The following is a 57,671-nucleotide window of genomic DNA, read 5'->3' as shown; positions in this document are numbered from 1 at the left end:
GTCTAACGGGAGACCCGTCCACACGAAAGGCCGGGCCCCTCGGCGTTTCGCGGGAACTCCTATGCTCGACCCCATGGAGCACCCGGTGACGCCCCGATCGGCCGCCTTCTTCGACCTCGACAAGACGATCATCGCGCGCTCCAGCACGCTCGCCTTCTCCCGGCCGTTCTACGCCGGCGGCCTGATCAACCGGCGGACCGTCCTGCGGAGTGCCTACGCGCAGTTCGTCTACCTGCTCGGCGGCGCCGATCACGACATGATGGAGAAGATGCGGGAGTACCTGTCCGCTATGTGCACAGGCTGGGACGTCCAGACGGTCCGCGAAATCGTCGCCGACACCCTGCACCACGTCGTCGAGCCGATGATCTACGACGAGGCCGTGGCACTGATCGAGGAGCATCACGCGGCCGGCCGGGACGTGGTGATCGTCTCCTCGTCCGGCGCCGAGGTGGTCGAGCCGATCGGCGCCATGCTCGGCGCCGACAAGGTGATCGCCACCCGGATGGTAGTTGCCGACGGCAAGTACACGGGAGAGATCTCGGTCTATGCCTACGGCCCGCACAAGGCGACCGCGATCACCGAGCTGGCCGCCGCGGAAGGCTATGACCTGAAGGCTTCCTACGGTTATTCGGACTCGATCACCGACGAGCCGATGCTGGCCGCGGTCGGCCATCCGTTCGCGGTGAATCCCGACAAGGCGCTGCGCAAGCTCGCCGTCTCCCGCGACTGGCCGGTGCTCGACTTCAGCAAACCGGTGGCGCTCGAGGAGCGCAAACGACTCCCCGAGGTCCGCCGGCCGGCCGTCGCGGCGAGCCTGGTCGGCGTCGCCCTGGCCGCTGCCGGAGTGCTGCTCTACGTCGCCCGGCGGCGCTCCAGGCCGGCCGGAAGTTGAGGCGGGCTCCGTTCTTCTCAGCTTCATGAAGGTGGCGTTAGCCCTTCCCCTGAAGGGATCTGAAGAGTACAAAGGAAGCACAAAGGATCTTCGGATCCGGTAGAGAATCGCACGGCAACCAGGCACCCACGCGGCGACCAGCCCATCCCAACCGGGCAGCACGACCCCAGACTTCGGCCAACGCCGAAACCATGGGGCGGCAGACAAGGTGCACGCTTGGTAACCAGGATGTTGTGCTCGCGACGGCGCTCTCCCCGGAGAGCGCCGTTCGCAATTTCCCTACTGGGTGGAAAGATTCAGCGGCGACCGCTCCGCCGACAAGGCAATCACTTCACAACTCCTCAGTAACCAGGCCTGTACGCCGACCAGCCCGCCCGCGGCGTAATCGCGCAAACCCTGTGCGTACGACCCGCCGAGCTCGAAGTGCCCGACCTCAGGCACCGTCACCGACAACGGGTCGATGCCCCGGGCAACCAACACGACATGCTCGGCCGCCCGCGCGACCAGCCCGTTGGCGACCGGAAATGGCCGGAGTACCGCCAGTTCCGCGTGCACGATCGCGGCCACCACCAGCCCCGGAGCCTTGGTCGGGACGGTCAGCGCCCGCGCCAGACCGTGCAGCCGCTCCCACATCTCGTCGGCAGGCGGTGCCGGTGGCAGCCCCGGGATGTCGTCCGGGATCGGCTCCCGACTGGTCCGCAGGTGACCCAACTGGTCTTCGCTGCCGAGTGCGACCGCCGCCAACTGGTGCAGTCTGGTCCAGACCTGTACCGGCGCGGTGTCCATCCGTGGCGCCAGGCTCATCAGCTCGCCCGTGATCCGGACAGCACCCGCAGTCAGAGCGTCGCCGGCTCCCCGGCGTACCTCCTCCAAGGAAGCCGAACTGCCGGCCAGGGCGGCCGACGCGTGGGCGCCCCGGAGCAGCGCCTCGGCGGTCATGTCCGCGCCGACCTTCCGCAGCCCGCGGTCGCGCAGCAGCACGTCGACCGCATCCCTGGCCGCCCGGGCGGCCGAACCGACCCCTTCGAGACCGGCCAGTGGTTCGAAGACATCAGCGCTCATGGTGTGCACCCTAGGATGCAGACCTATGGCCGCCAGCACCGACTCCGTCGGGGTCCCCAGGTTCAGCATCGTGGTCCCGTGTCATGCGTCACGGGCCTGGCTGCGGCCGTGCCTGGATTCGGTGCTCAGCCAGTCGTGCGCGGACTTCGAGATCATCGGCGTGGACGACGCCAGCCCGGACGGCAGCGGCCGGATCCTGGACGAGTACGCCGCCGCCGACCCGCGGGTCCGGGTGCTGCACCTGAGCGAGAACGTCGGGCTCGGGCTGGCCCGCAACGCCGGCCTCAAGGAGTGCCGCGGGGACTACGTGCTGTTCCTCGACGCCGACGACACCTACCGGCCCGGCTCGCTGGCCGCGATCGCAACCCGGATCGACGACACCAACCGGCCGGACATCGTCATGTTCGACTACGAGCGGATCCACTGGGACGGTCAGGTGGTGCGCAACCAGCGCCACGACGCGTTCGCCCGCGAGGGCGCCGGAGTCTTCACGGCAGCCGAGCGGCCGGTCTTCCTGACCTTCCTCGAGGTGGTCTGGAACAAGGCGATCCGGCGCGACTTCCTCACCCTGCACGGCTTCGTCTTCACCGCCGGGTTCTACGAGGACGCGCCCTGGACCTACTCGACGATGCTCACCGCGCAGCGGATCGCGACGCTGGACCAGGTCGTCGTGGACTACCGCCAGCACCGCACCGGCGGCAACATCCACGCCACCGCGACCCGGCAGCAGTTCGACATCTTCGACCAGTACGACCGGGTGCACGCCTTCATCACCTCCGACCCGGAGCTGGCCGGCTGGCGGCGGTTCGCCTTCGACCGGTCGCTGGACCACATCCTGGCGGTGATCGACAAGCCCGAGCGACTCGCTCCGGAGGACCGGGCCGAGTTCTTCCACGCCGCAGCGGCCTTCGCCAAGCGCTGGAAGCCCGAGGGGTACGTGGTCGACAAGACCCGGCGTGGCTTCCGCCGGTGGCAGATCGTGCACGACGACTACGCGACGTACACGACCCTCAAGCTGAGCGCCAAGATGCTCGCGGTACCGAGTCCGCGCAAGGCGGTCGACAAGCTGCTGCACCGTGGTGACCTCGACCCGAACCTGGCCCTCTACGGCGCGTACTGGTTCAAACAGTACGCGTGCAACCCGCGAGCCATCTACGAGAAGGCCGCCGAGCTGGCTCCCCAGCTGCGCGGCGTCTGGGTGGTCGACGCGGAGCATGTCGCCGCGATCCCGGAGGGCGTCGAATACGTGGTGGCGGGCTCACCGGCGTACCAGAAGCTGGTGGCGAAGGCGACGTACTTCGTCAGCAACATGAATCTGCCGAAGGAGCTGGACAAGCGCGACGGGCAGATCCATCTGCAGACCCAGCACGGTACTCCGCTGAAGACGATGGGGACCGATCTGCGCCACTACCCGGCTGCGGCGAAGGACCTCGACCTCGAGGAACTCATGCGCCAGGTCGACCGGTGGGACTTCAACCTGTCGTCGAACCGGTACTCGTCGGAGATCTGGGAACGCACCTACCCGGCCCACTTCGAGGAACTCGAGTACGGGTTCCCCCGCAACGATCGGCTCCTCAACGCGACCGTGGAGGACGTCCGCGCGATCCGGGCCTCGTTCGGGTTCGACGACTCACACCTCGTGGTGCTCTACGCGCCGACCTTCCGCGACGGCGTCGACTCGGTCCGTACGCCGTCCGGCCTGGTCGATCTGGGTGGCGACGGGATCCACCTCGACCTGGACCAATTGGCGGCAGCGGCCGGCGACCACGGGCGGGTGCTGGTCCGGACTCACTACTCGCTGTCGAAGCATCCGACCGCGCACTCCGATCGAGTGGTGGATGCGTCGAGCCATCCGCGGGTCGAGGACCTGATGCTGGCGGCCGACGTGCTGATCTCGGACTACTCGTCGATCAGCTTCGACTACGCCAACCTCAACCGGCCGATCGTGCTGCTGGTCGACGACCTCGGGGCCTACGACAGCACCCGCGGGACGTACTTCGACATCACCGCGTTTCCGCCGGGGCTGGTGGCGAGGTCGCCGGAGGAGTTGCTCTCTGCCTTTCAGACCGGCGCGTTCGCCAAAGCTGAAGCGGCCAAGCATCGGCAGCTGTTCCGGGAGAAGTTCTGCGAGTTCGACGACGGCCGCGCGGCGGAGCGGGTGGTCCGACGGATCTTCCTCGGCGAGACCGACCTGCCACCGATCATCCCGCTCGCCGACCGGCACCCGGCGCCGTCACCACACCAGCTCTGACGAACCGCGCCCACCGGTTGTGCATAATGGGGGCATGTCGACGAGCCCGGTGATCGCGCGCGATCGCTTCGGCCTGCGACGACGAAGCACTGTCTGAACACCTCAACCCTGTTCCAGTTGCTTCTCTTCTCAAGGACTCTGCCATGTCCGCAGCGCTGTCTGCCCTTGCCACCCAGCTGTCCACCGCCGTCTCGGCCGCCTTCGGCGCGGAGTACGGCGGACTCGATCCCGAACTCCGGGCCGCCACCAGACCCGAGTTCGGCCACTACCAAACCAACCTCGCTCTGCGACTCGCAAAGACGCTAGCCACGTCTCCACGGGCAGTCGCCGAGCAATTGGTGGAGGCCCTCGACCTGACCGGGCTCTGTGAGCCTGCGCAGATCGCCGGGCCAGGGTTCATCAACCTCACGCTGCTGCCGGCGACGCTCGCGGCCGGCGTCAACGAGCCGGTTGCCTTCGCACCACGCGGCGAGACAGTGGTGGTCGACTACTCGCAGCCCAACGTGGCCAAGCAGATGCACGTCGGCCACCTGCGGTCGACGGTGATCGGCGACGCCCTGTGCAACGTACTCCGGTCCGTCGGTTACAAGGTGATCCGGCAGAACCACGTCGGCGACTGGGGAACCCAGTTCGGCATGTTGGTCGAGCAGGTGCTGTTCGAGGACCTGGCGGTGGAAACCCTTGATATCGAAGGGTTGCAGCAGCTGTACCAGCGGGCGCGGAAGCATTTCGATGCCGATGGCAAGTTCGTCGAGCTGTCCCGGGCGCGGGTGGTGCTGCTGCAATCAGGCGACTCCGGGACGCTGGCGATCTGGCGGCAGATGGTCGGGGTGTCGCTGACCGAGTTCGACCGGATCTACCAGCAGCTCGGGTCGCCGTTGACGCGGGCCGATGTGGTCGGCGAGAGCGCCTACAACGACCGGCTGCAAGGCGTTGTCGACGATCTGACGACTGCCGGGTTGCTGACCGAGTCGGGTGGCGCGTTGTGCGCGTTCCTGCCGGGGTTCGCGGGACGGGACGGCTCGCCGTTGCCGGTGATCGTGCGGAAGTCCGATGGCGGGTTCGGGTACAGCGCGACGGATCTGGCGGCGGCACGGCACCGGATCGACGAGCTGCAGGCCGATCGGATCGTCTATGTGGTCGATCATCGGCAGGGCTTGCACTTCCAGCAGATCTTCGCGCTCTGCCGGGCGGCCGGCTGGTTGCCCGACGGCGTACCGGCCGAGCATGTTGCCTTCGGCACCGTTCTGGGGAAGGACGGGAAGCCCTTCAAGACCAGGGACGGCGGTACAGTCCGGCTGGCGTCCCTGCTGGACGGAGCGACGGCACGGGCCCGGGCGCTCCTGGACGAGCGGGATGCGCTGGACGACGACGCGAAGGCGACTGTCGCGGCCGCGGTCGGCATCGGGGCGATCAAGTACGCGGACCTGTCGAGCGACCGGATCAACGACTACGTGTTCGACCTCGACCGGATGGTCGCGATGACCGGGAACACCGGACCGTACCTTCAGTACGCCCACGCGCGGCTGTCTCGGCTCCTCAGCAAAGCGGGTGAGACTCCTGGCCGGGTGACAGTGCTGACGGAGCCCGCGGAGCAACGGTTGGCCTTGTTGCTGAGCGGTTTCGGCGACAGCGTCCTACAGGTCGCCGAGACGCTGCAGCCGCATCGGTTGTGCACTTATCTGTACGAGGTGGCGGCCGCGTTGTCGGCGTTCTACGAGACCTGTCCGGTGCTGACCAGCGAAGGCGAGGTCCGGACCAGCCGGATAAGCCTTTGCGCGGCGACCCGCACGGTGTTGCAGGATGGCCTGGGGCTGCTGGGGATCAGCGCGCCCGACGCGATGTGATCTGAGAGGGGTTCGCCGATGTTGCCGTGGTCCGCGGAGCTTGCCGGACGGTTCGACCAGACGATCTTCGACAGCGCGTTCCTGCGCGGCAACCCGCTGGGCGATCCGCACGAGCGGCCGGTGCTCGTCTACCTGCCACCCGGGTACGACGAGTCGGATCAGCGCTACCCGTCGATCTACGTGGCGATGGGCTACACCGGCCACCTCGGCATGTGGTTCAACCGGCAGCCGTTCCGCCAGCCGTATCCGGAGTTGCTGGACGCCGTGTTCGCGACCGGCGACGTGCCGCCGGCGATCGTGGTGTTCGTCGACGCGTGGACGAAGCTCGGCGGCAGCCAGTACCTCGATTCGCCGGGCACCGGGCAGTACCACTCGTATCTGTGCGACGAGATCGTGCCGTGGGTCGACGAGCGGTACCGGACGATCGCCGATCGCGACCATCGCGCGATCACCGGCAAGTCGAGCGGTGGCTATGCGGCGATGGTGACTCCGCTGCTCCGGCCGGACGTGTTCGGGGCGCTGGCGACGCATGCGGGCGATGCGGCGTTCGAGGTCTGCTACCAGTCCGGGTTCCCGCTGACGGCTCGGCGGTTGCGCGATCAGTACGACGGGTCGTACCAGAAGTTCTTCGCGGACTTCGAGAATCGAGCCGGCCGGACGACCGGGGACGATCTCGAGCTGCTCGAGATGTACGGGTACGCGGCGGCGTACTCGGCCGAGCCGGACGGGACGGTGCTGCTCCCCCACGACGAGCTCGGCCAGATCATCCCGGAGATCTGGCAGCGCTGGCTGAGTCGCGATCCGGTGCACATGGTCGCGACCGAGACCCGGTACGCCGAGGCGCTCGGATCGATGCGAGCCGTGTGGATCGATGCGGGCAAGCAGGACGAGTACTACCTCGACTTCGGGGCGACTGCGTTCCATCGGGCGGCGTTGCGGGCCGGCGTACCGGAAGAACGCTTGTACTTCGAGCTCTTCGAGGGCAAGCACGGTGGGATCGAGTACCGCTACCCGCTCGCCGTCGAGTGGCTCTGCCGGCAACTGGCTGCCTGATCGGGTAAATGAGGTGCCGGGTCAGCGACCCGGCACCTACCGTTCTCGGCATGGGGACGTTTCCGGAGTGGGTCGAGGCCCGGCCGATCGAGAAGACCGACGCCGACGCGTGGGCGGCGTTGATGAACGACGTCCAGGTGACCGACCAGAACGGTGAGAACTACAGCGCCGAGGATCTGGTCGAGGAGCTCGGCGATCCGAAGATGAACACCGCCCGGGACACGATCGGCCTCTGGGTCGACGAGGTGATGGTGGCGTACGGCGTCGTCTACTGGCGCAAGAACCTGGTCGACGTCGACCGGCTCAACACCGACTCCGCGGTCCGGGGCGAGTGGCGTCGCCGCGGGCTCGGGCAGGCGTTGCTGACCTGGGAGATCGCCCGCGCTCGTGAACTGCACGAGGAGCACCACCCGGACGTCGCCGAGGCGGAGCTCAACTCGACCGTGATCAGCACGAACGTCGGGGCGGCCGCGCTCTTCACCGGGCAGGGCTTCGAGGAGTGCCGCTACTCGTTCACCTTGCAGCGGCCGTTCGACGAGCCGATCCCGGCGGTCGGCGTACCGGACGGGCTGCGGGTGGTGCCGTTCGAACCGGCGTACGACGAGGCGCTGCGGCTGACCCACAACGAGGTCTTCATGGACCACTGGGGTTCGACCCCGAAGGACGAGGAGACCTGGAAGGTCTGGTTCACCGGGTCGCGCGCGTTCCGGGCCGGGCTGTCGTTCCTGGTCCTCGACGGCGAGCAGATCGTCGCCTATGCGAACGGCTTCGAGTACGACGCCGACACCGCGGCGACCGGCATCCGCGAGGTCTACGTCGGCCAGGTCGGTACGGTCCGATCGCACCGCGGCCGCGGCCTGGCCGCCGTGGCACTGACCGCGTTGATGACACAGGCCGCCGAGACCGGCTTCAAGCGCGCGTCCCTGGGTGTCGACACCCAGAACCCGACCGGCGCACTCAGCCTCTACGAGCGCCTCGGCTTCCAGCAGCACACCCAGTGGACGACGTACCGACTGCCGTTGACCTGAGTCAGCAGTAGGGGACGGCCCAGTCGTCGGTCTCGTAGTAGGCCGCGCTGACGTAGCCCGAGACGCTGATGGTGTGGTCGGTGATGTAGTACCAGATGCTGGTCGCGACGCCGCCGACCACGACGAGCGGGCCGTTGACCTTGCAGTTCGCGGTGGTCGAGTGGGTCGGCTGGCAGATGCCCTTGCCCATCCCGCCCGTGCTTGCCGCTGTGCGGATGAGGACCGGGGAGGTGCACCGGCCGGGCGCTGACTCGACGGAAGCCGAAGCCGGCGCGGCGGTCAGTGCCGCCACGCCGGCTCCCGCGATGAACATGACTGCGAGTGTCTTGGTCATGCACTCACTGTCATAGCTCGACGGGGACTTCTTCAATCCTTTCGACCGCCGGTGAAGGGTTGCCGCGCCGGTTCCACGGGCGGACGCCGAGCACGATGACCGCCAGTGTGAGGGCCGCGTAGATCGCGGAGCCGATGAAGGCCGCGTGCACGCCGTCGGTCAGGACCTCGCGCACCCGCTCGGCGGGGATCCTCGAGGCCGCGTCCGAGTTGCGGCTCGCGGTACCGAAGATGGTGACCAGGACGCCGAGGCCCAGGGCCCCGCCGACCTGCTGCAACACATTCAGCATGCCGGAGGCAGCACCCGCGTCCTGAGGCTGTACGCCGGCCAGCGCCCGGCCGGTCGTCGGGATGAACAGCATCCCGGCGCCGAACCCGAACAGGACGAGCGGGCCGACGACGCCGCCGAGGTAGGTGCTGTCCTCGGTGAGCCGGGTCAGCCAGATCATGCCGACCAGAATCAGCACCGAACCGGCGATCATCAGCCTGCCGCCGTCGATCCGGCCGAGCAGCCGCGGCACAATCCGGGACGAGGTGAACAGCAGACCGGTCAGCGGCAGGAAGGCCAGGCCGGCCTTCAGCGGGCTGAACTCCAGCACCCCCTGCAGGTACTGGGTGAGGAAGAAGAACATCCCGAACATCGTGCCGACCACCAGCAGCATGGTCACGTACGCCGCGACGCGGTCGGCGTTGCCGAACAGCCGCAGCGGCACGATCGGGTGGCTCACCCGGCGCTCGATCAGCACGAACGAGGTGAGCAGCACCAGGCCGATCGCGAAGGCGCCGAGCACCTCGGCGGACGTCCAGCCGACCTCGGCCACGCGGATGAAACCGAAGACCACCGAGGTGATGCCGAGCGTCGAGGTGAGCGCCCCGGCGACGTCGAACTTGCCCTTCTCGGGCGGCGTCTCGGACAGTACCTGCCGGGCCGCGAAGACCAGGCCGATGCCGATCGGGACGTTGATGAACAGGCCCCAGCGCCAGGAGACCCAGTCGGTCAGCATGCCGCCGAGGACCAGGCCGACGCTTGCACCGCCGGACGAGACCAGGCTGTAGAGACCGAGCGCCTTGAGCCGCTCGGGACCTTCGCGGAAGGTGAGCATGAGCAGGGTCAGAGCCGCCGGCGCCGCGATGGCACCACCGATGCCCTGCAGGACGCGGGCCGCCAGCAGCAGTTCGGCGGACGGGGCGAGCCCACCGAGCAGTGAGGCGGCGCTGAAGACGCTGACACCGGTGATGAACACGCGCCGGCGACCGAGCAGGTCACCGGCCCGGGCGCCGAGCAGCAGCAAACCGCCGAAGGCGAGGGCGTACGCGTTCTGCACCCAGGACAGGCTGGCGGGACTGAAATCGAGCGCGTGCTGGATCTTGGGCATCGCGATGTTCACCACGGTGCCGTCGAGGATCACCATCAGTTGAGTGACCAGGATGACTGCGAGGACTACCCCCGGCCGCCGCGCGGGCGTACCGGTTCGGGCGCCGGCCGGCGCCGCGGATGTTGCCGCCATAGTGTGACTTGCTCCTTACCCACGAGGGGCTAGAGTTGGTTTCAGATGAAGTGGAGAGCTCCTCCGGATCCACCATACGGAGGCCCCCTCCGCTTTATCAAGGGATTTATGGCGCGACTTTGCGTTGCGCCGTCCACTACGCCTCGGCAAGGAGGGCCGGATGACCTCGACACCACTTCCGACGACCCGGCCTGCCCGCGCCGACGCCGCCCGGAACTACGACTTGCTGGTCACCGCGGCGCGCGAAGCGTTCGCCGAGCACGGCACGGACACCTCGCTGGAGGAGATCGCGCGCCGGGCGGGCGTCGGGATCGGCACTCTGTACCGGCGCTTCCCGAACCGGACCGCGCTGCTCGAGGCGGTCTACGTCGACGAGATCCAGCAGGTCTGCAACCGCGCCTACGGCTTCGCCGAGAAGCTCGGGCCGTACGACGCGCTGGCCGCCTGGCTGCGCAGCTTCGTCGGCTACAGCGTCTCGAAGAAGAGTCTGGCCGGCGAGCTGACGGCGGCGCTGGGCAAGAACTCGGAGTTCTTCACGGCCTGCAAGGTGAACGTCCGCGAGGCCGGCGACAAGCTGCTCAACGCGGCGAAGGCGGACGGCTCGGTCCGCCAGGACCTACAGCTGATGGACGTGCTCCGGCTCGTCGGCGGCATCACGATGGGCCGCGACATGTCGCCGGAGCAGGCCGACCGCCTGCTCGAAATCGTCCTGGCCGGCCTCAAAGCCTGATCGGCGTCACCGCGTCCAGGTAGGGAGCGGTCGCGTCCGCCTCTACATAGTGCAGTTGATCCTTGGGCAGCGGCCACGGCACCGCGAGCTGCGGGTCGAACAGGTTGACCATCGTCCGCGGCGCATCCGGCGTCCAGTGCGCGGCGAGCAGATAGGTGTAGACCGTGTTCGGCTCCAGCGTGCAGAACGAGTGCCCGCAGCCCTCGGGAAGAAAGATCGCCTGCCCCGGCGTCAGCTCGAACGTCTCCAGCCGGCCGAACGTCGCGCCTTCCCGCAGGTCCACGATCGCGGTGAACAGCCGCCCGAGCGCCGGCGAGATGTACCGATCCCAGGCCTCCGCGTGGATCCCGCGGGTGATGCCGACCTCGGTCGTGTAGGCCATGTTGTTCTGCACGAACTCGACCTGCGGGAACCCCTGATCGACCAGCTTCGCCTGCTGGAAGCTCTCCTTGAACCACCCCTGCGGAGTCTCGATCAGGTCCAGCTCGATCTGCAGGAGTCCCGGGATGCTGGTCTGCTTGACGCTCGGCATGGCCGCAGCCTATCTACGGACCTGGGGACGGGCCTGCAGTTGGGCCTGGTCGGCCGCATCCAGCCCAGCGGCCCAGCCGGCGCCGTTGGTGATCCTGGTCCGCCGCGTGACCGTGTCCGGGAAGAGCTTCGTGAACAACGCCTCGACCTGGGCCTCCCGCTTGGTCAGCACCGGCAACAACCGATCGGCATCAGCAGCCGGTACGGCGGCCTGCGTCGCGTCCGTCGTCTTCTGCAGCCGCTCCCCGATGCGTTGCGCGTACGCCATCAGGAACGACTGCCGGAACGACCGGGTCCGCGACTCGCCCCGGTGGCCGATGTGCTTGCCAGCAGCAAGCATCGCGCGATTCGCCTGCACCAGCAGCGAGGTACTGAGCAGCTCGGTCAGCTGCAGATCGAGCTCGGCGCCGACGATCGTGACGACGGCGAGCTGCTCCATCGAGACCGTGCGGCAGCGGTTGACGGAGGCGACGGCTCCGACGAGTTGCGCTTTCGCTGATACATAAGGGGTTTCGACCCAGATCCGCCGGGCACCGGAGTCGTCGGGCAGGTCGAGCCCAGGGTCGGCGTCCACCAGCGCTTGATCGAGCGAGAACTTGGCCATCAGCTCCTGCGCCTTGCCCGACAATGCCTCCGCCTCGTCCGGGAAGTCCGTCGCCTCCGCCTTGGCCAGCAGGGCTCTGATCCGCCCGAGCATCTTGTCGTTCGGTACGCCGGTCCCCGCCGCGCGCGCCTGCACCGGCGTACCGGGCAGGGGGAACAGTCGTGCGAGTCCGGGCAACGACTGGAGGAAGCCTGCGACCGTGAGCGCCGTGTGGAGAGCAAGATAACGGCCGAGCCGTTGCCCCGAAGCCCAGGCGGTCAGCTGCAACTCGGAGTACGGCGCGTCGATGCCGAGGTCGAGCAATTGATCCAGCCAGCGTGGATCGACCTCGCGATAGGCCCGATGCTCCGACGCGATCACGGCCAGCAGCAACGGCTCCACCCCCGGCTCCAACCGCCGCCGGGCATGCTGCACCACGTCGCCAGGCGTCCACCCACGCTCCCAGGCAGAGCGGACCAGCTTCCGCAGGAACTCTTGCAGGACCCGATCGACCTGCGCTTGGTCGCGCTCGTCATAGCCACCGAGACGGGCCAGGAACGCGTCAGCCTCCTCGTGGTTGAGCACGACGGCAGCCGCCGCTGACGGCAGCAGGTGCAGGATCTCGGAATCACTCACGCGGACGAGTTTGTCACCCGAGCCCAACCTCCCGCCGGCCGCGCCATCACTCCTGTGGACAACGGTCGATCGGCAACCCGAACGCCGCGAACAGCGACGGGTTGTGGAACGCCATCACCGCGGACACCCCGGCCTTGGTCAGGGTCAGCACCTTGAGCGAGTGCGCATGGAAGATCCCGTCGTCGCCACGCACGTACATGGCAAAGGCAGGTTGCCCATTGGCCGACGTCTCGACCAGGATCCGTCGCCCTTCCCCAGGCAGGATCTTCGTCGCCAGCAGGCCCAGTACGTCGTCCCGCCCACTGAACCAGGTTGGGATCGGCGGCATCTCCCACCGGGTGTCCTGAGTCAGCAAACCCTTCAGCGCAACCAGGTCGGCCTTCTCGAACGCCTTCGCGTATTGGTCGAGCAGGGCACGGCGTACTGGCTCATCCGGCTCGCTGAAGTCGTCCTCGGCCGGTGCGAGCTTGGCCATCTCCGCGCGAGCCCGCTGGAGCGAACTGTTGACCGCAGCAGTCGTCGTCACCAGCAGGTCGGCCACCTCGGACGCCTGCCAGGCAAGGACATCCCGCAGGATCAGTACTGCGCGCTGCCGCGCCGGCAAGTGCTGTAGCGCCGCCACCATGGCCAACCGGAGGCTCTGCCGAGTCCCCACCACCTGTGCCGGGTCCGTGCTCAGCAGCAGATCCGGGAACGGCTCCAGCCAACTGGTCTCCAGCGACTGCGTCTCCAGGTCGTGCGGGTCGATGCCTGGCGCCCCTAGCGCCGACGGGACCATCCGCCGACTGCTGTGCTGCAAGGCGTTCAGGCAGACCCGGGTAGCGATCCGGTAGAGCCACGTCTTGACCGAGGAGCGCTCCTCGAAGTCCGCGAACCCTCGCCAAGCGCGCAGGTATGTCTCCTGGACCGCATCCTCCGCATCATGCAGCGACCCGAGCATCCGGTAGCAGTGGGCGACCAACTGACCCCGGTACTGCGCGAACTCGTCCTCCAGGTTCATCCCAACTCCTCCGCCGGCTCCAGCACCACAACGCCCGTACTACGTCGCACGGCGATCCCCAGCCCGGCAAGTGCACCCAGCAACGACAGTACGCCGCAGACTGCCAGCGCCCGGGCGAAGCCGGTCTCGAACGACTCATATCCCCCGGCGGCCGCGAACACAGCCGCCAGCACCGCGACACCGACCACCCCACCCAGTTGCCGCATCATGGCGTAGATACCCGACGCCATCCCGACCGCTTCCGGGGGTAGCGACCCGATGCTGGCGCTCTGCGTCGCAGGCATCGCCAGGGAGACCCCGCAGCCGGCGACGATCAGGGCCGGCACCAGGTCGGCGTACTGGACTGTGCCCTTGCTGGCCTGGCTGATCCAGAACATGCCCACTGCCTGCAGCAGCAAGCCGGTGAAGACCAGGGGCCGTTCACCGATCTTGTCGACCAGCCGTCCGGCGATCGGGGCAACCAGGAAGAGCGTGGCTGTCCACGGCAGGAGTTGCAGACCCGCTTTCAAAGGCCCGGAACCGAAGGTCGCTTGCATGAACTGGGCGAGGAAGAAGACCGCGCCGAACAGCGCAGCCGTGAGGAAGAAGCCGGCTGCGTTTCCTGCCGAGAAGGCGCGCGAGCGGAAGTACCGCAATGGCAGCATCGGCTGCCCGGCGCGGTTCTCCCAGGCCAGGAACCCCAGCAAAAGAAGGGCTCCCGCGACGAAGGATCCGAGGACCTCCGGACTCGACCAGCCCGCCACCGCGCCGCGGACCACACCCCAGACGATGCCGAGGACGGCCAGCGTGATCAGAGCCGCCCCGCGCAGATCAAGTTGCCGGACGGCGCCGCGGCTCTCCGGGATCTTGGCCAGGACGAGCGGGATCGCGATGGCGCCGATCGGCACGTTGATCCAGAAGATCCACTGCCAGGCGAGGCCCTCGGTGACCGCGCCACCGATCATCGGGCCGCCGAGAACGGCCAGGCCGGTCAGCCCGCTGAAGATGCCGATCGCCCAGCCACGGCGCTCGGGTGGGAACGCGGCGCCGAGCAGGCTCATCGACAGTGGCATCACCACTGCCGCACCGACGCCTTGGACCGTACGGGCCGTGATCAGCAGCGGCACCGAGGGAGCCAGCGCGCAGGCGATCGAGGCGAGGGTGAAGAGGCCGAGGCCGGCCGCGAACGTACGGCGTCGTCCCCACCGGTCCCCGATCGCCGCCGCGGTCATCAGCAGCATCGCGAAGCTCAGGCTGTAGGCGTTGACCGTCCACTCGAGCTGCTCGACGGTCGCGCCGAGATCCTGCCTGATGGTGGTCAGCGCGGCCGCCACCACGAGTACGTCGAGCGCCACCACCACCGACCCGATCGAGGTCAGCCCCAGTACCCACCGCTGCTCGCCGGTCGTACCGATCTTGCTGTTCACGTGTCCTCCAGGAATTCGCTGTCACAGGTACTGACAGCGCGGAGGACCCGAACTCATCGCTGCGATGAGTTCGACCCTGCGCCGCTGTCTGTACCAGTGACGAACCCCTCTGAAGGAGAGCAACCATGGCTACAGCAGTGTTCCGCTACCGCACGAAGCCGGAGGCAGCCGACGAGAACCTTCTCTTGATCGAGAAGGTCTTCGCCGAACTGTCGGCCGTCGCGCCACCCGATCTGACCTACGCCAGCTTCCGTCTCGACGACGGCGTCACCTTCGTCCACGTGGTCGACGGCGAAGGCCTCACCGACCTCACCGCCTTCCAGGAGTTCCAGCGCAACCTCGCCGACCGCTTCGACGGCGACCTCATCCGCGAGGAGGCGACCCGCATCGGCTCCTACTCGGCCTAGCCGGGATCACCCGAGGGCGGGCCTGCGATCAGCCGATCACGGACCTGCCGCATCCGCTCCGGGGAGTGGTGCGGCATCTCCCAGCGGGTCTCCAGCCACCAGGTGGCGCCTGCCTCGGCCCAGGGCGCCACCTGCGCGGCCGCCGCCGCGGGGTCGTCCGCCGCCGTCTCGCCCTCGGCGATCACCTCGAACTCAGGCGCGGCTCCACGCTCGTTCAACCAGGTACGCACCGCACCGAGCTCCTCCGGCGTGCCCTCGCCTGAGGAGTACTGAGGAAGCAGCCCATCGCAACGCAGCGCCCGGGCCATCGACTTCGGCCGCGGCCAGACACCGACCACCCAGATCGGAATCCGCTCCTGGACCGCACCACCGGCCTGGGTGACGTCCTCGCGATCGGACTCGTAGTCGTAGTGCACGCCGTGGTAGCTCGACCGGCCGGCCCACAGCTCCCGGATCAGGTCGATGCCCTCGTCCAGCATCGCCGCCCGGGTCCGGAGATCCAGCTCCTCACCGGTCTCGGCCAACCCGGTCGCGCCGACCCCGACGGCGAGCGTGGCGCGGCCGCCGGACAGCTGGTCCAGCGTCACGACCTGGCTCGCAACCTTCCACGGGCGGCGCCAGGGCAACGGGGTCAGCATCGTGCCGAGCCGGATCCGCGACGTGCGGACGGCGATCGCCGACAGCAGCCCCCAGGCGTCGACGCCGTACGCGGCTTCCCAGACGAAGACGCCGTCCCAGCCGGATTCCTCGGCGAGGACGGCCTGCTCCAGCTGCTGCTGGGCCGTACCGCCGGGCAGGATCACTCCGTATCTCATACCCGCTTTCTACCTGCGGCCGCCGACAATCTGCGCGCGATGGGCTGGCCGAAAGGACCGTGTCAGCTGCTGGCTGAACCTTTATGGTTACCGGGAGTGATGACTTCGGGGAGAGGTATGCCATGACGCAGACGGCGAGTAGTGGGATCGATGAGTTGCGGGCGGCGATCGATGGGGTGGTGATTGCGCCTGGCGATTCGGCGTACGACGAGGCGCGGCGGGTGTGGAACGCGGATATCGATCGGCGGCCGGCTGTGGTGGCGCAGTGCTTGAGTGCTGAGGACGTGCGGGCGGCGGTGCTGTTCGGAGTACGGAACGGGCTGGAGATCGCGGTGCGGGGTGGGGCGCACAGCATGTCCGGGGCGTCGACCGTCGACGACGGGCTGATGATCGATGTCAGTCGGCTCAACCAGGTGACGGTCGATCCGGAAACCAAGCGGGCGGTGGCCGGCGGTGGCTCCAAGCTGGCTGAGCTGGATGCGGCTGGGCAGGAGCACGGGCTCGCGACGCCGGCCGGGGCGATCAGTCATACCGGTATCGCCGGGCTGACCCTCGGTGGCGGGATGGGGTGGTTGAGCCGCAAGCACGGGCTCACGCTCGACAACCTGCTGTCGGTGGAGATCGTGACGGCCGATGGCCAGATCCTGCGGGCGTCGGCGGACGAGAACCCTGAGCTCTTCTGGGCCGTTCGCGGGGGCGGCGGCAACTTCGGTGTGGTGACGCAGTTCGAGTTCCAGCTGCACGACGTCGGGCCGATCGTCCAGTACGGCATCCAGTTCTGGAGTTTGGAGCAGGGCGCCGAGGTACTTCGGTACGCGCGCGACCTGATCCCGACGCTGTCCCTGGATTTCAACGTCGTGATCGGTGCAATCACCGCACCACCCGCGCCCTTCCTCCCCAAGCACTACCATCACGAGCCCGGCTATGCGCTGATCGTCGTCGGGTTCGGAACGCCCGAGGAGCACGAGGCCCTACTCGACCAGATCCACGAGGCCATCCCGCCGCGGTGGGAATTTGCCACCCCGATGCCCTACACGGCTCTGCAGCAGTCGATCGACGAGCCGAACTCCTGGGGCAACCACTGCTACGACAAGGGCAGCTACCTCGAAACCCTGTCGGACGAGGCGATCGAGGTGATCACCCAGCACGTCCCGCTCAAGTCGTCGCCACTCTCGAACGTCCTGTTCTACCGGCTGGACGGCGCCTACTCGGAGGTCGGCGAGGACGAGACCGCCTTCGCCGGTGGCCGCTCGCCGCGGTACGCGGTCTTCCTCGTCGCGATCGCGCCGGTGCCTGAGTTGCTGCCCGGCGATCGCGCCTGGGTCCGGGCGTTCTGGGATGCGCTGCAGCCGCACACGCTCGGGATCGGCAGCTACGTCAACGCGATGGCCGAGAACGACTACGACCGGGTCAAGGCGTCGTACGGCGAAGCGAAGTACGCGCGGCTGGCGAAGATCAAGGCGCAGTACGACCCCGGCAACGTCTTCCACCGCAACATGAACATCCTGCCGGGCTAGATGGAGGCTGCTCCGTCGATGACCAGCACCTGGCCGTTGATGTTGGTCTGGTCGAGCAGGAGCATCCGGACGACCGGTACGACCTCCTCCGGCTCGGTCAGATGGCCGGTGGGGGTCCGCCGGACGATCTGGTCGAGCTGGGTCTGGCCGAGCACCGCGGACATCTCCGAGGCGAAGAAGCCAGGGGCGACGGAGTTGACCAGCACCCGGCCACCCAGCTCGCGAGCCATCGACCGGGTGGCCGCGTCCATGCCGCCCTTCGTCGCGGAGTACGCGACCAGTCCCGGGTAGCCGCGTTGTGCGCAGATCGAGGTCACGTTGACGATCCGGCCCTTCAGGCCCTTGGCGAGCAGCCGGCGCAGGACGAACCGGGTGAGGACGAGCGGCGAGGTCAGGTTGGTCTGGATGATGCCGGCGAGCTGCTCGGCCGAGGTGTGCACATGCAGCGAGTCCTGGCCGACGGCGGCGTTGTTCACCAGCCCGTCGATCGGGCCGAGCTTCTCCTCGACCTCTTTGACGAACGCCTGCGTCGCCTTGGCGTCGTTCACGTCGACCGAGCCGACGTGCAGATCGTCGGGGTACTTCGTCGCCAGCGCCGTCAGCTCGGCGGTCACGGTCCGGGCGAACGCGGCGACCTTCACGCCGGACGCCAGCAGGTCGGTGACGATCGCCAGGCCCAGCCCGCGCGAACCACCGGAGACCAGCACCACCGAGGACGGCGGCACTGCAGTCGGCTCAGACATCGCTTTTCAACGTCTCCTTCTGCGGGATCTCATCGAGCAACTTGATCCGCCGCGGTACGCCGTAGTCCGGCAACCGGTGCGAGCACCACTGGACCAGATCGTCGGCGGTGATCGGCCCGAGATTCGGATTGGCCACTACCTCGGCCGCGACCATCCGGCCGACCAGCGGCGCCTTGCGCGCGAAGACCCGTGCCCAGGCGACGCCCGGGTGAGCCAGCAACACGCTGCGGACCACGCCGGCCGAGACCTTCGAGCCGCCGACGTTGATCTCATCGCTGTCGAGCCGGCCGGTGATCAGTACCCGGTCGTCGACGAACTCGACCCGGTCCCCGGTATGGACCGCGCCGTCCATTCCCGCGCCGTGGTGCGGAGAGGCGATGACGAGCTCGTCGCCGGCGACGGACAAGGCCGGCCGTTCGCCGGTGGGCTTGCGATCCAGCCAGGCCTTGGGGAAACCGGCTTTGCCGTCGTGCACGACGATCGAGGCGCCGACCTCGGACGATGCGTAGATCCAGGAGATCCGGGCCTTCGGGAAGAGTTCGCGCAGGCGGTCGAGGATCGTCTGGTCGACCGGCTCGCCGCCGAGGGTGATCTGCTCCAGCGGCACCTTGGTGAGAGCGTCGGTGTCGCGGTAGATCGTCTGGCGCCAGAAGGTCGGCGTACCGGAGGCTGCGGTGACGCCGTGCGCGGCAGCGATCGACGGCCAGATCTCGAGCTCGGACGGCTCGATCACGACCAGGCCCTGATCGGCCTGGGTCAGAGAGATCGTTACCACCTGCCACCAGGCGTAGGTGCCGGGCGAGTACGGAAGAAGCCACGTGCGCGGCTGCTGCTGGTTGGTGACGGTGGTGAGCGATTCGAGGGTGTGGCCGATGCGCGTCGGGCGGCCGGTGGAGCCCGAGGTGAGCAGCCAGGCGCGGCCGGATTCCTCCACCCGCTTGAGTTTCGCGGGCTCGACGGAGTGCTCGTCGCCTTTCGCGATCACGATCGCGAAGCCGGAGTCGGCGAGCTCCTCGCGCATGCTCAGGTCGACCCGCGAGGTGGTCGCGACGAGCAGCTCGGTCCCGTGCACGGCGTGATGCCGTACTGCGGCCAGCGCGTCGGCGCCGTTGTCGACCAGGACCGCGGCCGGCGAGGGCAGCTGCGGGAGTTTGTGCAGGGTCCGCCAGGTCACCGTCTTGCCACCGGCGACGACCTTGTTGTCGTCCCCGATCAGGGCAGTGGACCGGCGCCGCGTGGTCACGCCGACTGGAGCTGCTCGATGAAGTCCAGCACGTCGCCGACCTTGGCGATCTGGCGCAGCCCCGGCGCGTCGAAGTTCAGCTCGTCGCCGATCTCGTCCTCGACCCGCAGCGCGAGCTCGGAGAAGTCCAGCGAGCGGAAGCCGATCTCCCGCAGGTCGGCGCCGTCGTCGGCCGGCAACGTCTTGCCCTGCGCCGTCAGCACCGCTCCCATCAGGTCCCGGATCTGCTCCCGCGTCAGCTCAGCCATGACCACAGAGCCTAGCTGCTGCGGACCGGGGCCGGACACGGTCTACCTGACCTCCGGAGCCGGATCGGCGGTTGCTTCGGCAGTGGTTCGGTTCGCATCGGCGTGGGAGAGGTCCGCGGGGGTGCGGGAGAGTTTTCCGCGCAACCGCCGGAGGCGGTCCCGGATCTCCCAGCCGATCAGCGCGATCATCGGAGTGGCGGCCGCGAGCGCGGCGAGCAGGATCTCCTCGACCGGCATCCCCGCGATGTGCTGGGCAGGCATGAACGTGACCTCCCGTGCGCTGTGTGACGGACCAGGGGGCGTTCGCCTACTCAGTGTAGGCGCGTGCCGCCGCCTGGTAAACGGCTCATACACTGAGACCCGTTTGCCGGTGCTGTTGTGACAGTTGTTGTGAAATGGCAGGAAACTTTTCGTCGTCCGGGGCTCTCTTCCGTGTGCGAGGACGCGACCGAGAGGACATGTATGACGAGACCAGGACGGGCGATGGGGCTTGCCTCGCTGGCGAGCCTGCCGGTACTACCGCTCGCTTGGTTCATCGCGCTGCAGGACCACAAGCCGTGGATGTCGATCGCCTACCTCGGCTACCTGCTGCTGGTGATCGCCGTCCCCGGCACGCTGTTCTGGCGCCGGCTGACCGGTGGTACCGGCTGGTTCGCCGTCGACGCCGTGCTCGGCACTTCGTTCGGCCTGGCCGTCGAGGCACTGATCTACCCGGTCGGCCGGTACTTCGACATTCCGCTGGCGGCCCTGCTGATGCCGGCACTCGCGTTCGGGGTCTACCGCGGCGTACCGCGAAGCAAGCTGCCGGTGAAGGCGACGCCCTGGTGGGCGATGGCCGGTGTGATGGTCGCCGTCGGTGTCGTCGCGGCCTGGTTCGTCCGGGTCGGCTCGCAGCTCATCCCGATCGACGGACCGGCAGCACTGCGGTCCGACTCGGATGCAGCGCGCAACTTGTCGCTGGCCGGTGAGCTGGCTCATCACTTCCCGCCGCAGATCCCCTACGCGTCCGGGCGGCCGCTGACGAGCCACTTCGGCGTCTACGACCACCTGGCGTCGGCACACTGGATCACCAGCATCGAGCTCGACGTACTGACTCAGCGGATGGCGCCCTTCGCCTTCCTCCTCCTGACGGTGCTCGGCGCGGCCGCGGTCGGCGTAGTACTGACTGGCCGCTCGGTGGCGGCTCCGATCGGCGCTGGGCTGACTGTGGCTGCCGGGGATCTCGCTGCCTGGCCGTGGGCGGTCGACGCGCGGCTGTTCAACGACAGCCCGTTCTCGATGGGCTGGCTGACCAATCCGTCGCAGTCGTTCTCCACTGTGCTGATGCTGCCGCTGATAGCGGTCACTGCGATGCTGCTGCGGCGCAAGCCCACGCAGACGCGGGCACAGGTCATCGGCATGCTGGTGGCGGCCGGGGTGCTCATCGCGGCGATCTCTGCGACCAAAGCGTCCGCACTACCCGTGTACGCCGCTGGGCTGGCTGCCGCGTGGGTCTACCTCACCGTGCGAGCCCGCCGCCTCAACCTGCGTGCTCTGGCTCTCGGGGTTGGCGTTGCGGCCTGCTATGGCTTCACCTTCCTCGTCGTACTGCGGGGGAAGCCGTCCGGTATCGAGTTCCACCCGGCGCGGACCTTCCGGCACATGATGGACGTGATGACGGCGCGGCACACCACTGCTGCGTTGGTGGTGATCGCAGTGGTTGTGGTGCTCGGGTGGCTGCTGCCTGCTGTGGGTGCGGTGTTGATCCGGCGGCGGGTGCCTCGCGATCCGATGGTGCTGTTGCTGCTGGTCGGGCTGGTCAGCTCGGTGGTCGCGACGGGGTTGCTGTACGACAGTGGGCAGACGCAGGTGTTCTTCGTGCGTACCGGCTTCATCTACGGCGTGCTGCTTGCGACGTGGGGGCTGGGATCGCTCGAGCGGAAGCAGTATTACGTTGCCGCGCCGGGGTTGCTGATCGGAGCAGCGGCGATCTACTGGGGTCGCTATCGGTCGGAGGACTCGTGCACCGGCGCGAACTGCTTCGGGCAGCCGCTGGTGGTCGCGATGGTCATCGCGGTGATCGGGGTCGGCGTTCTTTGCTTGCTGTTCCGGTTGAAGCGGCAGCTGTGGGCAGTGGTCGCGGTGGCGGTCGTGCTCGGGTTGACGGTGTCGCCGACGCTGGGGTCGCTGAAGGAGTTCGCGTCGCCTGCGCTGACGGCGTACGAGTCGATCGCGCCGGGCGGGATCGAGGCGGCGCGCTTCATCCGGCGCAACTCCGGGCCGGGCGATCTGATCGCCACCAACGTCCACTGTCGCGAGGCGGGGGTCGATCGCTGCCTGACCGGGTCGTACTGGATCGCCGGGTACGCCGAGCGGCGGGTGCTGGTCGAGGGCTGGGCGTACACCCAGCGGGTCGACGACAGCTACGCGGCGGACGAGAAGGTCCAGGGCAGGTTCTGGAACCCGGAGCGGCTCCGGCTCAACGACGAGGCGTTCACCACGCCGACGCGCGAGGTCCTGGAGACGCTGCGCACGCAGTACGGCGTCCAATGGCTGCTGTTCGACGAGCGCCTCGCCACCCCGCCCGTAGCCCTGGAACGCCTAGCAGAACTCCGCTTCCACTACGGCACAGTCCGCGTCTACCAGCTCTACCCCCGCCCCACCAGCTCCACTCCCTGCCCCACCCAAACCCCCTTCCCCACCGGCACCCAAACCCCCGCCGGCCAACCATCCACGCCCGGCAGCTTCCCAACCACCCCAGGCGGCTTCCCATCCTCGCCAGGTGGTTTCCCCACCTCCCAACCCCCGAGCGGCCTGCCCTCCTCCCAACCCCCGGGCACCTTCCCGACGTCACAGCCGACTGGCGGCCTCCCGTCGTCCCCGCCAACCACCATTCCCTCCCGACCAGCCGGCGGCGCCGCCCCGGCAGCACCCACGAGCACCGCTCCGACCCAACCAGTCAACGACGCCGCCCCGGCAGCACCCACGAGCACCGCTCCCTCCCGACCGGCCGGCGGCGCCGCTCCGGGGGCACTCAGGAGCACCGTTCCCACTCAACCGCTTGCCAGCTCGCAGACTCCCGGTCTCCCGCTGTCTCCGTCGACCGGCGGACTCCCGCCGTCGCAGAGCGGCTTCCCGTCCACGCAGCCAACCGGCCAGCCGACGTCCCAGCCACCCGGCACCTTCCCCACGTCGCCGACCCCTGGCGGTTTCCCCTCGTCGCAGACGCCTGGCCTTCCCACCGGCACGCAGACGCCGGGTGGGACACCGTCGCCGAACCCGTGCGCGTCTCAGCCCGGAGGCTTCCCGAGCCAGCCGCCAAGCCAGACTCCCGGCGGCTTCCCGACCTCGCAGACACCGGGCGGGCTCCCGTCCTCGCAGCCGACCGGCACCTTCCCCACCTCACAGCCGACCGGCCTCCCCACCGGGAGTCAAACCCCCGGCGGCTTTCCGTCATCCCCGCCGCCCAGCGGTGCGCCGTCATCCACCTTCACGCCGCCAACTCCCCCAACCAGCCCCCACCCCTAACCCGCAACCTCCCCACCCCGAAGTTGGCCAGCCGATCCTCGCCGAAGCCGGCCGGCCGGCCCCCCATCTCAGGGGTTAACCCCGCACTTGGTGGGTTGCCCCGCCGGAATCTCGCGGGGCAACCCACCAGCTCGGGGGTCAACCCCTCAAACGCCTTCCGGGGGCGTCGGCCCGGGGCGGGGCTGGGAAGGTTGGGTGGCTGCGGCGCCGTCTCGGGGGTTGACCCCCGAGATGGTGGGTTGCCTGGCGAGATTCTGATGGGGCAACCCACCATCTGAGGGGTTAACCCCTCAGATGCGGTCTGAAGGGTTAACCCCGCAGGTGCGGTCTGAGGGGGTGGGCGCTAGCCGAGGGTTGGGATCGGGAGGCTTTGGTTTGAGGCTCGGTCCAGGGCGGTTACGGAGTAGAGGTAGTGGTGGCCCGTTGCGGCGGTGGTGTCGACGTAGGAGTTGCCGCGGAGGGTGGTGAGGAGGTTGCGGGCGTCTGTGTCGGCGCACCAGTCGCCAGCGGTCAAGTCGCGGCGGTAGATCGCGTATGACGTGCTGTCGCCCGAGGTCGCCTTCCACTGCAGGGATACGCCGGCCGACGTACGGGTCGACCGCAGTGCGTGCACCGGCAGTGGGGGTCGTGAATCCAGGGAGGGCATCGCGGGGATCAGTGCCGGGCGCGTGTACCAGTTGTTGTTGAGGAGGGTTGTCGCCCCGAGCCGATCCGCCCGGACATCCTTGGCAGAGAAGTAGATGTCGCCCTTCACCTCCGGCACTGTGCTGTTGAACGCCAGGTGATCGCTCAACTCGGCCGGGTCCGACCAGTCCGGCGACTGCGTCGAAGTACCGACCTTGTACGTGGCCTGCCCGATGTACAGATGCACGTCAGTACCGCGCACCTGCTCGGCCCACCACGGCACGATCTTGTTGTAGTCGGCCGGCGCGAACCCACCCGCCCAGTAGACCTGCGGCACGATGTAGTCGATCCACTCCTCCCGCACCCACCGCCGCGTGTCAGCAGCCAGATCGTCATAGGTCTGTACGCCGGCAGTGGTGTCCGACCCCAGCGGATCCGTCCCCTTGTTCCGCCACACCGCGAACGGCGAGATGCCGAACTTCACCCACGGCTTGGCCGCCTTGATCCGCTGCTGGATCTCCTGGATCAACAGGTTGATGTTGTTCCGCCGCCACTCGGCCACAGTCAGGAAACCCGCCCCGTACTGCGCATAGGTCGCCGCATCGTCGAACACCTGACCAGCAACCGGATACGGGTAGAAGTAGTCGTCGAAGTGCACCCCATCAAGGTCGTAATTGACGACCGCGTCCATGATCGCGTCCTCAACCAGCTTGCGCGCAGCCGGGATGCCCGGGTTGTAGTAGAGCTTCCCGCCATAAGTCACCACCCAGTCCGGATGCAGCCGCGCCGGATGCGTCGGGATCAGCGCGTTGAGGTTGGTCCCCATCGAGAGCCGGTACGGGTTGAACCACCCATGCAGCTCCAGGTTCCGCTTGTGCGCCTCGGCGACCGCGAACGCCAGCGGGTCATAGCCAGGGTCCCCACCCTGCGTACCGGTCAGGTACTGCGACCACGGCTCGACCTTCGACGGCCAGAAGGCGTCTGCGGTCGGGCGGATCTGCAGGATGACCGCATTGTGGTGCTGCCGGACCGCGTCGTCGAACCAGCCGAGCAGTTCGGCCTTCTGCTGCTCCGGGGTCAGCCCGGTCCGCGACGGCCAGTCGATGTTCACCACGGACGACACCCAACTCGCGCGGAACTGGCGCAGGGGCGTCGCCGGGTTCGGAGTACAGGTGCTGTCCGGAGCCGGTGGCGCCGCTGTCGCAGTACTGGTGAGGGCACCGGCCACCAGACAGGCTGATGCGCCGAGAAGGCCGAGGATCCGCCAGGCTCTCATGTCATTCTCCGACCGATTGTCCAAAAGAAGTCGAAAAATAGTTACACAGTTGGGCCGGGTGCAGAAGAGGTCGGTACGGTTGGGCCATGCTGCGCCAGGCCACGGACGAGGACGTCGACACCATCCGGGCACTGCGCAACCAGCAGGCCAACCGCGACGTCAGCATCACCACGCACGAGATCTCGGCCGAGGAGCACGCCGGCTGGTGGGCCAAGACGAGCGTCGACCCGAGCCGCCGGGTGCTGATCTACGAGCGCGACGGCCGGACCGCCGGCGTGGTCAACTTCTTCGATCTCGATGCCGGTACCGGCGCTTGGGGATTCTTCCTCGACGCCGACGGGCTGGCCGAGACCGGCGAGACGCTGCCCGCCTGGATCGAGGTGATGAAGGAAGCCACCGGCTACGCCTTCGACACCCTCGGCCTCGACGAGCTGACCGGCGAGGTGCTCGAGCACAACACCGTCGTCCGGCAGATGAACCGCCGCTTCCGCTTCACCGAGGGCGAGCCGGAGCTCCGGTACGCCGACGGCCGCGAGCTCACCGTGATCCCGATCAAGCTGTCCGAAGCCGACCGGCGCAAGCCGAAGGAGACCCGATGAGCGCCACCCGCACGATCGACTTCGGCGGCGTCCCGATCGGCCCGGAGCACCGGCCGTTCGTGATCGCGGAGATGTCCGGCAACCACAACGGTGACTTCGAGCGGGCCAAGGAGATCGTCCGCGCGATGGGCGACACCGGCGTCCAGGCGCTGAAGCTGCAGGCCTACACCGCGGACACGATGACGCTCGACGTCGACCTGCCCGCGTTCCGGCTGCCGGGCGACCACAAACTGTGGGCCGACCGCCACCTGCACGAGCTGTACGAAGAGGCGCACACGCCCTGGTCCTGGTTCGAGCCGCTGTTCGAGCTGGCGAACTCGCTCGGCATGGTCGCGTTCGCGTCGCCGTTCGACCAGACCGCGATCGACCTGCTGGAGAAGCTGGACGTCCCCGGCTACAAGGTCGCGTCGAACGAGATCGGCGACCTGCCGCTGGTCCGGGCGATGGCGGCGACCGGGAAGCCGATCATCATCTCCACCGGCTCGGCGACGCTGACCGACATCGACGCGGCCGTCCGCGCCGCCCGCTCGACCGGGAACGAGCAGATCGTCGTCCTGTCCTGTACCGCCAGCTATCCGGCGCCCGCCGACCAGTCGAACCTGCGCGGGATTCCGGTACTCCGCGACGCGCTCGGCGTCCAGGTCGGCCTGTCGGACCACACGATGGGCATCGGCGCCTCGATCGCCGCGGTGGCCCTCGGCGCGACCGTCATCGAGAAGCACGTCACCCTGTCCCGCGACGACGGCGGCGTCGACTCGGCGTTCTCGCTGGAGCCGCACGAGGTCAGGGCCCTGGTCGAGGGCACGACCATCGCCCACGAGGCCCTCGGCGAACCGGTCATCGGCCCCAAGCAGGCCGAGCAGAACGTACTCCGCTTCCGCCGCTCCCTCTACGTCACCCGCGACGTGAAAGCCGGCGAGCACGTCTCCCCCGACAACGTCCGCTCGGTGCGCCCCGCCGGCGGCCTCCAGCCCGACGCGTTCTCCACCGTCGAGGGCCGGCCGTTCCGCACCGACGCCACCGCCGGCACACCACTGACCTGGGATCTTCTGTAAGAAGGGCTTTTCGTGCTCGTTTCAGTTGTCGTGCCGTGTTATCGGTCGGGGGCGACTCTGCCGCGGCTGGTCGAGGATCTGGTGCAGGTGCTGCCGGGCGCGACGACCGGGTTCGAGATCGTGCTGGTGGTGGACGGGAGTCCGGACGACACCTGGCAGGTGGCCAGTGAGCTGGCCAACAAGTACGGCGAGGTGCGGGCGATGCGGCTGGCCCGGAACTACGGGCAGCACAATGCGTTGATCGCCGGCGTGCGGAACGCCCGGTACGAAGTCGTCGTCACGATGGACGACGATCTGCAGCATCCGGCCGATCAGGTGCCGGTGTTGTTGCGGGCGCTGACGGATGACGTCGACCTCGTGTACGGCGTACCGGCCGAGGAGGAGCACGGGTTCGCGCGGAGCTTCTCGTCGCGGCTGGTGAAGGGGGCGCTGGCGTCCGCGATGGCGGTGCGGGACGCGCGGTCGATCAGCGCGTTCCGGGCGTTCCGTACCTTCCTGCGCGACGGGTTCGACGGGCTGGACGGGCCGCACGCCTCGGTCGACGTCGCGTTGTCGTGGTCGACGACCCGGATCGCGCAGACGACCGTACGGATGGAGCCGCGCGCGGCCGGCCAGTCGAACTACACGACCTGGATGCTGATGAAGCACTCGCTGACGCTGATCACCGGGTACTCCGTTGAGCCGCTGCGGCTGGTCGGCTACCTCGGATTCATCTGCGCGGTGTTCGGCGTCGGGCTGTTCGGCGTGATCATCGTCAAGTACGTCACCGGCGCGACGACCGTCGCCGGGTTCACCACGATCGCGTCGATGGTCGCGCTGTTCTCCGGCGCGCAGATGCTCGCGCTCGGCGTACTGGGTGAGTACGTCGGCCGCCTGCACTCGGGGTCGATGGGCCGGCCGACGTACGTGATCCGCGAGCGCACCGACGTGGACGCCCATCCGGACATCAAGCGTGAGGCTGACTGACCATGGAGTACCTGCTGTTCCCCGGCCGCCATCACGTCCTGACGCGGTACCAGGCCGAGTTCCTGCGCCGGTACGACGCGACGATCGTCTGGGCCGTGACGTCGGCCAACCACCACACCACCAAGCGCAACCCGGTGCCGTTCGACCGGCGCGAGGCCGCGATCGAGCGGCTCAGCGTGGCGGTCGGGATCCGGTCGCTGGTGATCGGCGTGGTCGACACCCCGCCGACGGACGACTTCGCCGACGTCACCATCAAGGCGGTCGAGGCCGGTACGGACGACGAGGTGCAGCTGGATCCGTCGAACACGGTCGTCGCGTGCTCGACGGTGGAGGTCGCGAAGCTTTACGAGCAGCTCGGGTACCAGGTGATCGGGGTGGAGCCCGAGGACGAGCCGCGCCCCTGGGACGTGCTGTTGATGGTTGCCGCTGGCAATGACGACTGGCGCAAGCTGGCGCATCCGGCGACTGTCGATGTCTTCGATCGCTATCGGCTGGACGCGCAGATCCAGCGCTGCGTCAACGACCCGGTGGTCGGGGATGACGGTGGGCTGACCACCACGCGCGACTACAAGACCTACGCGGACGCGTTCGAGACGGCGGCCGACCGGAAATGGGAGCAGATCAAGGACTTCGTCCGGCCGGGGCGCATCCTCGACATCGGGTGCGCGACCGGTGCGACGCTGCAGCTCGTCGACGCGGATCCGCGGTTTCATGAGTCGGACCTGATCGGGGTCGAGGTCGCGCGGCACTTGTACGCGGAATGCGTGCACAAGAAAGAGCAGGGGCTGTTCCACAACCCGAACGTGTACTTCTACCAGCGCAACATGCTCGGCTCGGCGGTCTTCCCGGCGCGCTCGATCGACACGACGCTGACGTTGGCGCTGACGCATGAGATCTGGTCGTACGCCGCTGGGTCGCGGCCGGCGACCGTGCAGCGGTTCGCGGACGCGCTCTATGCGCATACTGCGCCGGGTGGGGTTTGGGTCAACTCTGATGTGTGCGGACCTGGGGAGCCGGAGCGGAGCGTAGTACTGGCTCTGGATGACAGTGATGGGGCCAATCCGGGTGAGCCTGTCGAGTTGGAGGCGCTGCATGACCCGGCGGGCTACATCTCCGGGTTGTCGACGCGGGCACGGTTCTTCCAGTTCGCGCAGGACTTCCGGCGGAATGCTTCGGTGCCGTTCGAGTATGTCGAGCGGGACGGGAAGCTGGTGCTGCGGTTGGCGGATGCGATGGATTTCCTGACGCGCAAGGACTATGTGGACAACTGGTTGAGCGAGACGCATGAGCAGTTCTGCGGACTCGACTTCGCCGGCTGGTCGGCGGTCGCGAAGCAGGCCGGTTTCACCATCGACCCGGCGTCGAAGGCGTGGCGCAACGACTGGGTGATCGACAACCGAATCGCGCCGGTCGCCTCAATCAGCACGGTGACCGGCGAGGCCGTCGACTGGCCGGACACCCACCAGCTATTGATCGCCAAGCGCTAGAACCTGTTGCCGAGCTTCTTCTTCAGGCGGCGCTTGACCTTGTAGGCGAACTTACGCGGGTTGCGGATGAGCGCCGCCTTGCGGATCAGCGTGGCGGCGGCGAAGGCGCGGGAGTTGCGGAAGCGGGTGCGCTCGGCGTTGATCTTCTGCACCTGGAGCCGCATCTCACGCAGCCGCGTCTCACGAGTCTTCAGCGCCTTGTCCCGGAAGCCCAGCGTCCGCTCCAGCCCGAAGACATGCCCCTGCAACTCGAACAGCTCATGCTTGGCCCGCTCAGCATCAGCCAACGCGGTCCGTACGTCGGGAGCCTGGCTCTCCACCTTGCCCAGCGCAGCCGACAGCCCCGCAGCCAACTCCTTGCCCCGAGCAACATCCTCGGCAGCACCGCCCGACATGGCCAGCCAGGTGGTGAGCAAGTCATCCCCCACCATCCACGGCGGCCACGGGTGACGCCGATGCGCGCCGATCAACCGCTCATGGAACCGCGCCCAAGCAGCAGCAAGCAACTCACCCCGCCCACCCTCAGCAACCCACCCGGACACCCCGAACTCAAAGGAGTCTCCGTCGATGGTCACGTCGTCCCACCGAAGCAACACCTGACCAGGCTGCGCCAAGGCCCACTCGCCAAGGCGCCCAGCCAGCTCGCGGAAAGCCGGTACGTCCTCAGCCGCCGCCAACCGGAAGAGGACGGTCTCAACGCTGGTCCCGCCGGAAACAACGGGGGGGATGGTGGCGTGGTCGAAGAGGACACCACGCGCTGAGCGACCAGGAGGTTCAGGCTGGTCAGCCTCGTCTGGGGTCTCGGACTGCACGACGGAGGTCGCCCAGTCCGTGGGCGCCGAGGCGCTGGCCGGAGCGGTGGTCGCATCTGCCGAGGTCGTCGGCGTGCCGGGCGTGGCTGCCCCCGGGGTGGCCAGGGTCGCCGATGGCGCGAGGGCCGGGGTGGATGTCAGGACGGCTTGGCCGGCGGGGCCGGTGTGGGCGTAGATCGCGCTGTGGTTGGTGGTGCTGGTGATTGCCAGCCAGCTGGTCGCTGTTGAGGCGAGGAGGCCCGCTCGGGCTGCTGTTTCTGCTGCCTCGGCGATGGGGGCGAGGAGCGGAACGTCGCTGGACTCCAGTGCTTCTACTGCGAGGCGGGTGGGGAGGGTGCCGGGGCGGGCGGAGGCGGCTACGTCTGCTGCTAGCAGGGTGCCGTTGTAGGAGGCGTAGACGGATTGGAGGGGTAGGCCGGCTCGGGCTAGTTCGGAGGCTAGTTGGACTGCGGAGACTGGGCGGGTGGGGTCTTCGTGGAGGGGGTGCCAGTCGTCGTCGCCGTGGCGGTTGGTGGGGAGGCGGCTGTCTAGGAGGTTGGTGAGGGAGAACTCGTTCTCCAGGCCCAGGACCACGACGGTAGTGGGGGTGCAGAGGGTGGCCAGGGCGTCGAGGCGCTGGGGCCAGGTGAGGTCGGGGCTGTCGTAGCCGAGGACCCGGTCCAAGCCGTCCACGGCGACGACCGCCTCGTACGTCGCGCCGGCGACCGCTTCGTGCGTCGTACCGGGGAGGCCGTCGAGGGCGCCTGCGATGACCTGCAGGTCGGGGAATTGTTCCGAGAGCGAGGAAGCGTCCGAGACGGAGCGGACGAGCATGGTCGTCGTGGAGGATTTCGAGACGACGAGGGAGACGAGGTCGGCCGTGTGGGGGCCGAGGATCAGGGTGCGTGCCCCAGCAGGCAGTACGTCGTTCAGCAGGGTCCGGAGTACCGGTCCCCCGACAGCCCCACGCTTGCCGTTGTAGTCGCTCCACGGCTGCATCTCACCGCGAACCACCTCGACGGCCAGCTGGTTGTCAGACACGCTCTCTCCAATCGAACAACATCCGCAGTTCGGCGGGCGGCATCATCCACGGCACGCCGAGTTCCAGGTCGGTGGTCGCCCGCGCGGCCGCCAGGTCGATCTCCTTGCCCAGCATCTCCGGCCACAGGCGCGCGATCCGCGCCTCGCCGCCGAACAGCGGGTTCTCGCCCGCCATCTGCATCGGATCGCCGTAGACGGCCGGCTCGCAACCTGCCGCGATCCCGTAGAACACCGCGGTAGACAGCCGGTTCGCCGCCACCCGCTTGTGCTTGCGCAACTCCGCGAGCTGCTTGTAGAGGAACCGCGGATCGGTCCCCTCGTAGGAGAATCCGCGCCGCCCGAAGGACACCACCCGGAATCCCGCGTCTTCGTACGAGCGGCGAATCTCCGGCCGGTCGTACTCCGTGTAGTACAGGCTGAACGTCACCGGCCCCGGCTCGGTCTCCCGGATCTCGTCGATCAAGCGCTTGTGATCGCCCTCGATCTTGCCGCCTTCCCAACCATGGAAGAGGAACCACAAAGTCCCCTCCCGCTCCTCCTCCGGCACGACGCCGAGCGAAGGCTCGAGGTCCAGCAAGTACAGGAACGGCGCCCCGATGCTGTGGTAGTTCCGACGCCCCAGCGCATGCCCGCGCCGCCGCACAGCGTCACTCCAGGTGAACCGCCAGGCGCCGTCGTAGAACTCATGCACCGGGTTCCAGCCGTCGCCGATGTTCCAGCCGTGCTGGAGGTAGCCGCGCAGGCGAGGCGGGTACGCATCGTCCAGCCCGGCGTACCGCGCCAGGATGTGCGCTTGCCCGTAGTAGTGATTGTGGTGATGCATCAGCGAACCTCGACGTGAAGAGTGCCTGCGTGCGGCCGCACACCCAGCATGTGGCCATTCTGCTCGATCACCAACGGCAACCGGCTGGCCAGGAACGGCTCACACTGCACAGCCTGCGCCGAGCCATCGGCGGCGACTGCGAAGAGCACCCAGTCCGCCAAGCTGGCCAGCGGATCGACGGCATGCGCGACCGGGTTCTCCGGGACCAGCGCCGGCAGCTTCACCGACGCCGTCCACTGCCCGTCCGACAACGCGCTCCGGCAGGCCACATCCAGGTGATCGTCGGAGTCATCGATGTACCGCCGCCAGCTGAAGCTGTGCGTGACATCGGTCAACGGCCCACTGATCCGCAATTCATTGCTCTCAGCAACGATCAGCGCCCGCTCGGCGACCAGCCGGGCCGGCCCCTCGTGCAGATTGACGTAGCCGCCGGTCGACCGGGTCAACGAGACCAGCCGGCCTTGCTCCAGGTGATTGACGGCCTGGTCCTCGGCTGTCCACAACAGCAGCTTCTCGGTGCCATCACTGCCCACCATCCGGAACGCCCAGGTGGTCCGCTGCGTGAACGGGTCGTCCGGGTTCGTCTCCGCGATGATCGGCGCATAAGGAATCCGGACGCTGAACCGCCGGTCGCTCGACAGCTCGACCGACAGCACCTGGTCCTGCCCGGACAGCGGCCTGGTCAACTGCAGTTGCGGGTTGTCGAGGGCGGCGGGCACGCGGCCCCGCAGTACCAGGGCGTCTTCGAACTGGTCGACGGACGTCAACCGGCAAGGGTCGACCATCCGGCGCAGGACGAAGGCCCCATCTGCGCCAGGCCCGGGCTGCACCCAACTGTTCGCACAGATCCAGTTGCCAGGCGGCCACCCCGGGCTGCCCGCCTTCTGCCCCCGTAGCTTGCCTTCCCTCCGTGCCTTCCCGGCCCGCATCCGTACGGCGAAATGCCCCGGCGCCCCCGTCTCGGACAGCCTGGCCAGCAACGGCTTGTCGAGGTGCACCTCGAACCCGACCATCGCCGTGTCCCCATGCGAGTCAGTCGCCTCGAACCGCCGTACCACCAAAGGCGTCTCGGCCCCATCGACCACCAGCGCGATCCGCACCGCCGACGACGCGGCGTCCGTCGCCAGATGCCGGATCTCCGCGGTGCCCTTGATCGCCAGCCCGCCATCTCGCCAGGCGACGTCCTGGACCGTGGTCGCGAGCGTCAGCTCCCGGGCCGGCAACTGGTAGAGCGACCGCGGGATCGCCGTGTTCGCCTCGTGTACACCCGGATAGTTGTGCTCGAACTGCCGCCGCCGACCCGGCTTGGGCAGCGCCCGGGCGCCGCCACGCAGACCGCCTTCGTTGCGGAAGTGCGCCAGCCGCCGAAGCAGCTCGACATCCCCGGCCCGCAGCGCAGCATGCTGCAGCCGGTCGTACCCATGAGCACGCGTGAGCACCGAGCGATCCAGCCGCTCCAGGAACCTGGAGGCGAGCAGCACCAACTCCTGCTCCTCCGACTCCGGCACCGCGCCGAAGGCCATCATCAGCGTCAGCATGTCGATCTGGGTGAAGTGCGAGTGCACCCGCCGCCGGATCTCGCCCAGCCCGGGGCCGCCGGAGTCGATCAGGTCCAGCACCAGCTCGGCAGACGTCACCCGGTCGGCCAGGTTGCCGAACTGGAACTTCTGTTGCGTGATCGATTCCCCAGACTCCCGCTCGCGCCAGTAATAGACCGGTGCGGCGATCGCGTCGACGGTGACCGCGTCCAGGTGGGCCTGCAGGGTGACCGGGTAGTCCTCGTACCGGATCGCGGGGAACTCGTACCCGTGCTCGTCCCAGAAGGATCGCCGGTAGACCTTGTTCCAGATCATCCGGTCGAGAATCAGGTCGGGTGTCTCGATCACGTGGGTCGCGATCCGGTCCTTGGCGAACGGCAGCCGGTGGATCCATGACGGCCGGACGCCGGCGCTGTTGTTGAACCGCCGCGCGTTGCCGCCGGCCAGGCAGGAGCCGGTCTCGTCGAGGGTCCGGATCAGCCACTCGAACCCGTGCCGGCTGACCAGGTCGTCGCTGTCGACGAAGGTCAGGTAGTCGCCCTGGGCCTCCCGTACGCCGGTGTTGCGGGCCGGCCCGAGCCCCTGGTTGTGCTGCTCGACGATCCGGAACCGGGCGTCCCGCTCGCAGAAGTCCTTCGCGATCGCGGCGCTGTCGTCCGGCGACCCGTCGTCGACCAGGATCGCCTCGAAGTCGGCGAAGGTCTGCCGGGCGATCGACTCGAGGCAGTCCCCGATGTACTCCCCGACGTTGTAGAACGGCACAACCACGCTCAGCCGCGGCGTCACAACTGCTTCTGTCTCCTCGGCTCAGTTCAGGTTCGGTTCGTCATGCTAGCAGTAACCGATCGGCTACTAAGTGCACTGTCAGCAGGGTGTGGACAGGCTCGAAACCGTAGCGCGCCCAAGCGCGCTGGACACCGGTGTTATGCCCCTGAGTGGAGATCACCAACCGTCGGGTCGTGCTCGCATCCTCTACCGCGGCCAGCAGATGCCCGTACCTCCCGCGCCCCTGCTCAGCCGGTACTACGCCAGCAAGCTGGACCTCCGTCCACGACCTCTCCTGGTCGATGGTCGCCAGCGCCAGCACTCGCCGATCGGGCCCACGCAGCACGACCGCACCCGCGTCGGCCACGCTGCGGCGGGCCCACTCCTGGTATCCGGCAAGCGCCTCGGAGCGCTTGAACAGCGGATTGGCGCAGTAGTGGTTCCCGTAGTCGCCGAAGATGTCGCCCACCAGGTCGTCCACGAGGGTGTCGTCGACTTCCTTCTCCAGGCTCGCGCTGAACCCGGCCAATGGCGCCGGGCGACGACCCTTGCCGACCGGGAGCGACCAGTAGACGAGGCTGTCGGCCAGCAGCGCCGTACGCGTCCCAGCGGCGAGCGCCGCGAACCAGGTCACCTCGCGCGCTGGATAGCGCAGGATGACGACGTCCGCCGAGGACTTGTCGACAGCGGTGAGCACCTCGTCCAGCGGCGTACCGGCGGAGGCTGACACGGAGATGCGGTCGACGGAGACGCCGAAACGGTTCGCCTCGTACTCACCCGGCCTGCTGGTCAGCTCGCCGGACTCCAGGGCGTCGTACCAGCTCATGCGGCAACCAGGTTGTAGGAGATGACGCCGTCGATCACACGGGCCTGCTCGTCTGACGTGAGCTGGCTGTAGAGCGGCAGCCGGACGAGCCGGTCGCTCACCCGCTCGGTGACCTCACAGCCATCGGGCCCGACCCGGCCGTAGCGTTCGCCGGCCGGTGACGAGTGCAGCGGGAGGTAGTGGAAGGGCGCACTGATGTTGAGCTCTCGCAGGTGCGCGATGAGTCCCTGCTGGTCCTCATGCGACGGCATGAGCAGGTAGTACAGGTGCGCCGGGTGCACGCACTCGGCCGGCACGGTCGGTACGCCGACGCCGCGCGACGCGGCCCAGACGGCGAGCTCCTCGTCGTACCGCTGCCAGATCGCATGCCGCGGTGCCTGAATCCGGTCGAACTGCTCCAGCTGCGCCGTCAGGAACGCGGCGAGCGGGTCGGCCGGGAGATAGCTGGAGCCGAGGTCGACCCAGCGGTACTTGTCCACCTGCCCACGGAAGAACTGGCTCCGGTTGGTGCCCTTCTCCCGGATCACCTCGGCACGCGCGACCAGGTCTGCGTCGTTGAGCACCAGCGCGCCCCCCTCGCCGCAGTGCACGTTCTTGGTCCCGTGGAACGACTGCGTCGCCATCACCCCGAATGAGCCGAGCGGCCGACCCCGGTACGTCCCACCGAGCCCGTGCGCGTTGTCCTCGATCACTGCCAGCCCGTACTTCGCCGCGACGGCCAGCACCCCGTCCATGGCGGCCGCGACCCCGGCGTAGTGCACAACCACGATCGCCTTGGTGCGGTCGGTGACGGCGGCTTCGAGCTGGGTCTCGTCGAGGTTGAGCGTGTCCGGCCGGATGTCCACGAACACGGGCACCGCACCGCGCAGTACATAGGCGTTGGCCGTCGAGACGAAGGTGAACGACGGCATGATCACCTCGTCGCCCGGAGCGAGGTCGAGCAGCAGCGCGGTCATCTCCAGCGCATGCGTGCACGACGTGGTCAGCAACGATGCCAGCCCGCCGGTGAGCTTGGTGATCAGCTCGGTCGCCCGGGCGGTGAAAGGACCGTCTCCGGTGACCGCGGCGGAGGTGAACGACCGGCTCACGTACGCGAGCTCGTCACCCGCCAGGTACGCCTTGACGAAGGGGATCGGCGACAGCTCCGGCATAGAGCAGAAGCCTAGTCCTTCTCTTGCGCTTCGAGCGCTTCGGCATAGCTGTGGTGGCCCGGATCCTCGAGGCTGTCGTAGCCGACCAGGAACTGCGGCCGGCGCTGGCTCGATTGAAACAAGCGAGCGACGTACTCGCCGAGCAAGCCGAGGCAGAGCAGCTGGATCGCGCCGATCACGCCGACCGCGAGCACTGTCGACGTCCAGCCGGGGATGCTGTTGCCGGACAGCTTGATGATCAGCGCGCCGATCACCATCGCGAAGGACAGCAGCCCACCGAGCAACCCGAGCCAGGTGGCCAGCCGCAGCGGTGCCGCCGAGAACGCGGTCACGCTGTCGAACGCCAGCCGGAACATCTTCGTCCAGTTGTACTTCGTGACGCCTGCCGCCCGTACTGCGCGGACATACGGCACCTCGGCGCTCGGGAAGCCCAGCCACGGGATCACCAGCCGGAACACCCGGCCGTCCTCGGGCAAGCCGTTCACTGCGTCCACCACTCGCCTGGAGACGAGCCGGAAGTCGCCCGCGTCGAACGGGATCTCCTTGCCGACCAGACGGCACATCAGCCGGTAGTACATCCGGGCGGTCGTCCGCTTCGGCCAGGAGTCGCTCGAGCGGTCGGAGCGCACGCCGTACACGACGTCGACGTCCTTGTCGCGGGCAGTGGCGAGCAACTCGGCGATGACCTCGGGCGGGTCCTGCAGGTCGGCATCGATCGTGACGAGGTACTCCCCACGCGCCCTGCGGAAGCCAGCGGAGAGGGCGGCCTGGTGACCGGAGTTGCGGAGCAGCCGGACCAGGCGGAGCTGCGGCCAATTGGCCGTGGCTTCGGTCAGCAGGGCGGCCGTCTTGTCCCGGCTGCCGTCGTCGACGACCAGCACCTCGTACGAGATCCCCAGACCGTCCAGCAGTGGGTGCATCCGCTCGAAGAAGATCGGCAGCACCTCTTCCTCGTCGTACATCGGCACGACGACGGACAGAACAGGCTGGCTGGATGCCATGGAGACCTCCTTGCCGGGGAGGTTACTAGCCGTCTGCGGCACTAGGCTGCCCTGGTGGCAATCGTGACGGGCGAACCGCCCGGCAGTCTCGCCGAACGTCGGCGTGAGGCGGCCGTGCGGCGGGAGACCGCTCGTCAGCTGGAACGAGCCCGCGAGATCGAGGAGACGCGGCTCCGCGAGGCCGCCCGGATGCGGGCCCGGTCGCGGACGATGCGGTCGGTCATCCGGCCACCTCAACCAGCAGCACGCCAGGCTCCGGAGACCCTGACCGCGCGCCTGGTCAAGGCCGGCGCCGGGGTCGCTCTGGCCGTGCTGGCGATCTGGTTGATGGCCGGGCACGCGTCCGGGGACAGCATCGTGGCGCTGCTGCGGTTCTGGGTCTTCGGGCTGACACTGCCGGGCTTCATCTTGTGGCGGCTGGCCAGCCCGTTCCGGCACAACCTGGTCGAGGACGTTGCGGCCGGGTCACTGGTCGGCGTGGCCATCCTGCTGCTCGTCTACATGGGGGTTGCGCCGCTAGGGCTGCAGCAGTGGGCCTGGCTGTGGGCTGCACCCGTACTGATGGCCGGGGTGTCGGTGCCGCGGTGGCGCCGACGAGTGCTGAGCAAGGTCGAGCGCCCGATCAATCCGGTGACCGCCTGGCTCATCGTCGCCGCTTGTGCGCTGCCGCTGTACGGCACTGGGCGCTACCGGAACCTGCTGCCGGCTCCCTACACGGATGCCCGCTCCAACTCGCCTGACATGGCGTTCCACCAAGCACTGTCGGCCAGTGCGAAGTACGACTTCCCGCTGCAGGCGCCGTACGTCAACGGCGAGCAGATGGACTACCACTACTTCTGGCACCAGTTCACTGCCGCCACCTCCTGGGCTACCGGGATCGACCTCACCGACCTCGTCTACACGATCGGCTGGGTACCACTGCTGATCGCCGGGACCGCACTGATCTTCGCCCTCACCGACCGGCTCGCCCCGAGCTCGCGCTGGGCCGGTCCGCTGGCGATCGCGGTCGCCTCCATCGGCGGCACGGTCAGCGCTTATCCACAGGGCTCGCTGCTGTCCGAAGGCCTGATGAACTACGTCTGGGGTAGCCCGACGCAGAACCTCGGCGGCGCGCTGATCACCCTGCTCGCGCTCATCGGCGTCGATCTGCTGCGCGGCCGGAGTTCGCCTGGTACCTGGGTGATGTTCGTCGTCATCGCGGCGGCCGGGTCGGGGTCCAAGGCGACCGTGCTGCCGTTGATCATCTGCGGGCTCGCCCTGGTCGTCTTCGTCCGGCTCTGCTACGGCCGGCTGGCCCGATCCGCGGTGCTCATCGCAGTGGCGCTCGGCGGCATCTTCGCCGCCTCGATCGTGCTGGTCTTCGGCATGCACTCGTCGGGGCTCGCGGTGAAGCCCTGGGTGACCTTCGCCAAGATCGGCATCTATCCGCTGATCGCCGATCCGCTGCCGTCGGGGCAGTTCGACCACAGCGCGATGTGGATCAGTGGGATCACCGCCTGTCTCGGCCTGGTCCTCGGCAGCGCCGGGCTGATCATCCTCACCGGTACGGCGGCCCGCTGGTTCCGCGATCCGGGGATGATCTTCCTGGTCGGCATCTCGATCGCCGGTTTCTGCGCTATGGTCCTGACCGACCAGCCGGGGACCAGCCAGTTGTACTTCCACCGCACCGCAGTACCGGTCATCGCCGCTCTGGCCGCGGCCGGGGTGTGGATGCTGGTGTTCTGGTTCGCCGACAAGTGGTCCGATCTCGTCGTGCTCGCGTCGGTCGTCGGCGGCATCGGAGCGACCGCGGCGGCGCGGGCAATCGTCAAGGCTGACGCCAAGCCGTTCCGGCAGGCCGACGGATCGCTGCACGGGCTGATCGCTCCATGGCTGTGGACGATCGGCTTGCTGCTGCTGGTCGCCGTCGTGCTCACGGTCCTGTGGAAGCGCGGCGGGCATCGGCGGGGCCGACCGACGCGGATCGCGATGGCCTCCTTCGCGCTCGCAGGGATGGGCGCCGGCCTGTTCCTCCCGATGCAGGCCATGGCGGAGTACAAGCCGGTCGTACTGGCTCCGCAGACCGACAAGCAGCTGCTCGGGCCTTCGAGGACCCAGGCAGCTGCGGCGATCTGGCTGCGGGACCACGCGGCGCCTGGTGAGCTGATCGCGACCAATGCGCATTGCGCGAGCAAGAGCACGCTGGGCTGCGACGCCCGGCACTTCTGGATCTCGGCACTGTCCGAGCGGCACGTACTGATCGAGGGTTGGGGCTACACGAACACGCTCAACGATCTCGTTGCCGGGACCGGGATGGGCCCGAACTCGTTGCCGTTCTGGGACCAGCCCCGGCTGCAGGAGAACGACATCGTCTTCGTCGCGCCGACCCGGGACAACCTGCGGGTGCTGCGGGAGAAGTACGGCGTCCGCTGGTTGTACGCCGACCCGACTCAGACGATCGTCTCAAGCACTCTGAACAGTCTTGCCACGTTGCGCTTCAAGGCGTCGGACGCGCTCGTCTACGAACTCCCCTGAGTGATGGCGCGCCTACGCATAGGAGCCGTTCCGGCATTAGGGTGACCGCATGCACTCCAGGGCTCGGCGGCGCGGGCCGAAGGACACCGGCTCCGGAACGCTCGCCGGACGGATGGCGGCCCTGCCAGTGCTGTTGCTGGTCCTGGTCCTGCTGATCTCGCGAGCCCCGGTTCTCGACGTCGCGAAGTTCGGCCTGTTCCTGGTGGTCGGCGTGACCTTGCCCGGTGTGGTGATCTGGCGGTTGATCGGCGCCTATCGCGGCAGCCTGGTCGAGGACTTCGCGGCCGGCTTCGCGATCGGTACGGCCGCGCAGTTGATCGTGTACCTGGCCAGCGCGTCCGTCGGGTTGCAGCGCTGGTCGTGGGGCTGGGCTCCGATCGTGCTCGTCCTCGGGGTGATGGATCGCGACGTGCGGAACCGGGTCTGGCGCCGGGTCGCCAGTCCGCTCGCGCCGTTGACTGCTTGGTTGCTGTCGCTGTCGACGTCACTCGTGCTGTTCGCGATCTATCGGGCCGGGCCGGGGCGGTATGCACCGGCGTACACGGATCCGTTGGTCAGTGATCCGGGGATGGCGTTCCACCAGGCGCTCGCGGCCAGCGCGAAGGCCGACGTACCGGTGGTGCCGTTGTGGATCGGTGGTGAGCCGATGAAGTTCCACACGTTCTTTCATCAGGTCACCGCGGCGACGTCGTGGGCTACCGGGGTGGATCTGACTCAGTTGATCTATGCGCTGAGCTGGCTGCCGTTCGCGCTGGCGGGTTGTGCCCTGGTCTTCGTGGTGATGCAGCGGTTCGTGCAGCCGGGTGAGAGCGCTGCGGCTGTGTGGGCGGGGCCGCTTGCTGTGCTCGTGGCGGGGCTTGGTGGGTCGCTGGAGCCGCTGCATGACCTGTCGGTCGGCGGGGTTTCGATGGTGTCGGGGGCGTACCTGAGTCCGACGCAGAATCTCGGGGTGATGTTCGCGCTGGTGCTTGCGGTCATCGCGATCGATCTGCTGCGCAAACAGCCACCGTCGACTCGGTGGATCTTGTTGCTGCTGGTGGCGCTGGCTGCTGCGGGGGCCAAGGCGAGTGTGCTGCCGATGGCGGTGTGTGGGTTCTTGCTGGTGTTCCTGTTCCGGCGGTCGACGCGGAATGCGTTCTTCGGGGTGCTGATCGCGCTCGGCGTGTTCGTCGGGTCGGCGATCGTGGTCTTCGGTGGCGAGTCGTCGGGGTTGCAGGTGAAGTTCGGCGTGCTGTTCGAGGAGCTGCCGCCGTACGCCGCGATCAAGGCGGCGGCTGGTGATCGGGCCGGGTTCATCAGCGCTGTGGTGATTCTGGTGGCCTGGGGGCTGGCCGTCGTCGGGGTGTTGTTCCTGCGGCGGTTCTGGCGGGATCCGGGTGGGATCTACGTGGCCGGCTTTGCGATCGGCGGGTTCGTGGCGGCGCTGGTGACGAATCAGCCGTTGTCGTTCTACCGGATGGCGTTTCCTTTTCTCGCGGTGTTGTCGTGCGTGGGGTTGGCTCGGCTGGTCGAGCGGCTGGACGATCGGCGGAGCGTAGTACTGGTTGCTGGTGCTGCTGGGCTGGGTCTGGCGGCTTGTGGGTTTGCTCGGTGGGGCGCAGCCGATCTGCGTGGGGTCAAGGAGCCTTTGGTCTGGACGGTTGCGGCGGTATTGGCCGTTGCGCTGGTGGTCGCGATCGGGTGGAAGGCCGGCCGGCGGGGTGGCGGGATGCCGAGGGCGTTCTTCGCTGCTCTGGTTGCGGCGTGCATGGTCGGGGCGTTGGCGCTGCCGTTGGTGGGGCTGGTGTCCGCTTCGGCAAGCGACGTCGCCTATGGGCGACCGGGCAGGGATGGGCCGACCGACGCTGAGGCGGATGCTGCTCGGTGGCTGAAGGAGAACTCGGCTGACGAGGACCTGATCGCCACGAACGCGCACTGCATCGCTCAGCACGGCGAGACGTGCGACAGCCGGCACTTCTGGATCGCTGCGCTGTCCGAGCGGCAGGTGCTGATCGAGGGCTGGGTACGAACCAACCGGTCGAGCCGGATCTCGGCTACCTCGGGCGTGGACCCGAGCAAGGTGCCGTACTGGAACAAGGAGCAGCTCGCGGCGAACGACGCGACCTTCACGTCACCGTCGCCGGCCATCATCGAGCGCCTGCGCAAGCTGGGCGTGCGCTGGCTGTACGCCGACCACCGGGCCGGTCAGATCTCGCCACAACTGAAGCAGTACGTCCGCCTGCGGCACGCGACCCTGGACGCGACGATCTACGAGATCAGGTGAAGGAGCGCATCCGCAACGCGTGCTCTCCCCTGCCCGTCAACTAGCTTCCACCCGGCCTGGGCGAGCTGCTGGCGCTCTTGCGGGTTGGTGAGCAGCTCGCGTAGTACCGCCGCAGCCTCTGTCACATCTGCCTTCAAACTTGCGAGGGTCCCAACCCCTGCGGCCGCACCGGTGGCCACTGCTCGCTCGTAGCCCATCTCCTGGTTGTCCACGACACAGACCAGCCCAGCGGTCGCTCCAAGACACAGCAGCTCCCAGGTAGACGTCCCTGACGCACTCACCACCAGATCCGACTCCACGACGGCCTTAGCCAGCTCAGACGTCGGCCCGATCACCCGCACGTCCTGCCCCGGCTGGAGCTGCACTGCCCCGATCGCCTCGGCCAGCTCATCGCCCGGCGCGACCACCGTCGCCTCAAACGCCACCCCAGTCGCCGCCAACGCCCGTACGACGTACGGCCCGGCCCCGTAAGCATCCGTCCCTCCGAAGAACGCAAACACCCGAGGCACGCCCCCTGCCTGCAGTACCGGCGCCTCCACCGGCCTCAACGCCAGCACCTCATCCCGCAACATCACGTACTCGAGCCCCGCCAACCTCACACTCCCTTGAGGCAGCACCGGCCGATCAGACTCAGCCCCCAAGTTCTGATCGACCAACACGTCGGCATCGGCTCCCCGCAACTCCCCATCCACAATCGCCAGCGTCGGCACCCCCGACCCCCGCACCGCCGAGAACACCTCCCCCGGCAAGTCATAGGAGTCGAACACCACCGCATCCAGCCCCAACCGCCGAACCATCTCGACATGCTCCCCGGCACCCCACACCGCCGGCTCCACCGCGATCCCCCGCGCCCGGATCTGCTCATCTGCCCACGGCACGCTCGGACTGTCGCAAACAAACACCACCTCAGCCCCACGCCCCCGCAACTCCTCCGCGAGCGCCAGGCTCCGCATCACATGCCCAACCCCGCGCCGAACCCCCACATCACACCGAACCCCAACCCTCAGCACCTGATCCACGCCCAGACGGTATCCGGTCGATTGCGCGGGCCAGCTAAGGTACGGACTTGCGTGGTGTGATCGCGTGGTTCGGAATTGTGGCTAGAAGGGGCTTACGTGTCCATCCTCACCGGGTCTGACATTCTCGTCACCGGAGGCACCGGGTCCTTCGGCCGGGCGTTCATCGGGCATGCACTGAAGCAGCTGGATCCGCGGCGGATCATCGTGTTCAGCCGGGACGAGTTGAAGCAGTGGGAAGTACGGGCGGCCTTCGGGGACGATCCGCGGTTGCGGTTCTTCTTGGGCGACGTGCGGGATCGGGCCCGGTTGATGCGGGCGATGCACCGGGTGGACTACGTGGTGCACGCCGCCGCGCTGAAGCAGGTGGACAGCGGGGAGTACAACCCGTGGGAGTTCGTCCAGACCAACGTGATCGGCTCGCAGAACGTGATCGAGGCGGCGATCGACTCCGGTGTGAAGCGGGTCGTCGCGCTGTCCACCGACAAGGCGTCGAGTCCGATCAACCTGTACGGCGCCACCAAGCTGACGGCGGACAAGCTGTTCATCAACGGCAACCACTACGCGGCGGCGTACGAGACCAGGTTCAGCGTGGTCCGGTACGGCAACGTGATGGGCAGCCGCGGCTCGATCATTCCCAAGTTCCGCGCGCTGCACGAGGCCGGCCAGTCGCTGCCGATCACCGACCTGCGCTGCACCCGGTTCCTGATCACGCTGCCCGAGGCGGTCCAGTTCGTCGTCGACTCGTTCGAGCTGATGACCGGCGGCGAGCTGTATGTCCCGCGCATCCCGTCGATGAAGGTGACCGACCTCGCCGAGGCGATCGCCCCCGGTGCGACCATGCACGACATCGGCCTGCGCCCGGGCGAGAAGCTGCACGAGGAGATGATCAGCCCGGAGGAAGGTCGCCGCGCTCTCACCCTCGGCAACCGCTTCGTCCTCCAGCCCGACCTCGCCAGCTGGGGCTACGTGCCACCGGACGGCGGCACCCCGGTCGTCGAAGGCTTCCACTACGCCTCGGACACCAACGACCAGTGGTACTCGATCGACGAGATCCGCAAGATCCTGCTCGAGGACTGACCCCGATGCTCCCGTACGGTCGTCAGTCCATCTCCGAAGAAGACATCGAAGCCGTCACCGCCGTACTCCGCGGCGACTGGCTCACGACAGGCCCAGCCGTCACCGCCTTCGAGTCCGCCATCTCCGAACTGACCGGCGGCCATCGCGCAGTCAGCTGTACTTCGGGCACCGCCGCCCTCCACATGGCGTACGCCGGCCTGGGCGTCGGCCCCGGCGACGAGGTCGTCACCACTCCCATGACCTTCGTCGCGACCGCCTCGACCGCCGCCCTCCTCGGCGCCAAGATCGTCTTCGCCGACGTCGAGGAAGACACCGCCCTCCTCGACCCGGCTGCCGTCGACGCCGTCACCACCGACCGCACCAAGGTGATCGCCGCCGTCGACTACGCCGGCCACCCCGCGGACTACGACGCTCTCCAGCCCATCGCCGATCGCGTCGGCGCCAAGACCCTCGACGACGCCGCCCATTCGGTCGGCGGATTCGCTGATGGCAGACCTGTTGGCGACCTGGCCGATGTCACCACGCTGTCCTTCTTCCCCACCAAGAACCTCACCACCGGCGAGGGCGGCGCCGTCGTCGCCAAGGACCCGGCCGTCGCCCAGCGGGTGCACGAGTTCCACTTCATCGGTCTGGTCCGCGACCCCGCTCGCTTCCAGATCACCGACGAAGGCCCATGGCACCAGGAGGTTCACGAGTTCGGTGTCAACTACCGCCTGACCGACCTCGCCTGCGCCCTCGGTCTGTCCCAACTGCGACGCCTCGCGGCCTTCAAGCAACGCCGGGCCGAGATCACCGCGAAGTACAACTCCGCACTCTCCGGAATCGATGGACTCCGCACGCCGGTGCAGCGCCCCGGCGTCGATCCCGCCTGGCACCTCTACCCCCTGCGGGTGCTCGGCGATCGCCGCCGCGAGGTGTTCGAGGGCATGCGCGCTGCCGGGATCGGCGTCCAGGTGAACTACATTCCTGTCTACTGGCACCCGGTCTTCGCCGAACTGGGCTACCAGCGCGGCCTGTGCCCCAACGCGGAGCAGTTCTACCGCGAGGAGCTCTCGCTGCCGATGTTCCCCGACCTGACCGACACGGATGTCGACCGGGTGATCGAGACACTGACGAAACTGGTGCACTGAGTTGTTGATGGTTGGCGCTGAGATGCTCAACTGGTCCGACCTGCGCCCGGCCGACGGGCGACCGGCGACCGGCGGCCCGGCGACGGCCGCGTTGCTGGATGCTGTTCTGCGGCCGACCGACAAGGTCTTCGTCGCGGGTCCGCATTCGCTGGAGCTGCTCGACCTGATCGCCACCAAGGTCACCAGCGTCGACGTGCTGGTCCGGTCGGCGCCCGACGCCGAGCAGATCGCCCGCGTCGTCAGCGGCCGCGTCTTCTGCGGCGCCCTCGACCGCTTCACCGGCACCGACCTGTACGACGTAGTCGTAGCCCTCGACGGATTGCCCCGACTGGTCGGCCCCGACACCCCGTCGATGACCTGGACCGAAGGCCTAGCCCTGCTCAAGGCCCGGATGGCCCCCCGCGGCCGACTCCTGCTGGCTGCCGAGAACGCCTTCGGAATCGAGCGCCTGCTCCAGCCCGACGTCACCGCGACCGTCCCCCGCAACGCGGACTGGCCCGGCGTCGTCGGCGGCACACTCGAAGCCCCTGTCGGCCTGGCCGCGATCCGGACCGCCCTTGGCGCCCTCGCATCGTCGACGACCGTCTACAGCGTCTATCCCGATCTGGTCACCGCCGATCTCGCGATGCTCACCCCGACCGGCCCGCTCACGGCCGTCGCCATCGGCCGGTCCGTCGCGGCTCGGCACAGCGGATCGACGTTGATGGATCCCTATCGCCTGATCCAGGACGCGATCGCCGCCGGGCTGGGTCGCGAGCTCGCGCCGGTCTGGTACTTCGTCATCGGCGACAAGACCTCGGAAACCCTTCCTGCACAGTCGATTCCAGCAGGCGATGGAGTGCTGTTGGAAGAACAGTTGCTGGCAGCGCTCAAGGTCGACGACCAGGCAGCCCTCAGGCGTTCCGTGCCCGCGTATGTCACCTGGCTGCACTCGCTCGATCCGGAGCCGGCTGCGATCGCTTCCCCCGACAACGTGATCGTGAACGGTACGAAGTACCGGCTGTTCGGTAGCGGCGTGGTGACCTCCGGCGGAGCGGTCGAGCATCTCGCACGGTTCGTCCGGCGGGCGCAGGAAGCGGGCTCTCGGCAACCATGGTCAGGTGACACCCAAGCCCTGACAGCCCGGCTCGCGTCGATGGCTGGGCTGTCGATCGAAGGCGAGCTGACCGTTGCCCTCGACAACCTTCGCCCGCAGGGGCAGGCCGAGCAGCTCGCGACCATCGCACGGCTGTCGCAGGAGCTGGCCGACGCGAACGAGCAGGCGACCTGGTTCGAGAGTCAGCTGGACGGGATCCGGCGCTCCCGGCCGTACCGGATCGGTCATGCGGTGCTCAATCCGGCCCGGGTGGTCGTGAAGCGGCTGCGGCGGCTCTGATGCATCACGCCAACCACTTCTACGGCCACGCGCACGTGATGGCCGCGTACGCCGGGCTGCACGGCTCGCCGCGGATCTGGGGTTATCTCCAGCACGGGTGGAACATCCTCGACGGGTTCGCGTACAACACGGCCTTCGTCGCCGGGATGCCCAAGTTCGTCTGGTCGGACAGCGTCCGGCGCCGGGGGTTCTCGATGGGGCTGCGCAACCAGTCGGTGATCGGCGCGCCCTGGCTCTATCTCCTGCGGGTGCATCCCGAGCTGGCGACTCCGGCGAATGACGCCGAAGGCACCATCTTCTACCCGTTCCACGGCTGGGAAGGCCAGCACGTGCTGGGCGACCATGGCCGGATCGTTGCCTCGATCAACGAGCACGAGCAAGGACCGGTGACGGTCTGCCTGTACTGGAACGAGTATCAGAACGAGGCGATCCGGCAGGTCTACGAGTCAGCCGGTTTCCGGGTGATCACGCACGGGTACCGGGGCCTGCACTGGCGCAAGACCGACAAGGACTTCCTGCTCAAGCAGCTCAAGGAGATCCGCAAGCACCGCCGGGTCGCCTCCAACCGGCTCAGCTCCGCGGTCCTGTACGGCGCGTCGCTCGGCTTGCAGCCCGGCGTCTACGGAGACCCTATGCTGCTGGAGAACGAGCACCCGTCGTTCGGCGGACAGGCCCGGATCAAGCGGATGTGGCCCGAGATGGACCAGCCGTACGTTCCGTTGCCGCAGGCCCGCGAGTTCACCGACACCGAGCTCGGCGTCGAGAATCTCGCCCATCCGGCGGAGATCCGCGAGATGTTCCAGTGGACCACCAAGAAAGCGTTTCAATGAATATCGGCATCATCACCCAGGCCCGCGCTACGAGCACCAGGCTGCCCGCCAAGGTGCTGCTCACCGCGGCCGGCCGCAGCTACCTCGAGTACCACCTGGAGCGGCTGACCCGGACCGGGCTGCCGGTGATCGTGGCGACCACGACCAACGTGGACGACGACCCGATCGTGATCCTCACCGAGAAGCTCGGGCTGCCGGTCTTCCGGGGGAGCGAGGAGGACGTGCTGTCGCGGTTCGCCGGCGCGGCTTCGCAGTACGGGCTGGATGCGGTCGTACGGGTCACCTCGGACTGTCCGTTGATCGATCCCGAGGTCGTTGCCGCGGGCGTCGACCGCTGGCGCGCCGAGGGCGATGAGGGCCTGTACCTGTCGAACTGTCTCGAGCGGACCTACCCGCGCGGGATGGACTACGAGGTGTTCTCGACGGCTCGGCTGCTCGAGGCTGACACTCAGGCGACGCTGCAAGCCGACCGCGAGCACGTGACGTCGTACCTGCACCAGAATCGGGCCGGGGACGTCCGCTTGCTGAACCTGCCGTGGAGCGGCGGCGGAGCGCAGTACCGGCTCACGCTGGACACCGAGGACGACCGGCAGCTGCTCACCGCGCTGTACGAGGAGTACGACGCGGCCGACCGGAACTGCGCGGATCTGGTCGCGATTCTGGACCAACATCCGGAACTGGCCGCGCTCAACGCGCACATCGAGCAGAAGAAGCTCGGCGAGTAACACCCCGCGAAGCGGTGGCTACGGCATGATTTGCGGTGATGACCACCGATGACTCAGCACGCGCGCACTCGTTCGGCGCCGTCGCGGCCGCGTACGACGCGGGCCGGCCGACGTTCCCTGCCGACGCGCTGACCTGGATCCTCGGTCCGGGGCGGCTGCAGATCCTCGATCTCGGGGCCGGTACCGGCAAGCTCGCCCAGGTCGCCGCGGCGCTCGGGCACGACGTGGTCGCGGTCGATCCGTCCGAGGAGATGCTCGCCGTCTGCCGCAAGCTGGCCGGCGTGGACACGATGGTCGGCGCGGCGGAGTCGATCCCGCTGGCGCATGCCTCGGTCGACGCGGTGATCGTCGGACAAGCGTTTCATTGGTTCGACCACGCCCGCGCGCTGCCGGAGATCGCTCGCGTACTACGGCCGCACGGCGTCCTCGGGCTGCTCTGGAACAACTACGACACCGTCGTACCGTGGGTGCGGCGGCTGCACCGCGCGATGATCGGCGAGGACTTCCTGGCCGGCAACGACGAGTTCGACCCGATGCCGACGCTGCTCCAGTCCGACCTGTTCTCGATGGTCGAGACGGCCCGCTTCCGGCACTGGCACGACCTCGACCGGACCGGCCTGAAGCAGCTCGCGATGTCGCACTCGCGGGTCGCGGTGCTGACCGAGTCCCGGCGCGAGTCGGTGCTGGACCAGATCGACGCCATCTACGACGGCACCGCCCGCCCGCCGGAGCCGCTCCGGATGCCGTACTTCACCAACTGCTACCGCACCCGGCCCAGCGACCTGGCGAACTATCGCCGGACGATGGTCTAGCTGCGTCATTTTTCTCCAGGCGTTTTTGTTGCTTTCGGACACAAACCGCTCACCAGCCGCTAGCGTGCCCTTGTTCGCGTTCCGGAAAAAGGGGTGCAGATGTCTGAGGAAACTGTGCACGAGCGGGAAGCCCGTGCGTATGAGGTCGTGTACGAGGCGAAGGACTTCCAGGAGCTGAAACGCCGGTACAAGAACTTCGTCGTCCCGTGGACGGCCGCGTTCATGATCTGGTACCTGGCCTACGTCGCCTGTAACAACTGGGCCCGCGGCTTCATGAGCCACCGGATCGGCGACACCCACATCAACGTGGCGCTGGTCTTCGGCCTGCTCCAGTTCGTCTCGACCTTCGTCATCGCCGCGGTCTACGGCCGGTTCGCGAACCGCAAGCTCGACCCGCTGGCCAGTGGCCTGAACGCCAAGTACAAGAGGGAGCGCCGCCGGTGAACACCTTGCTCGTCCCACTCGCCGACGCCGAACCCGGCAACCAGGCGCTGACCATCTCGCTGTTCACCGCGGTCGTCGCCGTGACGCTGTACATCACCTGGTGGGCGTCCCGGCAGAACAAGACCACCGCCGACTACTACGCCGGCGGCCGCTCCTTCAGCGGCGCCCAGAACGGCCTCGCCGTCGCCGGCGACTACATGTCGGCGGCATCGTTCCTCGGTATCTCCGGGCAGATCGCGCTCTACGGGTACGACGGCTTCCTGTACTCGATCGGCTTCCTGGTCGCCTGGCTGGTCGCGCTGCTGCTCGTCGCGGAGCTCCTCCGCAACTCGGGCCGCTTCACGATGGCCGACCAGCTCGCCTTCCGGATGAAGCAGCGCCCGGTCCGTACCGCGGCCGCTTCGTCGACGATCGTCGTGTCGATCTTCTACCTGCTGGCCCAGATGGTCGGCGCGGGCTCGCTCGTCGGACTGCTGCTCGGCGTGAAGAGCGAGGGTCTGAAGGCCGGCGTGATCGTGCTGGTCGGCGCGCTGATGATCATCTACGTGACGATCGGCGGCATGCGCGGCACCACCTGGGTGCAGATCGTCAAGGCAGTGCTGTTGATGACCGGCACGCTGCTGATCACGTTCCTGGTACTGCTGAAGTTCGACTTCAACCCGTCGAAGCTGCTCGGCGCGGCCGCTCAGCACTCCGGCAAGGGCGAAGCGTTCCTGCAGCCCGGTCTGCTGTACGGCAAGGACCTGACCGGCCAGATCGACTTCCTGTCGCTCGGACTCGCGCTGGTGCTCGGTACGGCGGGTCTGCCGCACATCCTGATCCGCTTCTACACGGTCCCCGACTCGCGGTCGGCGCGGAAGTCGGTGCAGTGGGCCATCGGGCTGATCGGCGCGTTCTACCTGATGACGCTGGCGCTCGGTTTCGGTGCGGCGGCGTTGCTCGATACGGGCAAGTCCTCAGCGGTCGCCGCATCCAAGGGCAACACTGCGTCGGTACTGCTGGCAGAGGTCGTCGGCGGTGGGGCCGACTCGATCGGCGGGGCGATCCTGCTCGCGCTGATCGCGGCCGTCGCCTTCGCCACCATCCTCGCGGTGGTCGCCGGGCTAACCCTGACGTCGGCATCGTCGTTCGCGCACGACCTGTACGTGAACGTCATCGCCAAGGGCAAGGTCACCGAGAAGAACGAGATCCGCGTCGCCCGCTTCGCCGCCATCGGCATCGGCGCCGTCGCAATCGGCCTGGCGATCCCAGCCCAGAAGCTGAACATCGCCTTCCTGGTCGCCCTGGCCTTCGCCGTCGCTGCGTCGGCGAACCTCCCGGCGTTGCTCTTCAACCTCTTCTGGCGTCGCTTCAACACGTCAGGCGCGGTCTGGAGCATCTACGGCGGCCTGATCTCCGCGGTAGTCCTGGTGATCTTCTCCCCGGTCGTCTCCGGCCGCCCGACCTCGATGATCACCGGCGCCGACTTCCAATGGTTCCCGCTCTCGAACCCAGGCATCATCTCCATCCCCCTGGGCTTCCTGCTCGGCATCATCGGCACCTACGTAGGCAAGGACAAAACCGCCGCCAACCGCTACAACGAACTCTCCGTCCGCTCCCTGACCGGAGCCGGCGCCGAAGGCCCCGGCAAGCACTAGCCCCCGTACTACGAACGCGCCCGCGACTCCTCTTGAGGCCGCGGGCGCGTTGCATTGGTGGGACTGGCGCATGACCCCACCAGTACCCGCGTCGCTGGCCAGCGGGGCGCGACGGGATCGTGTACCGAAGGACAGGAAGTAGTCGACCGGACCTAGTGCACCCTGAGCGTGGACAACGGTCGCATGTACGCCGTATCGGGGTGCACTACCTGTCGATCGGCACACAAGGAGCCCGCACCAACCGGGTTGGGCCTATGCAGGTGGGCCGATGGGGAAGGCTGCTGCGAAGCGGTCTACGTCCTTGGCGGTGCCTGTGGTTTTGAGTAGGCCGGACTTGAGGGCTGCTGCGCCGTCGAGTTCGCCGATGAGGAGGGGGGCGATGGGGGCGAAGGCTTCCAGGACTACAGCGCCTTCCAGGGGGCCGACGTCGACTAGTAGGTCGTCGCCGTCGATGACGGCGTGGATGGTGATTTCGCCGAAGTGGAGTTCGTACTTGGCTTTCAGGCGGGACGGCTGGAAGGTGGAGCGCAGGGCCATCACCAGAATGTCGGAGGTGATGATGTCGTCGGGGCGGAGTTCCCCCAGGGAGCGGGCACCCCAGCGGCCTAACGCCAGTACTACGTCTTCGAGGTCGGCTCCGTACGCAGTGAGCTCATAGACGATCGCACCGGACGGGCGCGGAAGGATGCGGCGCTCGACGAGACCCGCCTGCTCGAGTTCCTTGAGGCGCGTGGCCAACACATTGGTGGGGATCTTCGGGAGGCCGGCGCGCAGATCCGTGTAGCGCTTCGGGCCGACCAGGAGGTCGCGGACGATCAGCAGCGCCCAGCGCTCGCCAACCAGTTCCAGCGCGCGGGCGACCCCGCAGTACTGGCCGTAGGTCTTCGTCGTCATATCGACCACCCTACTCTCCTTGACAAAGTGTACTTGTTTTTATGAAGCTTAATGCATGGCAACCATGAGCAAGCAACAGCGCGAAGAGTTTCTGGCCGACACCCACGTGGGCGTCCTGAGCGTCACCGGCGAGCCCGGCCACCCGCCGACGAGCGTGCCGACCTTCTACGCCTACGAACCAGGTGGCGAGCTGACCATGTTCACCGGCACGCAGCGCCGCGCCCCCAAGAGGATCGAGCAGATCAAGCAAGCCGGCGTGGTGTCGTTCGTGGTGCAGCGCGAAGAGATGCCCCCGGCGTACGTGACCGTCGAGGCCGAGCTCGTCGAGATCAGCAAGCCGACCCACGAGCAGATGCTCACCATCGCCCGCCGCTACATGCCCGAGGAGCACGCCCAGGGCTACGTCCAGACAGAACTCGGCGACCCCGAAAACCTGGTCACCCTCTTCACCTTCCGCCCCACCCGCTGGCTCACCTCCGACACCTCCCGCTGACCCCCACCCCGAACTACCGTCAGCCCTCGTGCCCCGACTGCTGACTGCAACCGTCGCCCTCGCACTCGTCATCACGGGCTGCTCGATCACCACCAACCCGTCAAGTTCCCCAGCCGGTACGCCGCAAGCGCACGAGCAGACCTCAACCGGCACACCGGAAGAGTCGACACCAGCCCCAGCCGATACCCCACGATCGCAGCAGCCGGCCGCCACCACCCCGTTCGAGATCGTGGCCGGCGGCGGCACCGATGCCACCGCCGACAAGGCCCTCGACGCGAAGATCCTCGGCGCCGCATGGGACATCGAGATCGCACCGGACGGTACGGCGAACCTGCTGATCAACAACGACAGGGGACAGCTCCGCCTGGAGCGGATCCGCCCGGACGGCACCCGCGCCAAGGTCGACCTCGACTACAACCGCAACCTCGGCCGCCGGATCGCGGTCGGCCCGGACGGTTCGGCGTACGTCAACCTGCACGTCGGCGAGAAGAACGACGCGATCTACCGGATCAAGCCCGACGGCAGCCAGAGCGGGCAGCCGGTGATCGACTACACCACCGCAACCACCGGCATCGATGCCCAACCAGGCAAGGCGATCGGCAAGTTCGGCACCTTCACCGTCGACGCCAAGGGCCGGCTCGTCTTCGCCGTGGAGGTCAGCAAGGGCGGCCACTCCGGCGTGGTGATCCGCCGGCTCGAGACCGACGGAACGGTGCGGACGATCGCCGGCAAGCGCGCGAAGTTCACCACGTACGACGCCGCCGTGGCAGCCTCTGCCGCAGCGCTCCACCCACCGTCGAGCGGCGCGGCGCTCGACTGGGAGACGACGGCAGCCGTGCGCATCGACGAACTCGTGACCCAGTCGGACGGCACGATCCTGCTGGCGGCCGTCGGCGACGACAACGGCGGCACAGCTCGGACGATCCTGGCCATCACCTCGACGGGAAAGCTCACCGAAGTAGCGACATCCCAGCTCGGCGGCACGGGCGGCGCCCCTGTCGCGCCGGCGCCGTTCACCCAAGAGGGCACCGTGAACGACATCGGCGTACTCAGAGATGGTCTGGCCGCCGCCGGCGGGCTGATTGCCGTCTCCACCACCAAGCATGCGCCGGATGACACCACGGCCTACTACAACGGCAAGTACACGCCAGGGCAGCGGGCAGTTCTCGACCAGGCCCACGGGAAGGCGATCCGGCTGATCCGGCCGGACGGGTCCATCTCGACCGGGGCTCTGGGCGCCGAGTTCGCGCTGGGCGGCGGCTACCTGTACGTCGTCGAGCGCGACTTCCTCGCCAACGAACTGGTGCTCGGCCGGGTCAAGATCCCCGCCTGACGTCGTCGGCAACCTCCTCCCGGAGCAAAGCGTGCGGTCATGAACCGTTGACGCTCGCGTAGCGCTGCCGTAACAATGAGCCAGCGCTGTGCAAGAAATCAGCAAACTTACGAAACTTCCGTAGGCATCGTGCAATTTTCTTGGCAGCCGTAGTCCCTTGCGCCCTCACCACCCCGCCCACCGGAGAGGCCCCGGATGCCATGAGAACCACACGTGCACGATGGCGGCTGCTGGCCGCCACGGTCGTCGGCAGTCTGTTGCTGACGGCCGGACCGATGTTCGCCGCGGCCGGGCTGCACAGCAGCGGCTCGACCGCCGCTGCCGCAGTACTGGCCGGTCCCAACCTCGCGGCCGGCAAGGCCGCGACCGCCAGCAGCAACACCCAGAACTACGTCGCCTCGAACGTCACCGACGGCAACCAGGGCAGCTACTGGGAGAGCGCGAACAACGCGTTCCCGCAGTGGGTCCAGGTCGATCTCGGTTCGTCGGTCAGCACCAACCAGGTCATCCTCAAGCTCCCGTCGGGCTGGGGTTCGCGCAACCAGACCCTCGCAGTACAAGGCAGTACCGACGGCCAGAACTTCAACGACCTGTCCGCGTCCGCGTCGCGCGCGTTCACCGCACCGGGCAACACGCTCACGATCGACTACGGCAACTCGACCGCGCGGTACGTCCGGATCCTGATCACCGCGAACACCGGCTGGCCCGCGGGACAGGTCTCCGAACTCGAGGTCTACGGCCCGGCGACCGGTGATACTCAGGCTCCTACCGCCCCGGGCAGCCTGGCCTTCACCGAACCCGCCGCCGGCCAGATCAAGCTCACCTGGAACGCCTCGACCGACAACGTCGGCGTGACCGGGTACGACCTGTACGCGAACGGCGCGCTGCGAACCAGCGTGGCCGGCAACGTGCTGACCTACACCGACACCCAGCCGGCCAGCGCCTCGGTCAGCTACTTCGTCCGCGCGAAGGATGCCGCTGGCAACCAATCGCCGAACAGCAACACGGTCACCCGCGGCGGCAGCACCGGTCCGGGCACCAACCTGGCGCTCGGCAAGCCGATCACCGCTTCGGGCTCGGTCTTCACCTTCGTCGCGACCAACGCGAACGACGACAACGTGCAGACCTACTGGGAAGGCAACGCCAACCCGGCCACGCTGACCACCCAGCTCGGCTCGAACGCCGACCTCAGCTCGATCGTGATCCGGCTCAACCCGGACAGCGCCTGGGGCAACCGCACCCAGACGTTCTCGATCCTCGGCCGCGAGCAGAGCGCGTCCGGGTTCACCACGATCGTCGGCTCCGCGTCGTACAACTTCAGCCCGTCGACCGGCAACACCGTCACGATCCCGGTGAGCGCGCGGATCGCCGACGTCCGGCTGAACTTCACCGCCAACACCGGCGCCCCCGCCGGTCAGGTCGCCGAGCTCCAGGTGATGGGCGTCCCGGCCCCGAACCCGGATCTCACCGTCTCCAACGTGACGTGGACGCCCGCGGCACCGGTCGAGACCGACGCGATCACGCTGTCCGCCCGGGTCAACAACACCGGCACGGCGGCCTCCGGCGCGACCGACCTGAACTTCTACCTCGGTACGACGAAGGTCGGCACCGTCGCTGTCGGCGCCATCGCCGCCGGAGCATCCGCCACCGTCACAGCATCGATCGGCGCCCGTGACGCCGGCAGCTACCCGCTGAGCGCCAAGGTGGACGAGTCGAACACGATCATCGAGCAGAACGACGCCAACAACACCGGCAACAGCTCGAGCCCGCTGGTCGTCACCCCGGTCGCGAGCTCCGACCTGATCGCCTCGTCAGTGAGCTGGAGCCCGGGCAACCCGGCCGCCGGCAACACGGTGACGTTCTCGGTCGCGATCAAGAACCAGGGCACCATCGCCTCGGCGGCCGGCGCCCACGGCATCACCTTGACGCTGCTGAACGGCAGTACCGTCGTACAGACCTTCACCGGCTCGTACTCCGGTGCGATCGCCGCCGGCGCCACCACCCCGGCGATCAACCTCGGCAACTGGACCGCGGCCAACGGCCGGTACTCCGTCCGCGTCGTGCTCGCCGACGATGCGAACGAGCTGCCCGTCAAGCGCACCAACAACACCAGCGAGCGGCCGTTCTTCGTGGGCCGCGGCGCGAACATGCCGTACGACCACCTGGAGGCCGAGGACGCCTCGACCGGTGGCGGCGCGGTCGTGGTCGGCCCGAACCGGACCATCGGCGACCTCGCCGGTGAGGCGTCCGGCCGCAAGGCGGTCACCCTGAACTCGAACGGCGCGTTCGTCGAGTTCACCACCAAGGCGAGCACGAACACGCTCGTCACCCGGTTCTCCATCCCGGACTCGGCCGGCGGTGGCGGGATCAACTCGACCATCAACGTCTACGTCAACGGCACCTTCCACAAGGCGCTCCCGCTGACCTCGAAGTACGCGTGGCTGTACGGCGCGGAGGCCGGCCCGGGCAACTCGCCTGGCGCAGGACCGGCCCGGCACATCTACGACGAGGCGAACATCATGCTGGACGGGACCTTCCCGGCCGGTACCAAGATCAAGCTGCAGAAGGACGCGGCCAACACCACCAACTACGCGATCGACTTCATCGACACCGAGCAGGTCTCGCCGATCGCCAACCCGGGTTCGGGGTACGTCGTACCGGCCGGCTTCAGCCAGCAGGACGTACAGAACGCGCTCAACACGGCACAGCAGAGCTCGACGTCGCTGGGCGTCTACCTGCCGGCCGGCGACTACCAGACCACGGGCAAGTTCAACGTGAACAGCCGGGCGATCAAGGTCGTCGGCGCCGGTCCCTGGTACACCCGGTTCATCGCTCCGACCAGCCAGACCAACACCGACGTCGGGTTCGACGCCGCCTCGTCGGCGAACGGGTCGACGTTCAGCGGGTTCTCGTACTTCGGCAACTACGACAGCCGCAACGACGGTCCGGGCAAGGTGTTCAACTTCAACGGCACCTCGAACATGACCATCGACAACATCTGGATCGAGCACCAGATGTGCCTGTACTGGGGTGCGAACACCGACAACTCCACGATCAGGAACTCGCGGATCCGCGACACCTTCGCCGACGGCATCAACATGACCAACGGCTCGGCCGGCAACCTGGTCAGCAACAACGACGCCCGCAGCACCGGTGACGACAGCTTCGCGCTCTTCAACGCCGTCGACGGCGGCGGGGGCGAGGTCCGGGACAACGTCTTCGAGAACCTCTCGGCGACGCTGACCTGGCGGGCGGCCGGCTTCGCGGTCTACGGCGGCACCAACAACATCTTCCGCAACCTGTACGTCGCGGACATGCTGGTGTACTCCGGGATCACGATCAGCTCGCTCGACTTCGGCATCCCGATGAACGGCTTCGGCGCCACTCCGCCGACGCAGTGGCAGAACATCTCGGTGGTCAGATCCGGCGGCCATTTCTGGGGAGCGCAGACCTTCCCGGGGATCTGGATCTTCTCGGCCTCGAAGGTGTTCCAGGGCATCCGGGTCAGTGACGTCGACATCGTCGATCCCACCTACAGCGGGATCATGTTCCAGACGAACTACGTCGGCGGGCAACCACAGTTCCCGGTCGCCGACACCATCCTCACCAACATCAACATCTCCGGCGCCCGCAAGTCCGGCGACGCCTTCGACGCCAAGTCCGGCTTCGGCATCTGGGCCAACGAACTCCCAGAACCAGGCCAGGGCCCCGCCGTAGGCAACGTCACCTTCAACAACCTGACCCTCTCCAACAACGCCGTAGACATCCGCAACACCACCACAACCTTCACCATCACCCGCAACTAACCCACTCCACAACGACGGCCCGCCAGGAGTCCCTAC

The 57,671-nt window shown here is 67.9% G+C and carries 47 protein-coding genes; 26 read left to right on the top strand and 21 right to left on the bottom strand.

The genetic code is table 11. From position 1 onward, the window contains the following. The first annotated feature begins 61 nt into the window (after positions 1 to 61). Positions 62 to 892, top strand: a complete 831-nt coding sequence (locus ABD116_RS10785) for an HAD family hydrolase (RefSeq protein WP_343967583.1) — start codon at positions 62 to 64, stop codon at positions 890 to 892. A 279-nt stretch (positions 893 to 1,171) separates the two neighbouring features. Here the strand turns inward: ABD116_RS10785 and ABD116_RS10780 are convergent, their stop codons facing one another. Then, the gene (locus ABD116_RS10780; RefSeq protein WP_343967582.1) at positions 1,172 to 1,954 is read right to left on the bottom strand and encodes a Fic family protein; all 783 of its coding nucleotides are present in this window, start codon (positions 1,952 to 1,954) and stop codon (positions 1,172 to 1,174) included. 25 nt (positions 1,955 to 1,979) lie between these two features. On the opposite strand from ABD116_RS10780, the gene ABD116_RS10775 reads away from it, so the two are divergent. The 4 genes from ABD116_RS10775 (at position 1,980) to ABD116_RS10760 (ending at position 8,133) form a co-directional block, all read left to right on the top strand. Next, a complete protein-coding gene (locus ABD116_RS10775; protein ID WP_343967581.1) occupies positions 1,980 to 4,205 on the top strand; it encodes a bifunctional glycosyltransferase/CDP-glycerol:glycerophosphate glycerophosphotransferase in 2,226 nt (741 codons plus the stop codon). Between the two features lie 155 nt (positions 4,206 to 4,360). Next, positions 4,361 to 6,052 (top strand): arginine--tRNA ligase, encoded by a 1,692-nt coding sequence (gene argS, locus ABD116_RS10770; protein ID WP_425552076.1) that lies wholly within the window; start codon positions 4,361 to 4,363, stop codon positions 6,050 to 6,052. Positions 6,053 to 6,070: 18 nt separating this feature from the next. Beyond that, a complete protein-coding gene (locus tag ABD116_RS10765; protein ID WP_343967577.1) occupies positions 6,071 to 7,105 on the top strand; it encodes an alpha/beta hydrolase in 1,035 nt (344 codons plus the stop codon). A gap of 50 nt (positions 7,106 to 7,155) precedes the next feature. Further along, complete coding sequence (locus ABD116_RS10760; RefSeq protein WP_343967575.1) at positions 7,156 to 8,133, top strand: GNAT family N-acetyltransferase; 978 nt, start codon at positions 7,156 to 7,158, stop codon at positions 8,131 to 8,133. A 1-nt stretch (position 8,134) separates the two neighbouring features. Here ABD116_RS10760 and ABD116_RS10755 read toward each other — a convergent pair whose 3' ends face one another. Next, positions 8,135 to 8,467 carry a hypothetical protein gene (locus tag ABD116_RS10755; protein WP_343967573.1) on the bottom strand — a complete coding sequence of 111 codons (333 nt, stop codon included), beginning with the start codon at positions 8,465 to 8,467 and terminating at the stop codon, positions 8,135 to 8,137. A gap of 10 nt (positions 8,468 to 8,477) precedes the next feature. Next, positions 8,478 to 9,974 (bottom strand): MFS transporter, encoded by a 1,497-nt coding sequence (locus ABD116_RS10750; protein ID WP_343967571.1) that lies wholly within the window; start codon positions 9,972 to 9,974, stop codon positions 8,478 to 8,480. A gap of 160 nt (positions 9,975 to 10,134) precedes the next feature. Between ABD116_RS10750 and ABD116_RS10745 the strand changes: the two genes are divergently transcribed. Beyond that, on the top strand, positions 10,135 to 10,704 hold the full coding sequence (locus ABD116_RS10745; protein WP_343967569.1) for a TetR/AcrR family transcriptional regulator: 570 nt from the start codon (positions 10,135 to 10,137) through the stop codon (positions 10,702 to 10,704). On the opposite strand, the gene ABD116_RS10740 is transcribed toward ABD116_RS10745, so the two are convergent. From ABD116_RS10740 to ABD116_RS10725, 4 genes are read right to left on the bottom strand one after another with little or no spacing between them, the layout of a single operon-like run. Further along, a complete protein-coding gene (locus tag ABD116_RS10740) occupies positions 10,694 to 11,236 on the bottom strand; it encodes a dTDP-4-dehydrorhamnose 3,5-epimerase family protein (protein WP_343967567.1) in 543 nt (180 codons plus the stop codon). The two genes, ABD116_RS10745 and ABD116_RS10740, sit on opposite strands and share 11 nt — an antisense overlap. A 9-nt stretch (positions 11,237 to 11,245) precedes the next feature. Further along, on the bottom strand, positions 11,246 to 12,454 hold the full coding sequence (locus tag ABD116_RS10735; protein WP_343967565.1) for a DUF2786 domain-containing protein: 1,209 nt from the start codon (positions 12,452 to 12,454) through the stop codon (positions 11,246 to 11,248). A 46-nt stretch (positions 12,455 to 12,500) separates the two neighbouring features. Further along, positions 12,501 to 13,454, bottom strand: a complete 954-nt coding sequence (locus tag ABD116_RS10730; protein WP_343967563.1) for a sigma-70 family RNA polymerase sigma factor — start codon at positions 13,452 to 13,454, stop codon at positions 12,501 to 12,503. Continuing rightward, positions 13,451 to 14,860, bottom strand: a complete 1,410-nt coding sequence (locus tag ABD116_RS10725; protein WP_343967561.1) for a DHA2 family efflux MFS transporter permease subunit — start codon at positions 14,858 to 14,860, stop codon at positions 13,451 to 13,453. Before ABD116_RS10725 ends, ABD116_RS10730 begins: the two co-directional genes overlap by 4 nt. 125 nt (positions 14,861 to 14,985) lie before the next feature. On the opposite strand from ABD116_RS10725, the gene ABD116_RS10720 reads away from it, so the two are divergent. Next, positions 14,986 to 15,267, top strand: a complete 282-nt coding sequence (locus tag ABD116_RS10720) for a hypothetical protein (RefSeq protein WP_343967559.1) — start codon at positions 14,986 to 14,988, stop codon at positions 15,265 to 15,267. Here ABD116_RS10720 and ABD116_RS10715 read toward each other — a convergent pair. Further along, entirely contained in the window at positions 15,264 to 16,082 is an 819-nt protein-coding gene (locus ABD116_RS10715; RefSeq protein WP_343967556.1) for an LLM class flavin-dependent oxidoreductase, read from the bottom strand. The genes ABD116_RS10720 and ABD116_RS10715 overlap by 4 nt on opposite strands. Positions 16,083 to 16,204: 122 nt before the next feature. On the opposite strand from ABD116_RS10715, the gene ABD116_RS10710 reads away from it, so the two are divergent. Then, positions 16,205 to 17,599, top strand: coding sequence for an FAD-binding oxidoreductase (locus ABD116_RS10710; protein WP_343967554.1), 1,395 nt, complete (start codon positions 16,205 to 16,207; stop codon positions 17,597 to 17,599). Here the strand turns inward: ABD116_RS10710 and ABD116_RS10705 are convergent. From ABD116_RS10705 to ABD116_RS10690, 4 genes are read right to left on the bottom strand one after another with little or no spacing between them, the layout of a single operon-like run. Further along, a complete protein-coding gene (locus ABD116_RS10705; protein ID WP_343967552.1) occupies positions 17,596 to 18,342 on the bottom strand; it encodes an SDR family NAD(P)-dependent oxidoreductase in 747 nt (248 codons plus the stop codon). The genes ABD116_RS10710 and ABD116_RS10705 overlap by 4 nt on opposite strands. Next, positions 18,335 to 19,585 carry an AMP-binding protein gene (locus ABD116_RS10700; RefSeq protein WP_343967550.1) on the bottom strand — a complete coding sequence of 417 codons (1,251 nt, stop codon included), beginning with the start codon at positions 19,583 to 19,585 and terminating at the stop codon, positions 18,335 to 18,337. Before ABD116_RS10700 ends, ABD116_RS10705 begins: the two co-directional genes overlap by 8 nt. Next, positions 19,582 to 19,833: an acyl carrier protein gene (locus ABD116_RS10695; protein ID WP_343967549.1), complete on the bottom strand. Its 252-nt coding sequence runs from the start codon at positions 19,831 to 19,833 to the stop codon at positions 19,582 to 19,584. Before ABD116_RS10695 ends, ABD116_RS10700 begins: the two co-directional genes overlap by 4 nt. 42 nt (positions 19,834 to 19,875) lie before the next feature. Next, entirely contained in the window at positions 19,876 to 20,094 is a 219-nt protein-coding gene (locus ABD116_RS10690) for a hypothetical protein (protein ID WP_343967548.1), read from the bottom strand. A 201-nt stretch (positions 20,095 to 20,295) separates the two neighbouring features. On the opposite strand from ABD116_RS10690, the gene ABD116_RS10685 reads away from it, so the two are divergent. After that, on the top strand, positions 20,296 to 23,340 hold the full coding sequence (locus tag ABD116_RS10685; protein ID WP_343967546.1) for a hypothetical protein: 3,045 nt from the start codon (positions 20,296 to 20,298) through the stop codon (positions 23,338 to 23,340). Positions 23,341 to 23,683: 343 nt separating this feature from the next. Here the strand turns inward: ABD116_RS10685 and ABD116_RS10680 are convergent, their stop codons facing one another. Continuing rightward, entirely contained in the window at positions 23,684 to 25,240 is a 1,557-nt protein-coding gene (locus ABD116_RS10680) for a glycoside hydrolase family 10-like protein (RefSeq protein ID WP_343967544.1), read from the bottom strand. An 86-nt stretch (positions 25,241 to 25,326) separates the two neighbouring features. On the opposite strand from ABD116_RS10680, the gene ABD116_RS10675 reads away from it, so the two are divergent. From ABD116_RS10675 to ABD116_RS10660, 4 genes are read left to right on the top strand one after another with little or no spacing between them, the layout of a single operon-like run. Beyond that, on the top strand, positions 25,327 to 25,839 hold the full coding sequence (locus ABD116_RS10675; RefSeq protein WP_343967542.1) for a GNAT family N-acetyltransferase: 513 nt from the start codon (positions 25,327 to 25,329) through the stop codon (positions 25,837 to 25,839). Further along, on the top strand, positions 25,836 to 26,894 hold the full coding sequence (gene pseI / locus ABD116_RS10670; protein WP_343967540.1) for a pseudaminic acid synthase: 1,059 nt from the start codon (positions 25,836 to 25,838) through the stop codon (positions 26,892 to 26,894). The genes ABD116_RS10675 and pseI overlap by 4 nt, the downstream gene beginning before the upstream one ends. A 12-nt stretch (positions 26,895 to 26,906) precedes the next feature. Next, positions 26,907 to 27,860 (top strand): glycosyltransferase family 2 protein, encoded by a 954-nt coding sequence (locus ABD116_RS10665; protein ID WP_343967537.1) that lies wholly within the window; start codon positions 26,907 to 26,909, stop codon positions 27,858 to 27,860. A 2-nt stretch (positions 27,861 to 27,862) separates the two neighbouring features. Beyond that, positions 27,863 to 29,347, top strand: coding sequence for a class I SAM-dependent methyltransferase (locus ABD116_RS10660; protein ID WP_343967534.1), 1,485 nt, complete (start codon positions 27,863 to 27,865; stop codon positions 29,345 to 29,347). Here ABD116_RS10660 and ABD116_RS10655 read toward each other — a convergent pair. The 6 genes from ABD116_RS10655 to ABD116_RS10630 are packed head-to-tail and all read right to left on the bottom strand — an operon-like array spanning position 29,344 to position 37,283. Beyond that, positions 29,344 to 31,179 carry a hypothetical protein gene (locus tag ABD116_RS10655; RefSeq protein ID WP_343967532.1) on the bottom strand — a complete coding sequence of 612 codons (1,836 nt, stop codon included), beginning with the start codon at positions 31,177 to 31,179 and terminating at the stop codon, positions 29,344 to 29,346. The two genes, ABD116_RS10660 and ABD116_RS10655, sit on opposite strands and share 4 nt — an antisense overlap. Beyond that, on the bottom strand, positions 31,172 to 32,002 hold the full coding sequence (locus ABD116_RS10650) for a hypothetical protein (RefSeq protein ID WP_343967529.1): 831 nt from the start codon (positions 32,000 to 32,002) through the stop codon (positions 31,172 to 31,174). Before ABD116_RS10650 ends, ABD116_RS10655 begins: the two co-directional genes overlap by 8 nt. After that, positions 32,002 to 34,326 carry a glycosyltransferase family 2 protein gene (locus ABD116_RS10645; protein ID WP_343967527.1) on the bottom strand — a complete coding sequence of 775 codons (2,325 nt, stop codon included), beginning with the start codon at positions 34,324 to 34,326 and terminating at the stop codon, positions 32,002 to 32,004. Before ABD116_RS10645 ends, ABD116_RS10650 begins: the two co-directional genes overlap by 1 nt. Positions 34,327 to 34,366: 40 nt before the next feature. Beyond that, positions 34,367 to 35,131 carry an N-acetyltransferase gene (locus ABD116_RS10640; protein WP_343967525.1) on the bottom strand — a complete coding sequence of 255 codons (765 nt, stop codon included), beginning with the start codon at positions 35,129 to 35,131 and terminating at the stop codon, positions 34,367 to 34,369. Next, positions 35,128 to 36,282, bottom strand: coding sequence for a dTDP-4-amino-4,6-dideoxygalactose transaminase (rffA, locus tag ABD116_RS10635; RefSeq protein WP_343967523.1), 1,155 nt, complete (start codon positions 36,280 to 36,282; stop codon positions 35,128 to 35,130). Before rffA ends, ABD116_RS10640 begins: the two co-directional genes overlap by 4 nt. Positions 36,283 to 36,293: 11 nt before the next feature. Beyond that, positions 36,294 to 37,283 (bottom strand): glycosyltransferase family 2 protein, encoded by a 990-nt coding sequence (locus ABD116_RS10630; protein WP_343967521.1) that lies wholly within the window; start codon positions 37,281 to 37,283, stop codon positions 36,294 to 36,296. Positions 37,284 to 37,337: 54 nt separating this feature from the next. Between ABD116_RS10630 and ABD116_RS10625 the strand changes: the two genes are divergently transcribed. Together ABD116_RS10625 and ABD116_RS10620 are read left to right on the top strand one after the other, a co-directional pair. After that, entirely contained in the window at positions 37,338 to 39,797 is a 2,460-nt protein-coding gene (locus tag ABD116_RS10625) for a hypothetical protein (RefSeq protein ID WP_343967519.1), read from the top strand. Between the two features lie 49 nt (positions 39,798 to 39,846). Continuing rightward, positions 39,847 to 42,060, top strand: a complete 2,214-nt coding sequence (locus ABD116_RS10620) for a hypothetical protein (protein WP_343967517.1) — start codon at positions 39,847 to 39,849, stop codon at positions 42,058 to 42,060. Here ABD116_RS10620 and ABD116_RS10615 read toward each other — a convergent pair. Then, positions 42,045 to 43,079, bottom strand: coding sequence for a PseG/SpsG family protein (locus tag ABD116_RS10615; RefSeq protein WP_343967515.1), 1,035 nt, complete (start codon positions 43,077 to 43,079; stop codon positions 42,045 to 42,047). The two genes, ABD116_RS10620 and ABD116_RS10615, sit on opposite strands and share 16 nt — an antisense overlap. A gap of 96 nt (positions 43,080 to 43,175) precedes the next feature. On the opposite strand from ABD116_RS10615, the gene pseB reads away from it, so the two are divergent. The 8 genes from pseB (at position 43,176) to ABD116_RS10575 (ending at position 51,109) form a co-directional block, all read left to right on the top strand. After that, complete coding sequence (gene pseB, locus ABD116_RS10610; RefSeq protein ID WP_343967513.1) at positions 43,176 to 44,156, top strand: UDP-N-acetylglucosamine 4,6-dehydratase (inverting); 981 nt, start codon at positions 43,176 to 43,178, stop codon at positions 44,154 to 44,156. A gap of 5 nt (positions 44,157 to 44,161) precedes the next feature. Continuing rightward, positions 44,162 to 45,286, top strand: a complete 1,125-nt coding sequence (locus ABD116_RS10605; RefSeq protein ID WP_343967511.1) for a DegT/DnrJ/EryC1/StrS family aminotransferase — start codon at positions 44,162 to 44,164, stop codon at positions 45,284 to 45,286. Positions 45,287 to 45,293: 7 nt separating this feature from the next. Further along, positions 45,294 to 46,661 (top strand): hypothetical protein, encoded by a 1,368-nt coding sequence (locus ABD116_RS10600; RefSeq protein ID WP_343967509.1) that lies wholly within the window; start codon positions 45,294 to 45,296, stop codon positions 46,659 to 46,661. Beyond that, a complete protein-coding gene (locus tag ABD116_RS10595; RefSeq protein ID WP_343967507.1) occupies positions 46,661 to 47,491 on the top strand; it encodes a hypothetical protein in 831 nt (276 codons plus the stop codon). The genes ABD116_RS10600 and ABD116_RS10595 overlap by 1 nt, the downstream gene beginning before the upstream one ends. Continuing rightward, positions 47,488 to 48,216, top strand: coding sequence for a cytidylyltransferase domain-containing protein (locus tag ABD116_RS10590; RefSeq protein ID WP_343967505.1), 729 nt, complete (start codon positions 47,488 to 47,490; stop codon positions 48,214 to 48,216). Before ABD116_RS10595 ends, ABD116_RS10590 begins: the two co-directional genes overlap by 4 nt. 38 nt (positions 48,217 to 48,254) lie before the next feature. After that, positions 48,255 to 49,028, top strand: a complete 774-nt coding sequence (locus tag ABD116_RS10585; protein ID WP_343967503.1) for a class I SAM-dependent methyltransferase — start codon at positions 48,255 to 48,257, stop codon at positions 49,026 to 49,028. A 99-nt stretch (positions 49,029 to 49,127) separates the two neighbouring features. Continuing rightward, positions 49,128 to 49,472 (top strand): DUF485 domain-containing protein, encoded by a 345-nt coding sequence (locus ABD116_RS10580; protein ID WP_343967501.1) that lies wholly within the window; start codon positions 49,128 to 49,130, stop codon positions 49,470 to 49,472. Next, on the top strand, positions 49,469 to 51,109 hold the full coding sequence (locus tag ABD116_RS10575) for a solute symporter family protein (protein WP_343967499.1): 1,641 nt from the start codon (positions 49,469 to 49,471) through the stop codon (positions 51,107 to 51,109). Before ABD116_RS10580 ends, ABD116_RS10575 begins: the two co-directional genes overlap by 4 nt. Positions 51,110 to 51,361: 252 nt before the next feature. On the opposite strand, the gene ABD116_RS10570 is transcribed toward ABD116_RS10575, so the two are convergent. Then, positions 51,362 to 52,003: a winged helix-turn-helix transcriptional regulator gene (locus ABD116_RS10570; protein WP_343967497.1), complete on the bottom strand. Its 642-nt coding sequence runs from the start codon at positions 52,001 to 52,003 to the stop codon at positions 51,362 to 51,364. Between the two features lie 64 nt (positions 52,004 to 52,067). Between ABD116_RS10570 and ABD116_RS10565 the strand changes: the two genes are divergently transcribed. The 3 genes from ABD116_RS10565 to ABD116_RS10555 all read left to right on the top strand — a co-directional run bounded on the left by ABD116_RS10565 (position 52,068) and on the right by ABD116_RS10555 (position 57,635). After that, the gene (locus ABD116_RS10565) at positions 52,068 to 52,496 is read left to right on the top strand and encodes a pyridoxamine 5'-phosphate oxidase (protein ID WP_343967495.1); all 429 of its coding nucleotides are present in this window, start codon (positions 52,068 to 52,070) and stop codon (positions 52,494 to 52,496) included. 28 nt (positions 52,497 to 52,524) lie between these two features. Continuing rightward, positions 52,525 to 53,829: a hypothetical protein gene (locus tag ABD116_RS10560; protein ID WP_343967493.1), complete on the top strand. Its 1,305-nt coding sequence runs from the start codon at positions 52,525 to 52,527 to the stop codon at positions 53,827 to 53,829. Positions 53,830 to 54,029: 200 nt separating this feature from the next. Continuing rightward, entirely contained in the window at positions 54,030 to 57,635 is a 3,606-nt protein-coding gene (locus tag ABD116_RS10555) for a discoidin domain-containing protein (protein ID WP_343967491.1), read from the top strand. The last annotated feature ends 36 nt before the right edge of the window (positions 57,636 to 57,671 follow it).

This window comes from Kribbella koreensis, assembly GCF_039525325.1.
GTDB lineage: Bacteria > Actinomycetota > Actinomycetes > Propionibacteriales > Kribbellaceae > Kribbella > Kribbella koreensis.
This window is presented reverse-complemented; position numbering and strand designations above follow the sequence as displayed.

Coding starts and splice junctions, on each gene's coding strand:
- ABD116_RS10590 (WP_343967505.1), top strand. CDS start 47,488: ATGAATATCGGCATCATCACCCAGGCCCGCGCTACGAGCACCAGGCTG.
- ABD116_RS10675 (WP_343967542.1), top strand. CDS start 25,327: ATGCTGCGCCAGGCCACGGACGAGGACGTCGACACCATCCGGGCACTG.
- ABD116_RS10740 (WP_343967567.1), bottom strand. CDS start 11,236: ATGCCGAGCGTCAAGCAGACCAGCATCCCGGGACTCCTGCAGATCGAG.
- ABD116_RS10775 (WP_343967581.1), top strand. CDS start 1,980: ATGGCCGCCAGCACCGACTCCGTCGGGGTCCCCAGGTTCAGCATCGTG.
- ABD116_RS10685 (WP_343967546.1), top strand. CDS start 20,296: ATGACGAGACCAGGACGGGCGATGGGGCTTGCCTCGCTGGCGAGCCTG.
- ABD116_RS10755 (WP_343967573.1), bottom strand. CDS start 8,467: ATGACCAAGACACTCGCAGTCATGTTCATCGCGGGAGCCGGCGTGGCG.
- ABD116_RS10585 (WP_343967503.1), top strand. CDS start 48,255: ATGACCACCGATGACTCAGCACGCGCGCACTCGTTCGGCGCCGTCGCG.
- ABD116_RS10570 (WP_343967497.1), bottom strand. CDS start 52,003: ATGACGACGAAGACCTACGGCCAGTACTGCGGGGTCGCCCGCGCGCTG.
- ABD116_RS10765 (WP_343967577.1), top strand. CDS start 6,071: ATGTTGCCGTGGTCCGCGGAGCTTGCCGGACGGTTCGACCAGACGATC.
- ABD116_RS10565 (WP_343967495.1), top strand. CDS start 52,068: ATGAGCAAGCAACAGCGCGAAGAGTTTCTGGCCGACACCCACGTGGGC.
- rffA (WP_343967523.1), bottom strand. CDS start 36,282: ATGCCGGAGCTGTCGCCGATCCCCTTCGTCAAGGCGTACCTGGCGGGT.
- ABD116_RS10660 (WP_343967534.1), top strand. CDS start 27,863: ATGGAGTACCTGCTGTTCCCCGGCCGCCATCACGTCCTGACGCGGTAC.
- ABD116_RS10750 (WP_343967571.1), bottom strand. CDS start 9,974: ATGGCGGCAACATCCGCGGCGCCGGCCGGCGCCCGAACCGGTACGCCC.
- ABD116_RS10760 (WP_343967575.1), top strand. CDS start 7,156: ATGGGGACGTTTCCGGAGTGGGTCGAGGCCCGGCCGATCGAGAAGACC.
- ABD116_RS10605 (WP_343967511.1), top strand. CDS start 44,162: ATGCTCCCGTACGGTCGTCAGTCCATCTCCGAAGAAGACATCGAAGCC.
- ABD116_RS10620 (WP_343967517.1), top strand. CDS start 39,847: ATGCACTCCAGGGCTCGGCGGCGCGGGCCGAAGGACACCGGCTCCGGA.
- ABD116_RS10555 (WP_343967491.1), top strand. CDS start 54,030: ATGAGAACCACACGTGCACGATGGCGGCTGCTGGCCGCCACGGTCGTC.
- ABD116_RS10695 (WP_343967549.1), bottom strand. CDS start 19,833: ATGGCTGAGCTGACGCGGGAGCAGATCCGGGACCTGATGGGAGCGGTG.
- ABD116_RS10745 (WP_343967569.1), top strand. CDS start 10,135: ATGACCTCGACACCACTTCCGACGACCCGGCCTGCCCGCGCCGACGCC.
- ABD116_RS10595 (WP_343967507.1), top strand. CDS start 46,661: ATGCATCACGCCAACCACTTCTACGGCCACGCGCACGTGATGGCCGCG.
- ABD116_RS10680 (WP_343967544.1), bottom strand. CDS start 25,240: ATGAGAGCCTGGCGGATCCTCGGCCTTCTCGGCGCATCAGCCTGTCTG.
- ABD116_RS10690 (WP_343967548.1), bottom strand. CDS start 20,094: ATGCCTGCCCAGCACATCGCGGGGATGCCGGTCGAGGAGATCCTGCTC.
- ABD116_RS10630 (WP_343967521.1), bottom strand. CDS start 37,283: ATGGCATCCAGCCAGCCTGTTCTGTCCGTCGTCGTGCCGATGTACGAC.
- ABD116_RS10785 (WP_343967583.1), top strand. CDS start 62: ATGCTCGACCCCATGGAGCACCCGGTGACGCCCCGATCGGCCGCCTTC.
- ABD116_RS10580 (WP_343967501.1), top strand. CDS start 49,128: ATGTCTGAGGAAACTGTGCACGAGCGGGAAGCCCGTGCGTATGAGGTC.
- ABD116_RS10600 (WP_343967509.1), top strand. CDS start 45,294: ATGGTTGGCGCTGAGATGCTCAACTGGTCCGACCTGCGCCCGGCCGAC.
- ABD116_RS10650 (WP_343967529.1), bottom strand. CDS start 32,002: ATGCATCACCACAATCACTACTACGGGCAAGCGCACATCCTGGCGCGG.
- ABD116_RS10640 (WP_343967525.1), bottom strand. CDS start 35,131: ATGAGCTGGTACGACGCCCTGGAGTCCGGCGAGCTGACCAGCAGGCCG.
- pseI (WP_343967540.1), top strand. CDS start 25,836: ATGAGCGCCACCCGCACGATCGACTTCGGCGGCGTCCCGATCGGCCCG.
- ABD116_RS10720 (WP_343967559.1), top strand. CDS start 14,986: ATGGCTACAGCAGTGTTCCGCTACCGCACGAAGCCGGAGGCAGCCGAC.
- ABD116_RS10715 (WP_343967556.1), bottom strand. CDS start 16,082: ATGAGATACGGAGTGATCCTGCCCGGCGGTACGGCCCAGCAGCAGCTG.
- ABD116_RS10730 (WP_343967563.1), bottom strand. CDS start 13,454: ATGAACCTGGAGGACGAGTTCGCGCAGTACCGGGGTCAGTTGGTCGCC.
- ABD116_RS10710 (WP_343967554.1), top strand. CDS start 16,205: ATGACGCAGACGGCGAGTAGTGGGATCGATGAGTTGCGGGCGGCGATC.
- ABD116_RS10705 (WP_343967552.1), bottom strand. CDS start 18,342: ATGTCTGAGCCGACTGCAGTGCCGCCGTCCTCGGTGGTGCTGGTCTCC.
- ABD116_RS10780 (WP_343967582.1), bottom strand. CDS start 1,954: ATGAGCGCTGATGTCTTCGAACCACTGGCCGGTCTCGAAGGGGTCGGT.